Annotated in this window: 56 protein-coding genes and 1 tRNA gene (1 of these 57 cut by a window edge); 6 read left to right on the top strand and 51 right to left on the bottom strand. The window is 28.8% G+C overall.

Features of this window, described 5'->3' with window-relative positions:
- Positions 1 to 445 precede the first annotated feature (445 nt).
- The 23 genes from clpX to E5347_RS07685 all read right to left on the bottom strand — a co-directional run bounded on the left by clpX (position 446) and on the right by E5347_RS07685 (position 23,539).
- Positions 446 to 1,744: an ATP-dependent Clp protease ATP-binding subunit ClpX gene (clpX, locus tag E5347_RS07795; RefSeq protein ID WP_136006140.1), complete on the bottom strand. Its 1,299-nt coding sequence runs from the start codon at positions 1,742 to 1,744 to the stop codon at positions 446 to 448.
- A gap of 32 nt (positions 1,745 to 1,776) precedes the next feature.
- Entirely contained in the window at positions 1,777 to 2,379 is a 603-nt protein-coding gene (clpP, locus tag E5347_RS07790) for an ATP-dependent Clp endopeptidase proteolytic subunit ClpP (RefSeq protein ID WP_136006138.1), read from the bottom strand.
- Between the two features lie 230 nt (positions 2,380 to 2,609).
- A complete protein-coding gene (tig, locus tag E5347_RS07785; protein ID WP_136006137.1) occupies positions 2,610 to 3,893 on the bottom strand; it encodes a trigger factor in 1,284 nt (427 codons plus the stop codon).
- Positions 3,894 to 4,000: 107 nt separating this feature from the next.
- Positions 4,001 to 4,795, bottom strand: a complete 795-nt coding sequence (locus tag E5347_RS07780) for a hypothetical protein (protein ID WP_136006135.1) — start codon at positions 4,793 to 4,795, stop codon at positions 4,001 to 4,003.
- 74 nt (positions 4,796 to 4,869) lie between these two features.
- Complete coding sequence (locus E5347_RS07775) at positions 4,870 to 5,049, bottom strand: hypothetical protein (protein WP_136006134.1); 180 nt, start codon at positions 5,047 to 5,049, stop codon at positions 4,870 to 4,872.
- Positions 5,050 to 5,694: 645 nt separating this feature from the next.
- Positions 5,695 to 6,927, bottom strand: coding sequence for a cation:proton antiporter (locus E5347_RS07770; RefSeq protein ID WP_425350440.1), 1,233 nt, complete (start codon positions 6,925 to 6,927; stop codon positions 5,695 to 5,697).
- 2 nt (positions 6,928 to 6,929) lie between these two features.
- Positions 6,930 to 7,538: a TetR/AcrR family transcriptional regulator gene (locus E5347_RS07765; protein WP_136006131.1), complete on the bottom strand. Its 609-nt coding sequence runs from the start codon at positions 7,536 to 7,538 to the stop codon at positions 6,930 to 6,932.
- Positions 7,539 to 8,019: 481 nt separating this feature from the next.
- Complete coding sequence (locus E5347_RS07760) at positions 8,020 to 9,219, bottom strand: acetate/propionate family kinase (protein WP_136006129.1); 1,200 nt, start codon at positions 9,217 to 9,219, stop codon at positions 8,020 to 8,022.
- 15 nt (positions 9,220 to 9,234) lie between these two features.
- A complete protein-coding gene (gene pta, locus E5347_RS07755) occupies positions 9,235 to 10,233 on the bottom strand; it encodes a phosphate acetyltransferase (protein WP_136006128.1) in 999 nt (332 codons plus the stop codon).
- 27 nt (positions 10,234 to 10,260) lie between these two features.
- Positions 10,261 to 10,677, bottom strand: coding sequence for a MaoC family dehydratase (locus E5347_RS07750; protein WP_136006126.1), 417 nt, complete (start codon positions 10,675 to 10,677; stop codon positions 10,261 to 10,263).
- 9 nt (positions 10,678 to 10,686) lie between these two features.
- On the bottom strand, positions 10,687 to 11,409 hold the full coding sequence (locus tag E5347_RS07745; RefSeq protein ID WP_136006124.1) for a beta-ketoacyl-ACP reductase: 723 nt from the start codon (positions 11,407 to 11,409) through the stop codon (positions 10,687 to 10,689).
- A 187-nt stretch (positions 11,410 to 11,596) separates the two neighbouring features.
- Positions 11,597 to 12,172 (bottom strand): TetR/AcrR family transcriptional regulator, encoded by a 576-nt coding sequence (locus tag E5347_RS07740; protein WP_168354928.1) that lies wholly within the window; start codon positions 12,170 to 12,172, stop codon positions 11,597 to 11,599.
- 64 nt (positions 12,173 to 12,236) lie between these two features.
- Positions 12,237 to 13,052: an alpha/beta fold hydrolase gene (locus tag E5347_RS07735; RefSeq protein WP_136006120.1), complete on the bottom strand. Its 816-nt coding sequence runs from the start codon at positions 13,050 to 13,052 to the stop codon at positions 12,237 to 12,239.
- Between the two features lie 16 nt (positions 13,053 to 13,068).
- Complete coding sequence (locus E5347_RS07730; RefSeq protein ID WP_207670461.1) at positions 13,069 to 14,403, bottom strand: acetyl-CoA hydrolase/transferase family protein; 1,335 nt, start codon at positions 14,401 to 14,403, stop codon at positions 13,069 to 13,071.
- Between the two features lie 80 nt (positions 14,404 to 14,483).
- Complete coding sequence (locus E5347_RS07725; protein WP_136006118.1) at positions 14,484 to 15,698, bottom strand: ABC transporter substrate-binding protein; 1,215 nt, start codon at positions 15,696 to 15,698, stop codon at positions 14,484 to 14,486.
- A gap of 57 nt (positions 15,699 to 15,755) precedes the next feature.
- Complete coding sequence (locus tag E5347_RS07720; protein WP_136006402.1) at positions 15,756 to 16,460, bottom strand: ABC transporter ATP-binding protein; 705 nt, start codon at positions 16,458 to 16,460, stop codon at positions 15,756 to 15,758.
- 13 nt (positions 16,461 to 16,473) lie between these two features.
- Positions 16,474 to 17,262, bottom strand: a complete 789-nt coding sequence (locus tag E5347_RS07715; RefSeq protein ID WP_136006116.1) for an ABC transporter ATP-binding protein — start codon at positions 17,260 to 17,262, stop codon at positions 16,474 to 16,476.
- Entirely contained in the window at positions 17,240 to 18,250 is a 1,011-nt protein-coding gene (locus tag E5347_RS07710) for a branched-chain amino acid ABC transporter permease (protein ID WP_136006114.1), read from the bottom strand. The genes E5347_RS07715 and E5347_RS07710 overlap by 23 nt, the downstream gene beginning before the upstream one ends.
- An 11-nt stretch (positions 18,251 to 18,261) precedes the next feature.
- Complete coding sequence (locus E5347_RS07705; RefSeq protein WP_136006112.1) at positions 18,262 to 19,137, bottom strand: branched-chain amino acid ABC transporter permease; 876 nt, start codon at positions 19,135 to 19,137, stop codon at positions 18,262 to 18,264.
- Between the two features lie 3 nt (positions 19,138 to 19,140).
- Positions 19,141 to 20,160: a 3-oxoacyl-ACP synthase gene (locus tag E5347_RS07700; RefSeq protein ID WP_136006110.1), complete on the bottom strand. Its 1,020-nt coding sequence runs from the start codon at positions 20,158 to 20,160 to the stop codon at positions 19,141 to 19,143.
- A gap of 426 nt (positions 20,161 to 20,586) precedes the next feature.
- The gene (locus tag E5347_RS07695) at positions 20,587 to 21,927 is read right to left on the bottom strand and encodes a murein hydrolase activator EnvC family protein (RefSeq protein ID WP_136006107.1); all 1,341 of its coding nucleotides are present in this window, start codon (positions 21,925 to 21,927) and stop codon (positions 20,587 to 20,589) included.
- 9 nt (positions 21,928 to 21,936) lie between these two features.
- Positions 21,937 to 23,184: a TcaA 3rd/4th domain-containing protein gene (locus tag E5347_RS07690; RefSeq protein WP_136006105.1), complete on the bottom strand. Its 1,248-nt coding sequence runs from the start codon at positions 23,182 to 23,184 to the stop codon at positions 21,937 to 21,939.
- 13 nt (positions 23,185 to 23,197) lie between these two features.
- Positions 23,198 to 23,539, bottom strand: coding sequence for a hypothetical protein (locus E5347_RS07685; RefSeq protein ID WP_136006103.1), 342 nt, complete (start codon positions 23,537 to 23,539; stop codon positions 23,198 to 23,200).
- A 135-nt stretch (positions 23,540 to 23,674) separates the two neighbouring features.
- On the opposite strand from E5347_RS07685, the gene E5347_RS07680 reads away from it, so the two are divergent.
- On the top strand, positions 23,675 to 24,442 hold the full coding sequence (locus E5347_RS07680; protein WP_136006101.1) for a histidinol phosphate phosphatase: 768 nt from the start codon (positions 23,675 to 23,677) through the stop codon (positions 24,440 to 24,442).
- Between the two features lie 216 nt (positions 24,443 to 24,658).
- On the opposite strand, the gene hisE is transcribed toward E5347_RS07680, so the two are convergent.
- The 18 genes from hisE to E5347_RS07590 form a co-directional block, all read right to left on the bottom strand.
- Entirely contained in the window at positions 24,659 to 24,985 is a 327-nt protein-coding gene (gene hisE / locus E5347_RS07675) for a phosphoribosyl-ATP diphosphatase (RefSeq protein ID WP_136006099.1), read from the bottom strand.
- Between the two features lie 245 nt (positions 24,986 to 25,230).
- Positions 25,231 to 25,593 carry a phosphoribosyl-AMP cyclohydrolase gene (gene hisI, locus E5347_RS07670; protein WP_136006098.1) on the bottom strand — a complete coding sequence of 121 codons (363 nt, stop codon included), beginning with the start codon at positions 25,591 to 25,593 and terminating at the stop codon, positions 25,231 to 25,233.
- A gap of 2 nt (positions 25,594 to 25,595) precedes the next feature.
- A complete protein-coding gene (hisF, locus tag E5347_RS07665; RefSeq protein ID WP_136006096.1) occupies positions 25,596 to 26,354 on the bottom strand; it encodes an imidazole glycerol phosphate synthase subunit HisF in 759 nt (252 codons plus the stop codon).
- 8 nt (positions 26,355 to 26,362) lie between these two features.
- Entirely contained in the window at positions 26,363 to 27,076 is a 714-nt protein-coding gene (gene hisA, locus E5347_RS07660; RefSeq protein WP_136006094.1) for a 1-(5-phosphoribosyl)-5-[(5-phosphoribosylamino)methylideneamino]imidazole-4-carboxamide isomerase, read from the bottom strand.
- Complete coding sequence (gene hisH, locus E5347_RS07655) at positions 27,073 to 27,687, bottom strand: imidazole glycerol phosphate synthase subunit HisH (RefSeq protein WP_136006092.1); 615 nt, start codon at positions 27,685 to 27,687, stop codon at positions 27,073 to 27,075. The genes hisA and hisH overlap by 4 nt, the downstream gene beginning before the upstream one ends.
- A gap of 16 nt (positions 27,688 to 27,703) precedes the next feature.
- A complete protein-coding gene (gene hisB / locus E5347_RS07650) occupies positions 27,704 to 28,297 on the bottom strand; it encodes an imidazoleglycerol-phosphate dehydratase HisB (RefSeq protein WP_136006090.1) in 594 nt (197 codons plus the stop codon).
- A gap of 109 nt (positions 28,298 to 28,406) precedes the next feature.
- Entirely contained in the window at positions 28,407 to 29,462 is a 1,056-nt protein-coding gene (hisC, locus tag E5347_RS07645) for a histidinol-phosphate transaminase (protein ID WP_136006088.1), read from the bottom strand.
- Positions 29,455 to 30,750 carry a histidinol dehydrogenase gene (hisD, locus tag E5347_RS07640; RefSeq protein WP_136006086.1) on the bottom strand — a complete coding sequence of 432 codons (1,296 nt, stop codon included), beginning with the start codon at positions 30,748 to 30,750 and terminating at the stop codon, positions 29,455 to 29,457. The genes hisC and hisD overlap by 8 nt, the downstream gene beginning before the upstream one ends.
- 23 nt (positions 30,751 to 30,773) lie before the next feature.
- Positions 30,774 to 31,406, bottom strand: coding sequence for an ATP phosphoribosyltransferase (hisG, locus tag E5347_RS07635; RefSeq protein ID WP_136006084.1), 633 nt, complete (start codon positions 31,404 to 31,406; stop codon positions 30,774 to 30,776).
- Positions 31,396 to 32,538 (bottom strand): ATP phosphoribosyltransferase regulatory subunit, encoded by a 1,143-nt coding sequence (gene hisZ / locus E5347_RS07630; protein ID WP_136006082.1) that lies wholly within the window; start codon positions 32,536 to 32,538, stop codon positions 31,396 to 31,398. Before hisZ ends, hisG begins: the two co-directional genes overlap by 11 nt.
- Before the next feature lie 409 nt (positions 32,539 to 32,947).
- Positions 32,948 to 33,451 (bottom strand): GNAT family N-acetyltransferase, encoded by a 504-nt coding sequence (locus tag E5347_RS07625; protein ID WP_207670460.1) that lies wholly within the window; start codon positions 33,449 to 33,451, stop codon positions 32,948 to 32,950.
- Positions 33,452 to 33,489: 38 nt separating this feature from the next.
- A complete protein-coding gene (locus E5347_RS07620) occupies positions 33,490 to 33,954 on the bottom strand; it encodes a GNAT family N-acetyltransferase (protein ID WP_136006078.1) in 465 nt (154 codons plus the stop codon).
- A 301-nt stretch (positions 33,955 to 34,255) separates the two neighbouring features.
- Positions 34,256 to 35,056, bottom strand: a complete 801-nt coding sequence (locus tag E5347_RS07615) for a YhfC family intramembrane metalloprotease (RefSeq protein WP_136006076.1) — start codon at positions 35,054 to 35,056, stop codon at positions 34,256 to 34,258.
- A 291-nt stretch (positions 35,057 to 35,347) separates the two neighbouring features.
- Positions 35,348 to 36,409: a DUF5808 domain-containing protein gene (locus E5347_RS07610; protein WP_136006074.1), complete on the bottom strand. Its 1,062-nt coding sequence runs from the start codon at positions 36,407 to 36,409 to the stop codon at positions 35,348 to 35,350.
- 16 nt (positions 36,410 to 36,425) lie between these two features.
- Entirely contained in the window at positions 36,426 to 37,568 is a 1,143-nt protein-coding gene (locus tag E5347_RS07605) for a DUF1648 domain-containing protein (protein WP_243109755.1), read from the bottom strand.
- Positions 37,569 to 37,570: 2 nt separating this feature from the next.
- The gene (locus E5347_RS07600) at positions 37,571 to 37,960 is read right to left on the bottom strand and encodes a GntR family transcriptional regulator (RefSeq protein WP_136006071.1); all 390 of its coding nucleotides are present in this window, start codon (positions 37,958 to 37,960) and stop codon (positions 37,571 to 37,573) included.
- A 345-nt stretch (positions 37,961 to 38,305) separates the two neighbouring features.
- Positions 38,306 to 39,907, bottom strand: coding sequence for an ABC transporter permease (locus tag E5347_RS07595; RefSeq protein WP_136006069.1), 1,602 nt, complete (start codon positions 39,905 to 39,907; stop codon positions 38,306 to 38,308).
- Positions 39,900 to 40,613, bottom strand: coding sequence for an ABC transporter ATP-binding protein (locus E5347_RS07590; protein WP_136006067.1), 714 nt, complete (start codon positions 40,611 to 40,613; stop codon positions 39,900 to 39,902). The genes E5347_RS07595 and E5347_RS07590 overlap by 8 nt, the downstream gene beginning before the upstream one ends.
- Positions 40,614 to 40,814: 201 nt before the next feature.
- Between E5347_RS07590 and E5347_RS07585 the strand changes: the two genes are divergently transcribed.
- Together E5347_RS07585 and E5347_RS07580 are read left to right on the top strand one after the other, a co-directional pair.
- Positions 40,815 to 41,441, top strand: a complete 627-nt coding sequence (locus tag E5347_RS07585; protein ID WP_136006065.1) for an ECF transporter S component — start codon at positions 40,815 to 40,817, stop codon at positions 41,439 to 41,441.
- 222 nt (positions 41,442 to 41,663) lie between these two features.
- Complete coding sequence (locus E5347_RS07580; RefSeq protein WP_136006063.1) at positions 41,664 to 41,852, top strand: alpha/beta-type small acid-soluble spore protein; 189 nt, start codon at positions 41,664 to 41,666, stop codon at positions 41,850 to 41,852.
- Positions 41,853 to 41,940: 88 nt separating this feature from the next.
- Here E5347_RS07580 and E5347_RS07575 read toward each other — a convergent pair whose 3' ends face one another.
- The 3 genes from E5347_RS07575 to clpB all read right to left on the bottom strand — a co-directional run bounded on the left by E5347_RS07575 (position 41,941) and on the right by clpB (position 45,395).
- Entirely contained in the window at positions 41,941 to 42,288 is a 348-nt protein-coding gene (locus tag E5347_RS07575; RefSeq protein ID WP_136006062.1) for a class Ib ribonucleoside-diphosphate reductase assembly flavoprotein NrdI, read from the bottom strand.
- Between the two features lie 192 nt (positions 42,289 to 42,480).
- Positions 42,481 to 42,555: transfer RNA gene (locus tag E5347_RS07570), tRNA-Gly, on the bottom strand.
- A gap of 245 nt (positions 42,556 to 42,800) precedes the next feature.
- Positions 42,801 to 45,395: an ATP-dependent chaperone ClpB gene (gene clpB, locus E5347_RS07565; RefSeq protein WP_136006061.1), complete on the bottom strand. Its 2,595-nt coding sequence runs from the start codon at positions 45,393 to 45,395 to the stop codon at positions 42,801 to 42,803.
- Between the two features lie 176 nt (positions 45,396 to 45,571).
- Here clpB and E5347_RS07560 point away from each other — a divergent pair, with 176 nt between their 5' ends.
- Positions 45,572 to 47,638 (top strand): helix-turn-helix domain-containing protein, encoded by a 2,067-nt coding sequence (locus E5347_RS07560; protein WP_136006398.1) that lies wholly within the window; start codon positions 45,572 to 45,574, stop codon positions 47,636 to 47,638.
- Positions 47,639 to 48,150: 512 nt separating this feature from the next.
- Here E5347_RS07560 and E5347_RS07555 read toward each other — a convergent pair.
- The 3 genes from E5347_RS07555 to E5347_RS07545 form a co-directional block, all read right to left on the bottom strand.
- Positions 48,151 to 49,410, bottom strand: a complete 1,260-nt coding sequence (locus tag E5347_RS07555) for a helix-turn-helix domain-containing protein (RefSeq protein ID WP_136006059.1) — start codon at positions 49,408 to 49,410, stop codon at positions 48,151 to 48,153.
- Positions 49,411 to 49,427: 17 nt separating this feature from the next.
- Positions 49,428 to 50,729, bottom strand: a complete 1,302-nt coding sequence (locus E5347_RS07550; protein WP_136006058.1) for a helix-turn-helix domain-containing protein — start codon at positions 50,727 to 50,729, stop codon at positions 49,428 to 49,430.
- A 318-nt stretch (positions 50,730 to 51,047) separates the two neighbouring features.
- Positions 51,048 to 51,221: a YtxH domain-containing protein gene (locus E5347_RS07545; protein WP_136006056.1), complete on the bottom strand. Its 174-nt coding sequence runs from the start codon at positions 51,219 to 51,221 to the stop codon at positions 51,048 to 51,050.
- 627 nt (positions 51,222 to 51,848) lie between these two features.
- Between E5347_RS07545 and E5347_RS07540 the strand changes: the two genes are divergently transcribed.
- Entirely contained in the window at positions 51,849 to 52,310 is a 462-nt protein-coding gene (locus E5347_RS07540) for a GyrI-like domain-containing protein (protein WP_243109754.1), read from the top strand.
- Between the two features lie 147 nt (positions 52,311 to 52,457).
- Here the strand turns inward: E5347_RS07540 and E5347_RS07535 are convergent, their stop codons facing one another.
- The 3 genes from E5347_RS07535 to E5347_RS07525 are packed head-to-tail and all read right to left on the bottom strand — an operon-like array spanning position 52,458 to position 54,859.
- On the bottom strand, positions 52,458 to 53,432 hold the full coding sequence (locus tag E5347_RS07535; protein WP_136006055.1) for a viroplasmin family protein: 975 nt from the start codon (positions 53,430 to 53,432) through the stop codon (positions 52,458 to 52,460).
- Between the two features lie 21 nt (positions 53,433 to 53,453).
- Entirely contained in the window at positions 53,454 to 54,413 is a 960-nt protein-coding gene (locus tag E5347_RS07530) for a YkvA family protein (protein WP_136006053.1), read from the bottom strand.
- Positions 54,414 to 54,436: 23 nt separating this feature from the next.
- Entirely contained in the window at positions 54,437 to 54,859 is a 423-nt protein-coding gene (locus tag E5347_RS07525; protein ID WP_136006051.1) for a hypothetical protein, read from the bottom strand.
- A 314-nt stretch (positions 54,860 to 55,173) separates the two neighbouring features.
- Here E5347_RS07525 and E5347_RS07520 point away from each other — a divergent pair, with 314 nt between their 5' ends.
- Complete coding sequence (locus E5347_RS07520) at positions 55,174 to 56,907, top strand: ATP-dependent metallopeptidase FtsH/Yme1/Tma family protein (protein WP_136006049.1); 1,734 nt, start codon at positions 55,174 to 55,176, stop codon at positions 56,905 to 56,907.
- A 393-nt stretch (positions 56,908 to 57,300) separates the two neighbouring features.
- Here the strand turns inward: E5347_RS07520 and E5347_RS07515 are convergent, their stop codons facing one another.
- On the bottom strand, positions 57,301 to 57,671 hold the 3' portion of the coding sequence (locus E5347_RS07515; protein WP_136006047.1) for an HsmA family protein. The gene runs 7 nt beyond the window's last position; the window shows 371 of its 378 coding nt (coding positions 8-378); its start codon lies off the right edge, out of view; the stop codon is at positions 57,301 to 57,303.

Here is a 57,671-nt window from a genome sequence, read left to right as displayed (position 1 = left end):
TTGTTTTTCATTCAGAGACAGGTCCAACCTCCCTTCCTTCTAGTCATATAAATATTATTAACTTAATACTTAGTTTATATTCTATAAAAAAAGGATTCTTTACCATGATTTTTCTTAATAATATTATTATAGTAAAATTGATTTTTCATTATCTATTAATTGTTACTTTAACAAAATATCTTCTACTCTTTTTCTTATAAAGTAATTTTTAGCTTTAGGTGGAGTTCTCTTAAAAAGTATCGAAGTAAAATCTTTCATTTTTTATGAATCACTTTCCAAGAGTACAAGAACCCCCTACTTCATCTTAAGTTTAGGAGAACTAATCCAAGGGAGTAGAGGTGCTTAGATCCTACTTTAAGAAGATGGTTGTGTTAGAAATGGTAGTGATGGGATAAAATAAAAATGTTATTACTAAATGAAGAACATTTAGTAATAACATTTTATATTAAGCAGTTTCCATGCCTTTTCTCTTTTTAACTTTTTTTGCAGCTTTTAATTGAGGTCTAACCTCACCTTCAGCCACTCTTATAACTTCTGGAGATTTTTTATCATTTATACATTCATCATTGATAACAACTTTAGATATACTTTCATCAGAAGGAATATCAAACATTATTTCAGTCATTATTTCTTCTACTATTGATCTTAAGCCTCTTGCTCCAGTTTTTCTCTTAATAGCTTCATCAGCAATTGCTTTTAATGATTCATCAGTAAAGCTTAACTCAACGTTATCTATTTCAAATAACTTCTTATATTGCTTTACTAAAGCATTTCTTGGTTCAGTTAAGATATTAACTAAAGCAGCATTATCTAATGATTCTAACGTAACTACTACTGGTAATCTTCCAACAAACTCAGGTATAAGACCAAATCTTAATAAGTCTCCTGGCATTATATCTTGAAGAAGCTTACCTACATCTTTAGTATGCTTAGATGTTATATTTGCTCCAAAACCTATTGAACTTTTTTCAGTTCTTTTTTCTATTATTCTATCAATTCCATCAAATGCACCACCACATATAAATAATATATTAGATGTATTTATTTGTAGGAATTCTTGATGTGGATGTTTTCTTCCACCTTGTGGAGGAACTGAAGCTGTTGTACCTTCAAGAATTTTTAATAATGCTTGTTGTACTCCTTCTCCAGATACATCTCTTGTTATAGATGGATTTTCTGATTTTCTTGCAATCTTATCTATTTCATCTATATAAATAATACCTTTTTCTGCTCTTTCTATATCATAATCTGCATTTTGAATTAATTTTAAAAGTATGTTTTCTACATCTTCACCAACATATCCTGCTTCAGTTAAAGTTGTAGCATCTGCTATAGCAAATGGAACATTTAAAAACTTAGCTAGAGTTTGAGCTAAAAGAGTTTTACCTGAACCTGTAGGTCCTAATAACAGTATGTTACTCTTTTGAAGTTCAACTTCATCATCTACTAAATTTGAATTAATTCTCTTATAATGATTATATACAGCAACAGATAATGACTTTTTAGCCTTTTCTTGACCAATTACATATTGATCTAAATATCCTTTTATTTCATTAGGCTTAGGTACACTAGTTGTATCTAATTCAATGTTTTCTTCGAACTCATCAGATATTATTTCTGAACAAAGGTCTATACACTCATCACAAATATATACACCAGGTCCAGCTATTAATCTTTTAACTTGCTCTTGGTTTTTACCACAAAAAGAGCATTTTAATTGTTTTTTCTCATCGTATTTAGCCATAAATTCACCTCACTTAGGTCTAGATAGAACTATTATTTATTCTCGCTACCTATTTCCTTATTAGTAATCACTTTATCTACTAACCCATAATTCATAGCTTCATCTGATGTCATAAAGTAATCTCTTTCAACATCTGCCTTTATCTTTTCTATAGGTTGATTAGTATTTTCACTTAATATTTTATTTAATGATTCTTTAATTTTTAATATTCTCTTTGCATGGATGTCAAAATCAGTTGCTTGACCTTGGAATCCACCTAAAGGTTGATGAATCATAATTTCACTATTAGGTAATGCAAATCTCTTTCCTTTTGCTCCTGATGAAAGCAAGAAAGAACCCATAGATGCGGCCATACCAATACATATTGTTGATACATCTGATTTTATATATTGCATAGTATCATAAATAGCCATTCCAGCAGTTATTGACCCTCCTGGACTATTTATATAAAGATGAATATCCTTATCTGGATCTTCACTTTCTAAAAACAGCAATTGAGCTACTACTAAGTTAGATATTGTGTCATTTATTTCTCCACTTAACATTATTATTCTATCTTTTAATAATCTTGAAAAAATATCGTAAGATCTTTCTCCCCTACTTGTTTGTTCTACTACCATAGGAACTAAACTCATTTCATTCCCTCCTTCTCTTAAATTACCTTCTTTTATTATATCCATATTAATAAAAAACTAATTATATAAATTGAAATTTTATTACGCTATAATCCTTAAGTCTATTAATTAAAAGCATATATATTAAATTATATAAAATTTTATTTAATTTGTTAATGGATATTAGAAAGAATTGCCAGAAATAAATTTCTGACAATTACTTTAATCTTCTATTTACTATTTTCTAAAAACTATTTATTGTTTTCTAATAAGAAATTAACAGTTTTTTGAACTTTAACGTCTGAAGCTAAAGCTGCTCTTTGACCGTTTATTAATAATTCAATCATTTTTTCGTCTTCACCAGCTGAATACATCTTTGCAACTTCTACAGCTTTTTCTTTTATTTCCTCTTCAGTTGCTTCTATATTTTCAGCCTTTTCTATAGCTTCTAATACTAAGTCAGTCTTAACCTTAACTTCTGCATTTTCCTTCATGTAGTCTCTCATCTTAGCAGCATCTGTTCCAGTTAATTCAAAGTATTGATCTAAAGTTAAACCTTGGTATTGAAGTCTTTGTTCTAAGTTTTTAACCATAGAATCTATTTCTTTTTCTACCATAACAGCAGGTATTTCAATTTTAGCATTTTCAGTTACAGCCTTAAGTACTGCTTCTTCAAATTCTCTATCAGCTCTTTCAGCATTCGCTGCTTCTAACTTCTTAGTTATATCAGCTTTTAAATCAGCTAATGTTTCGAATTCTGAAGTTTCTGTAGCAAATTCATCATCTATTTCTGGTAATTCTTTTACCTTTATTTCTTTTACTAAAACTTCAAACTTAGCTTTTTTATTATTTAACTCTTCTTTGCCGTAGTTTTCAGGGAAAGTAACATTTACTTCAATCTTATCTCCAGCTTTTGCTCCAACTAATTGATCTTCAAAATTATCTATGAAAGTACCTGATCCTATTTCAAGTGAATAGTCTTTACCTTCACCGCCTTCGAAAGCTACATCATCAATAAATCCTTTGAAATCTATTACTGCTGTATCTCCAGTAGCTACTTCTCCATCTTCTTTAGTTTCAATTCTAGCATTCTTTTCTTGCATTTCTTTTAACTTTAAGTTTACTTCTTCTTCTGTTACTTCATAAGATGGCTTTTCAACTTTTAGTCCTTTATATTCTCCTAATTCAACTTCTGGATAAACTGTAACTTCTGCAGTATAAACAAAGTCTTTACCTTCTTCAGCAGTTACTATATCTATATTTGGATAATCAACAGGAGTTATGTTATTTTCTTCAAGCACCTTTGAGTATGATCCTTCAATAGCAAAGTTTACTGCATCTTCCATTAATACTCCTACTCCATAGTATTTTTTTACTATAGCCATAGGCACTTTACCTTTTCTGAATCCAGGTACATTAAAAGTTTTAACATTCTTATTATAAGCTCTCTTTATAGCATCTTGAAACTTATTAGCCTCAACTGTTATTTCGAACTTAACAATATTTTTCTCTATTTTTTCCATTTTAGCTTCCATCGTATTCTTTCCTCCTAAAATAGTAAGATACTATCATATTTGATATAACTACGTTATTATAACATATAACATTAATTATTTTCAAATATTTGTTTATATAAGTTTTCTTAATTTATCAAATCACCATTAGAGTTAACATATTTAATATTTCCATCTATTGTTGCTTCTAATCCTTTTTCTTTAATTTCACCAAATTTAATATCTTTTCCCTTTGAGTTCCATAGAGTTTTATGACTATTATCATTTAAGTCAACAACCCATATATATTTATTTAAATCAGTTCCAAAGTAAGGAAGATTAGTTATATACGCAACTTTTGTATCAGAAATAAATTTAGCTTCTACATTCCATAGATATCCAGTATATGTTTGAATAGTAGTTTCTTTATTAAATATCTCTCCATTTGGAGCAACATACTTATCCTTAGTTATACTTGCTTCTTTACCTTCAACATTGAAGACTTTCATTTCTTGAATTTCATCTATAGTTAAAATTAGATTTTTATTTGGATTAATTGAGTAATAAATATTGGAAGGTATATCTTTTATCCCCTTAAACTTAATCTTACCTTCAACTTCTTCATACTCAGCCTTTAAGGTAACCCCTTCTTTTAATTTAAGATCAATAGTTTTAGCTTCAGGTTCCTTAGGTGCTTCTTCAACAACATCATTTTGAGTATCTTCATTTAATTCTTCATTATTATCATTGTCAGTATATTCATCTTCATCAATCCAATTTTGCACTTTTGATTTTAAAGACTCCATATTTATGTTATTCATAGCAAACTTCATAAATAATATCCCAACAACAAATAAACCTAGTATTGACAAAGCAATAATATTTCTTCTTCTTTTTCTCATTTTCTTCTCATAATCCCTGCTAAATATGCTAGGTTTCCTCACACCTAATCCCTCCTACGCTATGTTTAAATTTAAAAAGTATTTACTTTTTATATCTTAAATAAAAGTCTAATAAATTATTTCCTTTTGCTTCCGCAGCCACATGTTGATTTTCCACCCTTAGTGCTGCAACAACCCCCACATTTTAATAGACCATAATCTCTTAATTCGGCAACTGTTAGCTTAGCTTCATTTTCGCTGTAAGCTTCATATTCTGGCGTAGACTTTAAAATATCTTCTGCCCTAAAATTTGTCATTATAATCACCTCAACTTATATTATATACTTTAAACTATTTAAATCTCCATATATTTTCTGTAAAATTAATATTTTTTTAAGTAATAAAACGATAAATTTATATTTTTTAATACTTAATTCGATTTTTTTCTAAAAACTATTTGATTTTTTAACCAAATATTATATAATTAGTATATAAAATTTACATTTATTAAATGATTTACATAATATTAAAAGCCCATACTACTGTTAATATTTTTATTAGCAGTTTTAATAAAACCCCACATATGTTCATTTATTCCCTTTCTTAAATGAACATAAACCCTTTAACCTGTGCAAGTACTTGTACAGGTTCTTTATTTTTAATTTATAATTAAAAATACAATTTAAGATACAATTAACAGTTAACAATTAATAATCAACAATTTCGTAAGTAATTTGTTCCAAATTACAAAATAAAAAATTTAAACTGGTGCTGTCTCATAATTAATGTTGAAAATTTAATAAAAAAACTCCCTAAGGAGTTTTGAAAAGAAATTAATTTTAGTAATTCTGTAAGAATTATATCAATATTTCTTCATTTTTAATCTTTAATTCTTAATTTGGGCTGTTTATTCCACAGCCCAATTTTATATTAGTTATTTTATATTAGTTAAGTATTGCTTACTAGGAATTTATCTTCATATCCTTCTTTCCAAACTCTCCTGCCCATTCAAATCCCTTCTTTGCAACTATAACAGCAATCACCTCATTTACAACTGCTGCAGCTGCAATAGTTCCTTGAATAATTTCTGCAGATTTAGGATCTGGACCTGCCAAAACAGATACTGCAATCCCTGTAAATACAAGGGATACTCCGGAGTGTGGAAGTAATGTTAATCCTAAATAATTTCTAACACTCTTAGGAGACTTTGTAATGCTTGCACCAAAGAATGCACCAAAGTATTTACCCAAAGCCCTAGAAACAATATATATGAAAGTAAATACTCCTGCACCTAGAATCAAATGATAATCTAGTGGTGCCCCAAGATTTAAAATAACTATTATCATTGAAATACCTAGAATTGGATTGAAGTCCCTCATTATTTGTTCAAGTCTATCTTCTGTTATCATATTAGAAAAGGTAGCTGAAAAAGCCATGCCTATTAGCATAAAGTTTAATATTGGCTTAGTCATAATATAATTATTAAAGAAAAATCCTATAAATGAAGTAATTAAAATCATCACTATAAGAATAGATATTGTTTCGAATGATCTACGTTCTTTTATCAAGAAAATACCTGCAAAAATCCCAGTGAACACTCCAATACCTAATGGAAGTAAAATAAACAAAGCAATCATGTATGCTGGCAGTCTTTGTTCTGAAACTTTTCCAGCAATAATAGCAATTGTTGTGAAGAACACAACTACACCAACCATGTCATCTAGTGCTGCCATAGGAATTAATGTTTTAGTAACAGGTCCATCTGTTTTAAATTCTCTAACAACAGATAAGGCTGGTGCTGGTGCTGTAGCTAATGCAATTCCTCCAAAGATGAAAGCAAGATACGTAGGAATATTAACAAAATAAAATACAATACCGAAGACAGCTGTTACCAAAGCGAAAGTTCCTAGAGATTGTGTTAAAGTTGTAACTATAATTGACTTACCTGACTTTTTGATTTTTTTCCAAATAAGCTCTGTTCCAATCATAAGCCCTACAACACATTCCAAAATACGTACAATATTTTCATACCATCCTGCTTCTAATATTGAATTATCTAGTAGTGAAAGAGCGTGGGGGCCTAATATCATACCTGCAATTAACCATCCTAATATAGACGGTAATTTTACCTTTGATATTAATTTTCCTATTAAAAAAGCAATAATTATAGCAATAATCCATCTAATAAAAATCATATTTATTCTTCCTCCTTTGCTATTCCATAAAGCATAAAGTTTAATATTTTTCTAAGCTTTTCTTCATGGTCAGATATAAGAATTGTAAAGTCTGAATTAGAATATGCTGAACTACTAAAATATCCATTAAACATTTCTTGCATTATCTCATAATACTCCAAAGCATCTTTCTCTGTAACATCATTACGTAAAGTCAGATTCTGCAAAGCTGATCTATAGATGCTTTTATTTAATTCATCAAAATCACTCTTTATTTCTTTTATTTCATTTATAAGTTTTGATGGTGTTTGTAAAATTGCTTCAAAGAAGATACGGGCGTAAAGTGGATATTTTGAAAAAAACTTTAATCTTAATTCCATATACCTATGTAAATCACTCCCTATATTTTGAGCCTTTAAGTATTCAGTAACTTCTAAAAAACATCTCCTAACACATACTAGATAAAGATCATCTTTATTCTTAAAATTATGATAAATTAATCCTTTCGAGATTTTAAAATTATTGCAAATATTATTAAGAGAAGAATTAATATATCCTTTTGTTCCAAACTCTTCTATAGCTGCTACAATAATCTTTTCTTTTGTAATTTCTGTTTTCTTTTCTTTCTTCATATATTCCCCCCCTACAAATTATAGACCATCTGGTCTATAATTATTATAGCAATTATTGACCAGATAGTAAATAATTAAATTACAACCTCAGCATAGTCATTCTTATACTATAAAAAATTATATATCCTCCACTTTAATCTTATATTGATAGTTAAATCTCTATAATAAAACTCAGCTGCTTAATAAACCCTAAATTAGCAATCCCCTACTATATTATCTTCTCCTACTTTTCTTTTGGAATTAATACTATATTTTACTTAACAAAAACTTAGAAGATGTGACAGTTAGCAATTAATAATTAACAATTACAGAAGTAATTTATCCCAAATTACAATAATAAAAAAAGAAACTCAGCTAGCTGAGTTTCATCCTTTAGTATCTAGCCAATCTTAAGTTATTTGACATTAGAGTTGTTACTATTTTCTGCGTAACGTCGACTTGGAGATTGTTACGGAGACTTAGTAGAACATAGTAACAAGTCTTAGGCTAAAATAACTTCCAGTGTTTCCTTTGCAATCATTAGTTCTTCGTTAGTTGGAATAACAAATACCTTAACCTTTGAAGCTTCAGCACTTATTTCACCTATCTCTCCTCTTACATTATTACGATTATTATCAATATCTATTCCTAGAAAATTCATTCCTTCTAAACAAGCTTTTCTTGTTATGCTTGAATTTTCACCAATACCAGCTGTAAAAATAATAGCATCTACTACTCCACCCATATGTGCAGCATAAGCAGCTATTTGTCCCCTTATTCTATAATAAAATATATCTAATGCTAGTTTAGCTCTTTTATTTCCTTCTAAGGCAGCCTTCTCTATATCTCTAAAATCAGAGCTAACACCAGATATTCCGAGTACTCCTGACTTTTTATTAAGAGTTTCATTTGCTTCTTCAGCTGTATATCCACATTCTTCAATTAAGAAAGTAGAAATTGATGGATCAATATTACCTGATCTAGTTCCCATAGCTATTCCAGCAAGAGGGGTAAATCCCATAGATGTATCTATAGATACTCCCCCTTTTATTGCACAAATGCTTGCTCCATTGCCTAAATGGCAGCTTATTATTTTCATTTCTTTAATATCTCTATTTAATACTTCACCTAGCTTTTGTGTCACATATTTATGTGAAGTACCATGAAATCCATATTTTCTTATTCCATAGTTCTCATATAAACTGTATTCAATAGGATAAATGTATGCTACCTCTGGGATAGTTTGATGAAATGCAGTATCAAACACTGCTATCATAGGAATATTGGGCATTAATTCACTACAAACTCGTATTCCTATTATGTTTGGAGGATTATGAATTGGTGCAAGCTTAACACATTCCTCTAAATAACTTAAAACTTCTTCATCTATAAGTACTGATTTTGAGTACTTTTCTCCTCCATGAACTACTCTATGCCCTACTGCATAAATTTCATTTATATCATTAACTACACCATACTTTTTATCTGATAATGTTTCTAAAACTAAGTTAATAGCATCTTTATGATTTGAAAAATTCCCCTTTACTACATACTTTCCTTTAAGCGAATTCTTATGAGTTAATACAGAGTCCTCTAGTCCAATTCTTTCAAATATGCCTTGGCACATAACTTCATAAGTATTCATATTTATTACTTGATACTTTAATGAGGAGCTTCCACAATTTATTACAAGTACCTTCATCTATGAATCCCCTTTTTAATTATTCTGTGCTTGTACTGCTGTTACTGCTACTACATTAATTATATCTTCTACAGAACATCCTCTAGAAAGATCATTAATAGGCTTATCAAAACCTTGACATATAGGTCCTACAGCTTCAGCATTGGCAAACCTTTGTACAAGCTTATATCCTATATTCCCTGATTGTAAATCCGGAAATATTAATATATTTGCTTTTCCCGCAATATTACTATTAGGAGCCTTTTGCTTAGCAACACTCTCTACTATTGCAGCATCTAATTGCATTTCTCCATCTATCAGTAAATCTGGTCTTAACTTCTTAGCTAATTCTGTAGCCATTCTCACTTTTTCTACTGTATCATGATCTGCTGAACCCATAGTAGAAAAGCTAAGCATAGCGACTCTAGGCTCTATTTTACATACTTTTTTAGCTGTATCAGCAGTAGTGATTGCTATTTCTGCTAACTGCTCATAACTTGGATTAGGATTTACAGCGCAATCTGCAAATAGAAGCATTCCCTCTTCTCCATAATTTGAAGTTGGAACTCCCATTATAAAAAAGCTTGATACTACAGACGCTCCTTTTGCTGCCTTAACTACTTGAAGACCAGGTCTCAATAAATCTCCTGTAGTATGAACTGCCCCTGATACAAGCCCATCTGCATCATTACACTTTAGCATTACAGTTGCAAAATACATTGGATCTTTAACTATTTGTTTAGCTTTCTCTATAGTTACACCCTTATTTTTTCTTAATTCATAAAACTTATCTACATACTTATCTATATTCCTCGAAGTATTTGAATCAATTATCTCAATATCCTCAAATTCTAAATTCAAACTTTTAATCTCATGTATAATTTTTTCCTTATTTCCTATTAATATAGGATGAGCTAATCCTAAATCTTTTATTTTTCTAGCTGCTTCTATAGTTCTTCTTTCTTCTCCCTCTGGAAGTACTATTCTTTTTATGTCTTTTTTAGCTAAATCCCAAATACTATTTAATAGCTCCATTTATATTTCCCCTTTGCTTTTCAAATCTTATCTTGGAGGCATCACTACCGCTTTACCTTTAACTACAACTTCCCCTCTTTGATTTATACAAATTGTTTCAAGGGTTATTCTATTTTTCTCTTCTATTCTTTCTATAACCTCAGCTGTAGCCGTTATAGTATCACCAAATTTTACAGGAGCTGTGAATTTTAATTCTTGTGAAAGATATATTGTTCCTGGACCTGGAAGCTGCATTCCAAGAACAGTTGAAATATAACTTGCAGATAACATTCCATGAGCTATTCTTCCCTTAAACATAGTTTCCTTTGAATACTCCTCATTAAAATGTGCTGGATTTAAGTCTCCACTTACCCCTCCAAATAAAACTACGTCAGCCTCTGATACAGTTCTACTATAACTTGATTTATCCCCTAAATTTATTTCCTTTATTGTTCTCCCTCTCATAATATCCTCCTATAATCTCATTCCACCATTAACAGATAAATTATGGCCAGTTATATATGATGATTCATCACTGGCTAAGAATAAAACTGCATTTGCAATTTCTTCTGGTTCTCCAAGTCTTCCAATCATAGTTTTAGCTCTCATATTCTCTAATACTTTTTCTGGTACAGTTTTCATCATTTCTGTATTTATATATCCTGGTGCTACTGAATTAACTCTGACTTTAGCACCCTTTCTTGCAAATTCTTTTGCCCAAGTTTTTGTCATACCTATTACCCCTGCCTTTGTTGCAGCATAGTTAGTTTGTCCTACATTTCCAAATTCTCCAACTACAGAGGCAATATTTATTATTGAACCTTCTCCATTTTCCATCATCTGAGGCCCAACTAATTGGGCTATATTAAACAACCCCTTTAAGTTAACATTTATTACTAAGTCCCACATTTCTTCAGTCATCTTTTGAATTAATGCATCTCTAGTTATTCCTGCATTATTTACTAAAATGTCTACTTTCCCAAACTTTTCAATTATACTTTCGAAAAACACCTTTATACCCACTCTATCGGTAACGTTTACCTCATATCCATATATATTACTATTTTCATAAGGTAATTTATTCATATCAACTGCTACTACCTTAGCCCCTTCTCTCGCAAAGGTTTCTGCAATACATCTTCCGATTCCTTGAGATGCTCCTGTAACTATGGCAACTTTATTTTTCAATCTTAACATTATTCTTCTCCTTTCAATTGTAAGTACTTACTTTCATATTTGTTAAAAAAATTAATCTTTTTCATTTTCTTAATGAAATAAGATTAATTAGTTCCTATTCTTTAATTTTTGTATAAGTTGTTAAAATACCTTCATACCTTATATATTTTAAATGCGAAATACAACTTAATAAAATATCTAATCTTTTTTATAACTTATATATCGATACAAATTGTCTTGTATGCTCTTTTACTATATCTTCCCACTTTAAATCACTTACTGTATTATCTCCTAATATTTCTACAGTAAATGCACCTAAAAGGCTGTTTACCAAAGTTACAGCCATTATTTCTGGCTCACCCTCTATTACTTTTCTTTCTTTAAGCTCATTAAAATATTCTATTAAGATGCTAATTATTTTTCTTGATAATTTAAGTTTCACAAAGCCTTGCTCATTATCAGATAATTTCATTTGAACCTTATAAAGCTTTGTATTTTGAATAAATAGCTTATATATTCTATTTGCTATTAATAACATTCCTTCTTCAAAACTTAAATCTTCTATATCATTTAATATATAATCTACTCTAGAATCAATTACATAATGCTCTGTAGTTACCTGGAATAAATTACTCTTAGATCCAAAATGTCTAAATATAGTTAATTCATTAACTCCAGCTTCTTCTGCAATTTGTTTTGTTGTTGTTGGATAGTATCCCTGCTCAGAAAATAACTTTAAGGATACCTTCATTATTTTTTCACTTGTTTCATTATTATACTTCATACCATTGTCTCCTTTATTTTGCATTTTATAAGCAAGTAACTCCTTACATTTTCCAATTGTTATTTTATACTATTTTCATGTAATTCTCAATGGATAAATACCCTTTTAATATAGTTAGAAATTCTATTGGTCTTTCATACATAGATGCATGTCCAGAATCCTTAATCAATATATAAGTAGAGTTTTCTATCTTTTCTTTAATATACTCTTGTTCATTTACTGGTGTAACAAAATCATATTCACTACTTACTATCAAAGTGTTTACCTTTATATTATGAATATCATTTCTCACATCATATCCTTCTGCACTCCCTATTAATCTTATCATAGCAGTTAAAAATTCCTCATTAAATACCTTGTATAATAAATCTTTTCTTCTATTCATCCAATCTATATTCTTAGTATAAAACCCTGGCGAATAAATAATAGGTATTGTTACATTATAAAAGGCTTCTTTATTCCTATCTTCTGCTGCATTAATCCATCCTCTGCCTATATCTTGTAACCATGGATTTGTGCAACTTGTAGTATTAAATAAAATAAGCTTGTTAAGATAGCTTTCATATTTTAAAGCAAATTGTAATGCAACTTCTCCACCATATGAAATTCCAAAAAGGTTTATTTTATCTAGTTTTAATTCATCTATAACTGCCTTTAGTACTTCAACTTGAATATCTTGCTTATAGCTTTCTTCCATCTTATCGGACTTTCCTTGATCTAAGAAATCTAAAAGAATTACTTTGTTTTCCTTACAAAGCTCAGGTAGAAACACTTGCCAACTGCCGTGAGACATCATTATCCCATTTAAAATTACCAGTGGAGTTCCTTCTCCATGAACCTCATAATATATATTCTTATTGTTATATTTTAAAAACGCCATATTTGCACCTCTACTTTCAATAAATTAAACCTAGCTCCTTAGCCTTAATAAATAGTTCTTCTTTAAACTTCGGATGTGCTATATCAATTAATTTATAAACCCTTTCACTAACTGTAGTACCTCTAAGCTCCGCAACCCCATATTCTGTTACCACCATATCTACATCATTTCTTGATAAACTTACAGCAGCGCCTGGCTTTAAGAAAGGAACTATTTTAGAAATTTCTTCTCTCACTCCAGTTTCCTTATTTTTTACCATTGCTGTAGAATATAAAGCAATAAATGATCGACCATTTTTAGACATTTGAGCTCCAATTGCAGTATCTGCTTGTCCTCCAGTTCCGCTAAATTGTACTGCTCCTATTGATTCTGATGCACATTGCCCTGTTAGATCTATTTCTATTGTAGTATTAATAGATACTTGATTATCATTTTTTCCTATAACATATGGGTCATTAGTCCAATATCCATCCATCATCATTATAGAAGGATTATCATCTAAGAAATCATATAATTCCTTTGTTCCAAGGGCAAAGGCTGCAATATGTTTTCCCTTATAGAAATTCTTTTTCTTTCCAGTCACTACTCCAGATTTAATTAATTTCACCATTCCAGTAGTAAACATTTCTGTATGAATTCCTAAATCTTTTTTATCACCTAATGATGCTGCCACCGCATTAGGTATACCCCCTATGCCAAGTTGAATGCAATCTCCATCATTAATCCTTTCTGCTATAAACCTTCCTATCATTAAATCTTTCTCGTTAGGTTCTACATCTGGAAGTTCTGGAACCTCATAATCTGTCTCAACTACGTAATCTATATCACTTATATGGACTTCAACATCTCCTAAGGTTCTTGGATAATTCTTATTTATCTCCAATATTACTAAATCTGCTTTTTCCATCATTCTTTTTTCATATACATTACTTAAAGATAATGATAAATATCCATGTTTATCAGGAATAGTTGCTGTACCCATATATATATTAGTTTTTTTATGGTCCATTCTCTTTGTAGCTGCTAAATGAAGATGATTAGGTATAAAGGATATATTCCCATTTTTCTGCCCTTTTCTCATAGCTGCTGTATAAAACCAACCATCCATTCTAAATGAATCCTTATATTTTGCATTAGTAAAATATTCAGCCATTTCCATCGGTAGACAAGTAGTTACAGTTACATCATTAACTCTATCTGATATCTTATGAAGATTTTTTAAGATTTCTTTTGGTTCGGCAGAGCCTAATCCTGAAACTATTACATCGCCACTCTTAATTAAGTTTAAAGCCTTGTCCACAGTTATATATTTCTCATTAATTAATTCTTTTGATTTAATTGTTTCTAACATATTGAACCTCCTATTAATTTTTAAGGGCTGTCGCAAATATCTCAAATCTTAACTTATGCGACAGCACCTTAAAATTCTTATTAATTTCCTAATATAGCATCTATATTCTTAAATCCAATATAAGGGCTCCATCCTGTTGGGCTTGATAAATCCATTTTTGCTAATGACATCTCTTGAGTTCCAAGTCTCTTTCCACCAGAGAAATCTATATTTCCTCCAAATGGATTCTCAATTGGTTCTTTTTCCATAGCAGCTATATAATTTTCCCAAGTCAATTCTCCATCAACATTTTTTACTCCTGTAACAAAGAAGTCTGCCGCTATCCATCCAGTCATAGCATAGGCATTTCCAGAGAAATCTTCAGTTGAAACTTCCTTAACCCATTTTTGGAAATCAGCCATTGCTGGTTTAGTTACATCTACCCAAGCATTACCATATATTTCGTACTTATCTGCAACATCACTCTTAATTGCTTCCACCATAGTTTTATCTACATTTACATATGTTGTGATAGCAGGTTTAGTATTTCCTTGCTTAGCCAATTCCTTAGCTATTTGTGGGAAAGTTCCTTGAATACCTGCAATTATAACAACATCTACATCTTCATTCTTAATCTTTGTTACTGCTGATGAAACATCTTCTGCTCCTGGAGCTACTTGTTCACTTATTACTTCAACATCTCCAATATTCTTTGCCTCTGTTTCTATTCCTTTAATTAAATCCTTACCAGCATCATCATTAGTGTAGATAACACCTATCTTATTTGCTTTAAATTCTCCTTTCGCCCATGCTGTCATAATACGTCCTTCCATAGGATATACAGGTTGAACTGGGAAGATATTATCCCCTTCGCCCTTTGCTGCATTTTCGTTATATAATATTCCTGTACCTGTTGCAAAATAAACTGATGGTATTCCTATTTCCTTAAGATCATCTAATGTTGCTCCTACTACTGGAGTTCCAAAGTGTCCAACTATAGCAAATACTTTATCATCATTTACTAACTTGTCTAGTACAGCCTTACCCTTCTCAGGGTTAAATTCATCATCTTGGTGAATATATTCAATTGTTCTTCCGTTTACCCCACCTGATTCATTTATCATTTTAAAATATGCTTCTATACCAGCTTTAAATGGTACTCCTACTGGAGCAAAAGCTCCTGATGTTGAAACACTGTTACCAACCTTTATAGTAGTTTCAGTAACACCTTGTGCTGCTTCTTCTGTTTTTCCGCATCCTGCAAAGGCCATAGTTAGAGTAAGTGAAGCTAAAAGTAACGCGATTTTCTTTCTCATAAATTTCCCTCCAAATTTTATTTTTTTATAAATACTAATTTTACTATTGGAAACATTTTAACCACCAAGATAAGCTTCTAATAATCTCTTATCTTGAATTAACTCACTAGCTTTGCCCTCCATACTAACTTCTCCAACTTCAAGTACATATCCATAATCAGCAATCTTTAAAGTTTGAAGAGCATTTTGTTCTATAATTAAAACTGTAGTTCCCTCTGAATTAATTTCTTTTACTATTTCAAATATAGCTTTAACTATAAGTGGAGCTAACCCTAATGATGGTTCATCTAAAAGAAGTACCTTAGGACTTACCATTAAAGCTCTTGCAATTGCTAACATCTGCTGTTCTCCACCGCTCAAGGTTCCTGCTAATTGCTTTTTTCTTTCTAATAGAATAGGAAAGTACTTATACACTCTTTCAAAGTTTTTAGCAATTTGTTTTCTACTTTTTATTGTAAAGGCACCAATTCTTAAGTTTTCTTCTACTGTTATATCAGGAAATATTTGTCTACCTTCTGGTGATTGAACTATTCCTAAAGAAGTTATTTTTTCTGGTGCTAAATTAGCAATATCTTTTCCAAAGAAATCTATACTACCTTTTTCTATTGGTACAATTCCTGAAAGTGATTTTAAAGTTGTTGTTTTACCGGCACCATTGGCCCCTAATAGAGCAACTATTTCACCTTCTCTAACTTGTATATTTATCCCCTTTAAAGCCTTTATACTGCCATAAGAAACAGTAAGATTATCTAATTTTAAAATTGTATTACTCATCTTACTCCTCCTTTCCTAAATAAGCCTCTTGAACATCTTTGTTAGACTGAATTTCTTTTGGCGTACCTTCTGCTAGTTTCCTACCAAAAGATATTGCACATATTCTATCGCAGATATCCATAACTAGTCTCATATCATGCTCAACTAATAAAATATTACATTTATACTCATCTCTTATACCTTTAATAAGTTTAGATAATTCAAGCGTCTCAGTATCATTTAATCCTGCTGCAGGCTCATCTAAAATAATTAGTTTTGGATTACTCATAAGTGTTCTACCAAGCTCAATTTTTTTCAGAACTCCATATGGTTGTCCACCTGCAAGTTCATGCTTTTTATTTTCTATTCCTAAAAACCTTAATATTCCTTCAGCCTTGCCTATATTTTCTTCTTCCTCTCTTCTTGCTTTTCTTGTCCTAAAAGCATTAGCAAAAAGTCCACTCTTATATGAAATATGAGCCCCTATAAGTAAATTTTCAACTAAGGTTAGATCTTTAATTAATTCAACATTTTGAAAGGTTCTTACTAATCCTAACTTTATAATATTATGAGTTTCTTTTTCTACTAAATTAACTTCTTCATTATTAATAGTTTTAAATATAACTTTTCCTTTATCAGGTTTATAGAATTGAGTAATACAATTAAATACTGTTGTTTTACCAGCTCCATTTGGCCCAATTAATCCATATATTTCGCCTTCATTAATATGAAAGCTTAAATTATCAACAGCCTTTAAGCCTCCAAAAGCTATAGATAGATCTTCTATCTTAAGTGTTTGTATTAAGCTCATTTACTTTCACCTTCTTTTTCTTAAAATACTTCTTTATGTCGTGACCTATATAAATTAACCCATTTGGATAGAATAGAATTACAAGTATTATTAATATTCCTGTAAATATATATGCTAGGCCATCTATTGCGCCTATTACTGGTAATTGCTTTAATATAATATCTGGAACACCAAATACTATTATTGATCCTATAATTGGACCTGATATAGTTCTAACTCCTCCAATAACTATTACTGCTAATATTTGTAGTGATAGAAGTAAATTCCAAGTAGCTGGATAAGAAAATCTTATAAAGTGTACATATAAAACTCCACCTAAAGCTGCATAACTTGTTGCAAGTGCAAAGGCTGTAAGCTTATATTTTAGTAAGTTGATTCCCATAGCTTGTGCTGCTGCTTCACTTACTCTCATAGTTAATAATGCTCTTCCTGTTGAGGAATTAATAAAATTATCTGTAAGTATCATTACAATTACTAATAGAATTACTATGAATATAAAGGTTGTATCTCTTCCTAGCTCAAGTCCAAAGAAGGATGGATATCCTCCCCTCTTCCCTGAGAATCCACCTGTAATTGCATCAAATTCAACAAATATCTTTTTCAAAATTTCAGCTACTGCTAAGGTTGCAATAGCTAGATACATTCCTGATATCCTTAAGGAAACTAATCCAACAAGCACTCCAATTATAAGCGGTACTGCTATAGATATAACTAGAGATACTATAAATGGTACTCCTAAATCTTCAGTTAAATAAGCTGATATATATGCTCCAAGCCCCATAAATCCTGCTGTCCCTAAGGATATTAGGCCAGAATACCCTAATAATACATTTAACCCAATTGCAACTATTGCGTAAAACAATATAGTTCCAAAGGTTGTTATTGTTGAACTTTTTATAACACCTACTTGTTGAAGCAGAGGAAATAAAGATAGTACTATTCCAAGCAAAATATATTTACTATATCTTTGTTCCATAATCTTTTTCATCTATATTCCTCCTATACCTTCTTAATTATTTTCTTTCCTATTATTCCGTTTGGTCTTAATACTATAAATAATAAGATTAATGTAAATAGTAAGGGCTCTCCCCATGTAGATGAAACATAGTATATTAATACATTTCTTCCCAGTCCAATTATATAAGCTCCTATAACTGGTCCATAGAATGTTTGGAATCCACCTAGAACACAAGCTATTAAAGCATTTGTTTGAACATTGTCCATCATAGATACATTTACAGTAATGGCAGGTGCCAACATCAGTGCTGATAATGTTCCAAGAGCTGCTGCAATTGCCCAGGCTCCCATTGTTACAAGAGATGTTGGAACACCCATAAGTCTTGCAGTTTCTTCATTAGAAGATGTAACTCTAACTGCTAAACCCCATTTTGTATTTTGTAAAAAATAAAATAATATTCCCATTATAATTAACCCAACTGTTATATTTAATAAAGCATTATAAGAAATTGATGCTCCAAATATATCAATTGCTCCAGTCTCTATAAACTTAGGGAAATTTAAAGGAGTTGATCCAAATATCATTGGTGCTACTCCTAGAAAAAGCATTATTACTCCAAATGTTATAATTTGCTTTGCTACTGGAGATGATTTCTTTGCTTTTCTAATTATCACTAAATCTACTAATACTCCTGATAGAAAGGCTGCTACCATTCCTACTAATGCAGCTCCCCAAGCAGGAAGCCCTAACTTAATTAATCCAAAAGTGGCAACAAAGGCATTAAACATTCCTATTGAACCTTGAGCAAAGTTAGTTGTTCTAGAGGTTCTAAAAATTATTATTATTCCAAGGGCTGCTAGTGCATATACGCTTCCTGTTTCTAAACTACTAAATAATATTTGAAAAAATGTATCCATAGGTTAACACTCTCCCCATTTCACAACATTAGCAGACCATACATATCCTATTCCAGCTGCTATCATTAGAACTACGGAACCATCCTTTACCTTTCCTGCTTCTAATGCAAGCTTTAATGAAAGTATTTGATCTACTTGTCCCATATGCCCATAATCTGATAAGTAAATTGCTTGATCTTCATTTAGCCCTAATTCTTTCAACATATAATCATGCATAGACTTTTTGAAATGTAATACAGCTAAATAGTCTATATCTTCTCTTTTTAACCCTGATTTTTCTAATGATTTATCAATACATTCAAACCAATTAGGCATTGAAATGGCATTAAGTCCATCTTTCATATGTTTTGCATTCATAAGCCTTAAAGATTTATATCCCTCTTCAACATTATCTTTATTGAAAGGATTTATAATCCCCCCTATTTCAACTCCTGCATCTCTAGAAAAATCTCCATTTGCTTTTATATGAGAACCTAAAACAAGATTTTTATTTGCATTCTTCTTTAAAATTATGGCTCCACCTCCAGCCGATAGGTTGAACATCATAGACATGTTATGATCCTTATAATCTACGAAATCTCCATTTCTATAACCACCAACTACCATAATTGTATTTATATCTTCATCTGCAACTATCATATCCTTAGCCATTTTTATAGCTGAAACTGTAGTGCAGCATCTATTTTGTACATCTATTCCCCATGCATTTATAGCTCCGATTTTCCCCTGAATATACAAAGCTGATGTAGTTAGTGGATACTCCTTCCACTCCTCACCCATACATATAATTACATCCAATTCTTCTGGTTTCATATTAGCATCCTTTAATGCTTCTAAGGCTGCTCTAACCCCCATTTCTTGAGTGCCATCATCATCTCCAGGTATAGTCTTTTCTACTATTCCTAATTTATTTATTATTGCATCCTCACTCCAAATTCCATTAGTTGCTTCTGAAATTTCTTTTGCTGTCATTTTATTCTCTGGCACATACAATCCTAACCCCACTACTCCAACATTAACCATATTGACCTACCTCCCATATTTTTTAGTATGTAAGTGTTTACTTTCATCTTAATTGTAAACATTTTCCAGATTGGCTGTCAATATAATTATTTTATTTATTTAAATATTCTGAAAACAATACTTTTTGCTTATATTTATTAATACAAAGCTATTTTCACTAATAAAAATTTCATAAATCTTCATTTTTTATACCAAAGCCATGACAATTAACATTTAACAATTATCAATTAACAATTTCCGAAGTAATTTGTCCCAAATTACAATAAAAAAAGAAACTCAGCTCGCTGAGTTTCCTCCTTTAGTGTCCAGGAATCTAATAATCATATTTATTCACTAGACTTGTTACTATATTCTGCGTAACGTCGACTTGGAGCGCATGCGACGGAGACTAAGCATAATATAGTAACAAGTCTTAGATAAATATAACTACACGTACGGCATTGGGCTTGTGTGTTGTCCGTTTATTCTTATCTCCCAATGTATATGAGGGCCTGTACTCATTCCTGTAGATCCAACATGAGCTATAGTTTCTCCTCTTGCTACAGTTTGTCCAACAGATACTAATAATGCACTATTATGTGCATATAAAGTTTGTACTCCACCGCCATGGTCTATTATTACTGTTTGACCATAATCAGAAAACCATCCTGAGTAAACAACTACCCCACTTTTAGCCGCTGCTACCGGTGATCCATAAGAATCACCTAAATCAACTCCTGTATGGAATCCAGCTGCTCCTGTAACAGGATTTGTTCTAGGTCCGTAAGGGTCTGTAACTATTCCATATCCTGGTCTTAAAAATGTTTCAGTACTTGGATCTCCTGGAATACCACTTCCTCCACTAGAACCTCCATCTCCTTCCGATGATCCTCCTGATGAGCCACCAGAAGAACCACCTGATGAGTTACCATTATTTATATCTGCCAATATATTTTCTAGTTCTTGTTGTAACGCCTGATTATAGACAGTTAACTCTCCTATTTCATGAGCAAGCTCTTTTTCTTTATCACTTAATGATGCTAATACATTGGTCTTATCATTTTCTAGTGCTTGAAGCTCATTCATTTTACTTTGATGGTATTCTTGTTTTGCTATGTATTCCTTTTGAGCATCTTTTAATTCATCTTGTTTAGCTACAATTTCATTTTTACTTTCTTCGATAATTTTTAATTCTTCAGCAATTTTATTTTTTTCTTCTTCCATTTCTTTTTGAATATTAGTAGCTCTATTAATTAACTCTCTATCGTAATTGATCATTCTAAAAACATTTTGTAGATTATTAAACAATTCAAATATATTTCCGCTCTTTAGAATTAAATATAAATATGTAGTGGCAATATCTATTTTATAGTAACTTCTAAGTCTAGTTCCTATATTAGCTTGTATTTGTTCTTCTTCTTGTTTCTTTTCTTCAATTATTGCTTCCTTATCTTGAATAGCATTTTGAGAACTAACTATCTCACTGTTAAGAGAATCTATTTTCCCTTGGAAATCATCTATTTTTCTTTGATAACTATCTACATCAGCTTTAGCCGCATCTAAATCCTTACTTTTTTCATTTATTTGATTCATAATACCTTCAAGAGCTGAGTTTTGTTCATCTATTTCGCCGTTTATCTTATCTTTTTCATTTTCAAGATCTTCAATCTGATTATTATTATTTTCAATCTTATCTTGAATTGATGAGCTACTTTCAGCCATTACTACCATGTTAAAAGAAAAAATCATTGCAATTGTTAAACTTAATGTCCTAACTCTTTTACTCATAATTGCCTCCTACTCTAAATTAAACTTTTGCACATCTATAACTTCCCAGCTTCCGTCATTGTATTCCATGCTAGTTAAAAACATCTCTTCAACATTTTTATCTATAAAAGGTATAAGTTTTTTGCTTATATGATAATTTAAATTAACCACTATATTTCCTTTATAAACTCCATTCTCATAAAAGAACTCACTACTCTTAATCTCAGTTTTCAGTTCATTTAGTTCATAATTATTTTTTAAGAATAAACTCTCCCTTTTTATGCTATCGTATATCTTACCTTTAGCATCTTCTTTAGAGTTTTCTATTAATTTGAAATCCCCATTATTTAAAGCATTAAATGTACTACTATAAAAATTATTTATTGTAGCTTCAATATCTTCAATTAGCTTATCATTAGCCATATTAATATTTATGTTAATATTAGGAACATCACCTACTTTAACCTTATCACTTAGTACTGTCCCCCAAGGAAAATCTCTTTTTAATTGAATTTCTATATCTTGACCTAAAGGAATTGGGCCATAATTTTTAAGCTCTTCAACCTTCTTATTTATTTCTTTATCATTAATAATTACATCTGCATCATTAAAATTTGACGTAATGCTTATATTTATAGCCTGCATATCTAAATCAATTTCTTTATTTTCCATGATAAATACTTCTTTTTCTTCACTAACTAAACCATATTTAGTTTCTAGTTGTCCTTTAATACTGTATTTCCCTGGAATTAAACCTCTTTTTATATTTGTAGATGCAATTTCATTATTATTTATATATACTTTTGTATTTTCAAAGTTTGTATTTACCTTAACTGCAATAGGTTCTATCTCTATGGTGTAATTATCACTAAATAATATTTCTTTATTTACTAATTTAAAAAATCCACTATTATCCTTAGTTTTTAAGTCCTTTGCTATATTAATAGCCTGATTTTTATTTTCAGAATAATACTCTGTTAAAGGTTTTAAATCTTCTTTCTTAATTTTTTTACCATCCACTCTAATTTTTTTATAAATTTTCCCTGGCTTATCTTCCTTTAAAGCTATCTGTAGGTTCTTGAGAACTATATTTTTAGAAGATTTGTAACTTCCAAAGCTAAATCCTATTAATATAAATATTAATAAAACTAAAATTAGAAAAAGTCTTCTTTTATATATGAAGTCTTTTAACTCATTAAAGGATAAGCTCCTTATTTCGTTGTATAACTCTTTAAAATACTCCTTTATTTTAAGTAAAATCTCATTAAAAGCTCCCAATATTCCTCACCCTTTATTCCAAAATATCTATTATCCACTTCCTACATTCTAAACACATATAAATTCTTATAACAAATAAATCTAATAATCCTAATTCACCATTCTTACTTAGCTCTTCAGCTTCTTTTTTTGTTATAAAAGAATCTTCCTCATCTATGAATCCTTGGATTTCTACTATGTAATTTTTATTAGTTTTTTCACAGCATTCATTATTTCCCACTACTTCAATTTCTTCATAGGAAAGTTCATTACTTAACTCTTTTATTATATCTATGATATCATTAAATTCGTCAATATTATCTAAAAAATCCTCTTTATAAAAACTTAAATCTCCAATTTCAAACAATTTGTTCATTTGTTTCCCACCTTTTTCTCTTTGTAATTCAATTTTATATTCTATAATATTATTTATCAAGTTTATTTTGTTATAGGCATAATTTAACAAAGCTATGTTATAATTTAGAAAATATAAATTTTAAGGAGGCAAAATATGATTTTCGATAGCCATATGCATACAAAATTCTCAACAGATAGTGATATGAATATATTCGATGCAATTGAGGTTTCAAAGAATAAGAATATTGGAATAATAATAACTGATCATATGGATCTAGATTATCCAATTAAAGATGACTTTAAATTTGATGTTCCAAGTTACTTTAAGGAGTATGAACAATATAGAAATAATACTCTAAAGCTAGGCATAGAACTAGGCTTAACTAGGAATGTAGTAGAAGAAAGTGAAAAATTAATTACTTCCTACGATTTTGATTTTGTACTTGGGTCTATTCATGCTGTTAGAAATCTAGATATATATGCAGAATATATACATCAAGGCTATAGCAAAAAAGACTTTTTCACTTATTATTTAGAAGATATGCTAGCTTGTGTGAATCTATATAATAACTTTGATTCATTAGCCCATATAGATTACCCCTGCAGATATGCTAAATTCGATAATAATGAAATTTTAGTATCAGAATATAAGGACATCCTAGCTGAAATATTTAAAACCTTAATAAACAAAGGAAAAGTTCTAGAAGTTAATACTTCAAGACTTCACATACCTGAAGCTAAGGTTGCTTTAAAAGATATTTACAATTTATATAAAGATCTAGGTGGAAAATATGTTACCTTAGGATCTGATGCCCATGCTTATACAAATATTCATAGAAATTTTGATATATCACTAGACTTTATAGAGGATGTTAATTTAAAAGGAATCTACTTTAACAAAAGAAAACCAGAATTCTTTTAATATAAAGAAAAGTATCTACTCTAATCCACTACTTTCTAATATAAATAAATTTAAAGGAACTCAGTTTTAGCTGAGTTCCTTCCTTATAATATCAAAACGCTGGTTACCTAATTTTGAAATTAGTCTGTGCTAATATATTATACGTATGTCGCCTTGGAGCTTGCGAGGTCGACAAAAGATAATATATTAGCACAGGCATAGACAAAATTACTAATTCTATATTTCATCTATGGGCTTTCTCTCTGCCTTTAAATTTCCTATCTTACTTCTTCTAATTTTTAATTCCTTTTCAATATCTTCAACTGAAATTCCTAGCTCTACCATAGTAACTAAAAAGTGATATATTAAATCTCCCATTTCTAAAATTTGCTCTTCTTTAGAATTATTTTTTGCGCTAATAATAACTTCTGTGCATTCTTCCCCAAGCTTTTTTAATATCTTATCTACGCCCTTATTAAATAAGTAGCTCGTATAAGATTTCTCATCCCTATTTTCTTTTCTATCTTCAATAACAGCATATAACTCTTTAATTATATTATCCATAAAACACCCCATCTTCCAGTTAACAATTATTGATGTAATTTGTTCCAAATTACTTTAAATAGATTTTATTTTTAAGAACTTCTTCAGAGTTTAAGAATCTATTTTAATTTCTACATTATTAATTCTAAATTTAAAATGCTCAATATGATCTTAATTATTTAATTATGCGCCAGAACCTTAATTATTTCATTATGCGCCAGCCTCTTAATTATTTCATTTTTTCATTCCTTCATTTTTTCACTCTTTCATTGTGCGCTAGCACCTTCATTCTTAATTATTTCTGTTTCTATTTTTGTGAAAAAACAGCTTCTTTCTCCCATGTGGCAAGCTACTCCAACTTGTTCAACTAGAATTAATATAGTGTCTAAATCACAATCAATATACATCTCTTTTACATATTGTAGATTTCCTGAAGTTCCACCTTTGTTCCAAAGTTCATTTCTACTTCTGCTATAAAACCAAGTTTTCTTTTCCAATATAGTTTTCTCTAGGCTTTCTTTAGACATATAAGCAAGCATAAGTACTTCTTTATTTCTAAAATCTTGTACTATTACTGGAATTAAACCTCCACTTTTGTTAAAATCCACCTTATCCATATCAAATTCCATAGTTATATCCTTACCTCTATATTATTTTTTCTCAAATACTCCTTTACCTCTGACACCTTTAAATTACCATAATGAAATAATGAAGCCGCTAGAGCAGCATCTGCTTCTCCATTTACAAATACTTCTTTAAAGTCTTCTATGGACCCACAGCCTCCAGAGGCTATTACTGGTATATCTACTAAGTTGCTTACCCTCTTAGTAAGTTCTATATCAAAACCAGCCTTAGTTCCATCTGCATCCATAGATGTAAGTAAGATTTCACCTGCACCAAGGTTATATGCCTCTTCTATCCATTTGAAAAGATCTATTCCTGTATCTATTCTTCCACCATTTATATAAACATTCCAGTTATCCTTATCACGTCTTTTAGCATCTACAGCTAGTACAATACATTGATTCCCAAAGTAATAAGCTCCTTCTTTAATTAAAGCCTTATTCCTAATAGCAGCTGAATTTAAGCTTACCTTATCTGCTCCAGCTCTTAAAACCTTTCTAATTCCATCTACTGTACTTATTCCTCCCCCTACAGTAAAAGGAATAAATATCTTTTCTGCTACCTTTTCAACTACTTCTACCATAGTTTTTCTACCTTCATGAGTAGCTGTAATATCTAAAAATACTATTTCATCAGCACCTTGTTTATAATACTCTTCTGCTAATTCTACTGGATTGCCAACTTCTTTTAAGCCCACAAAGTTAATTCCTTTAACAACCTTTCCATCCTTAACATCTAGACAAGGGATTATTCTCTTAGTATGCATCTCTCCACCTACTTACATAAATTAATAGCTTCCTCTAAATTTACATCCTTAGAGTAAATTGCCTTACCTACTATTGCCCCATAGATATTAAGTTCTTTAAGGTCTTTAATATTATCTATGTTCTTAACTCCACCTGAAGCAGTAATATCAATATTTGAAATTGACTTAACTTCCTTCATAATATTAATGTTAGGGCCTTCTAATGTTCCATCCTTACTTATATCTGTTATTATTATGTTCTTAACTCCAATGGCTTCCATATCATTAATTAAATCTATATAATGTACATCACTTTTACTTATCCATCCTCTTGTATGAATATATCCATCTTTAAAATCTACAGCTACAGCTATTTTATCCTTATAGGTATCAACAGCTTGTCTTAGTAACTCTTTATCTTCTATTGCAGCCGTTCCTAATATAACCCTAGATACTCCCCCATCTATTAATGACTTTATATCCTTAAAACTTCTTATTCCCCCACCAACTTCAACATCTACTTCTAATTCTTTTACTACTCTTAATATTAATTCTAAATTAACTAACTCACCTTTTTTTGCCCCATCTAAATCTACTAAGTGAATAAGTTTAGCTCCTGCTTCCTTAAAGCTTTTAGCTACCTTTAAAACATCTTCGCCCATTAAATCTTTTTTATTATAATCACCCTGATACAACCTAACAGCCATACCATCTATTATATCTATAGCTGGAATTACTATCACTTTACCATCTCCCCAAATTCTTTTAGTAAGTTAAGTCCTGCTTCACCACTTTTTTCTGGATGAAATTGCATTCCTATAATATTATCTTTTCTAACTATACCTGGTATCTTTAATCCTCCATAATTAGAGTAAGCAACTAAATCCTTATCCTCATAATCTGTTGCCATAAAGCTATGAACATAATATACAAATTTATCTAAAGATAAACTAGAAAAATTTTCTTCTTCATTATTAGCAATTAACTTATTCCATCCCATATGAGGTATCTTTACTCTTTCTTTAGGATGAAGCTTCTTTATATCTCCTTTTAATAATCCTAGCCCCTCTTCTTCTTCACCTTCAAAACCTTTTTCAAATAGCAACTGCATACCTAAGCATATTCCTAGAATAAGTTTTTCTTCTTTGGCCACTTCTTTAATTAAAGTATCTAAACTTTTTTCTTTTAGATTGTCCATAGCTTGTTTAAATGCCCCGACTCCTGGAAGGATAATAGCTTTAGCTTTCCTTATTACCTCTTTGTCACTAGTACTAACTGATTCTATATTTAATAGCTTTAAAGCATTTTTTATACTTTTTAAATTACCCATTCCATAATCTATAATTGCTATCATAATTTATCCACCCTTATTAAATACTTAAAGTTCCTTTAGTTGATAAAACCTTATTTGCATCATTACCTATAGTAACTGCTTCTTTTAATGCCCTACCAAAAGCCTTAAATATTCCTTCAATTTTATGATGATCATTTACTCCATACAATACCCTAATATGCACTGTTCCATTAAAATTCATAGCTACAGCCCTAAAAAATTCTACTACCATTTCAGTTGAAAAATTCCCTATTTGCTCCCTTTTAAACTCTCCATCAAAATGTAAGAAGCCTCTCCCACTTAAATCTAGTACTACTTGGCATAAGGCTTCATCCATAGGAACAAATGCAGTACCATATCTATTAATACCTGCCTTATTACCTAAAGCTTCATTTAATGCCTTCCCTAAAGATATTCCTATATCTTCTACTATATGGTGGTCACAAACCTCTATATCTCCACTTGCTTCTAAATTAATATCTATCCCACTATGAAAAGCAAATAAAGTAAGCATATGATTTAAAAATCCAACTGGTGTATTTATACTGTTATTTCCTTTTCCATCTACATCTATTGATAACTTAATTTTTGTTTCCTTTGTTTCTCTATTTATCTTAGAAACTCTACTCATAAAACCTCCCTGTTCCAATTAACATTTAACATTTAACATTTAACAATTAACAATTAATGATGTTTTGCTCCGCAAAACTTATTTTTTTATTCTTTTATTCTTTCATTATTTAATTCTTTTGCTTAGCAAAATACTTCATTATTTCTATAACCTTATTATTTTCTTCTGTAAGTCCAACAGTAATTCTAAAGCTATTATCTTCGAAGCTTCTTATAGTAACTTTTTCTTCTCTAAAGGCGTTAATAAGTTCTTCCTTATTTTCTGCTCTTCCAAAAATAAAGTTAGCCTTTGATTTATAAAACTTAATAAATTCCTTATTAGACTTAGCTGATTCTTCAATCTTTTTTAATTCAGTGTAAAGTCTTTCTCTTTCATTTATTATTAGCTTTAAATTTTCATTAAGAGAATCTACTTCTTCCTTTAGGTATATACTTGCTATTTCTTGAGAAATAGTATTTACATTGTAAGGAGTTTTATATTTTGATAATTCACTTATATTATCCTTATTAGAAATTAAAAATCCTACTCTTAAGGCCGCTAATCCCCATGCCTTAGATAAAGTTCTAGTTACTATTAAATTGGGATATTCATCTATTAATGAAACTACAGATTCTCCATTAAACTCATAATAAGCTTCATCAACTAGCACTATCTTATCTTTAAAAGCTTCTAAAATCTTAATAATATTTTCCTTGCTGTATGCAAAACCAGTTGGATTATTAGGATTAGAGAACATAACAATCTTTACATTCCCCCTTTTTCCTAATCCTATAAATTCTTCCAAATTAAAATAGTTATCCACATCAAGGTTATACTTAGTCACATTTCCTTCATTTAAAGCTGTGTAAAAGTCATACATAACAAAGTCTGGTGTTACAGTTAAAAGCTTGTCTCCTTTTTGAATATTCTTGCTTATAACTAAGTTAATTACTTCATCTGATCCATTGCCAATGATAATATTATCTAAGCTTACTCCTGCATAAGAGCTATAAGCTTCTCTTAATTTATCTCCATCTGTATCTGGATATCTGTTTAAATCTACTTTCTTAAGCTTTTCTAATATCTTAAAATACTTATCTTTATTAATATTTTTAGGGCTTTCATTACCATTAAGTAATAAGTTATCCTTATTGTTATTTGAGTAGATTCCTACATCCTTAATCATTACAAAACCTCACCTTCACAGAATTCCCATGAGCAGTTAATCCTTCTTTACTAGCTAAAAGCATTATATCTTCTGCAGCTTTAATTAACTCCCCCTTGGAATAATAAAGATAAGAACTTTTCTTTATAAAACTATCAACTGATAAAGGAGATGAAAATCTAGCTGTACCATTAGTGGGAAGAACATGGTTTGGTCCTGCATAATAGTCTCCTAAAGGTTCTGGAGTATAGTATCCTAAGAAAATAGAACCTGCATTTTTTACTTCACCCAAGTATTCCATTGAATTTTCCACCATTAACTCAAGGTGCTCAGGAGCTATAATATTAGATATTCTTATACACTCTTTTATATCTTTGCATATTAAAGCCATTCCATAATTACTAAAGGATTCCTTAATAATATCTTTTCTTTCCATTTCTTCTATTTGAACTTCTAATTCCTTTATAATTTCATTGTATTTTTCTTCAGATGTTGTTAGTAAAATTGAAGCTGCAAGCTTATCATGCTCAGCTTGAGACATTAAATCTGCTGCTACAAACTTACTATTTGCATTTTCATCAGCCACTATTAATATTTCACTTGGTCCAGCAACCATATCTATATCTACAGTCCCAAAAACTAATTTCTTAGCCATTGCTACATAAATATTCCCTGGTCCAACTATCTTATCTACTCTCTTTATACTTTCAGTTCCATAAGCTAAAGCTCCTATAGCTTGAGCTCCTCCAACCTTATAAATTTCTGAAACTCCAGCTAAGGATGCTGCAACTGCAATATATGGGTTAATTCCTCCATTTGCACTTGGCGGTGTTACCATCACTATTTCTTTAACTCCAGCTACCTTTGCAGGTATAACATTCATTACTACTGATGATGGATAAGAAGCTGTTCCCCCTGGAACATAAACTCCAATTCTTTCTAGTGGAAGTACTAATTGCCCCATAAATACTTCACCTTCTTTAACTATTGAATATCCATTTCTCACTTGTTTACTGTGATAGAACTCTATATTTTTAATAGCTGATTTAATTGCTTTAATAAAACTTTCTTCAACTATATTAAAGGCTTCTTCTATTTCTTCCTTTGAAACCTTAATAGAGTTTGAATTTAATAATACTTTATCAAAATCTTTAGTGTACTTAACTAATGCTTTGTCCCCATCTTTTCTTATGTCTTTTAATATATTTAAAACATTACTTATTACTTCTGGATTTTCTTCTTCTCTATTTTTTATTATTTTTAAAATATCTTCTTCTTTATCCTTAGATAAATTAAATAATCTTAGCATAGCCCTTCCCCTTTATTTATTGCTTATTTATCACTTATTGCTTCTCTTATCTTTTCTAAAATCAAGCTTATTTCCTTTTGCTTAAGTTTGAAGCTTGCCTTATTTACTATTAATCTAGCACTAATATCTTGAATTTCTTTTAATACTACTAGCCCATTTTCTTTAAGAGTAGTTCCTGTTTCCATAATATCTACTATTCCATCACATAGTCCGAGTATTGGTGCAAGCTCAACAGATCCATCTATTTTAATTACTTCAACATCTATATTATTTTCTTTAAAAAATTCCTTAGCTACTTTAGGATACTTTGTCCCAATCTTTATATGCCCCTTAATATTAAATAAATCTTTACCTGGCAGAGATGCTACTATAAACTTACATTTACCAAAGCCTAAATCCATTAATTCATAACAATTATGACCTTTTTCTACTAAAGTATCTAATCCAACTACTCCAATATCAGCAACTCCATGTTCAACATAAGTTATGCTATCATTAGCTTTGACTAAAAAATAATTAACATCATACTTAGTATCTTTAAATACAAGTTTCCTTCCCGTATCCTTTAGCTCATCTGTTCCAAATCCTGCTTTATCTAATATCTTAACTACTTCTATTTCTAGCCTGCCTTTTGTTAAGGCAACACTAACCCCCATAATAATCCTCCTTTTTAAGATTTATCCCTTCTAATTCTTCTGAAGGAATAACTTCCACTACATAACCTTCTTTTCTAAGTTCCATACTCTTTTTTAATGCTTCTATTTCATTTTCTTTACTAAAAGTAATTATATATTTTCCTTCTTTAGGTAATTCTAAATCTAAAATGCTACTTAATTCATCTACATTAATAGAGAAACCTATTGCCTTAAAGCCCTTCTTAACTGAATCAATTAAATCATCATACCTTCCCCCACTTAAAACAATACCTCCTGATCCTTCAATATATCCTCTAAATATTATTCCAGTATAGAAATTAAGCCTTGGAGTAATAGATAAGTCAAAAGTAATATATTCTTCATACCCTAAAGCTTCTAGCCTCTTATAAATATTTTCTAAATAATTTATACAGTTAATCATTTTAGTATTAAAAGCTAATTCTTTATATTTCTCTAATATTTCTACGCCTTCTCCAAATAAAAGAGGTAATTTATAAAAAGTTTTTTTTATATTATCTTCTACATCTAATCTTTTTAAGAATTTCTTTAATTCTTCTATTTTTTTCTTTTCTATTAATATTGATAAGGATAACTTGTCCTTTTCCGCAATATCTAGTGCTTCAATAGCAGCTTTAAAGAAGTTTACTTCCCCAATTTCTATCTTGAAGTTTTTAGCACCAGTAGCTTTCAAAGCTTCTATTGCAATTATTAATGCCTCTAAATCAGCAAATTCATTTTCTTTATTTATAAGCTCTATTCCACAATCAGTGTATTCATTTCTTCTTCCACTAAACTCTTCAAAAACTCTATATATAGTGGCTTCATACCTTATCTTTATAGTTTCTTCGACATCTTTAAATCTAGTTGATACAAGTCTTACTATAGGTATAGTCATATCAGGCCTTAAAGCTAGTATTCTTCCTTTAGAATCAAAAAATTTATATACACTCTCTTCTTTTAACCCAGAATACTCATATCTAAAACCTTCATAAAATTCTATGCTTGGTGTAATTGCTTCCTTATATCCCCAAGAATTAAATACATTATTTATTGACTTAATTGCCCTGGCTTTTTTTAAACATTCCTCATTAGTTAAATCTCTTGTTCCCTCTGGAATGATATTCTTATTCATATTCCCTCCTTTTTCACTTTACCACTTTAAATCATTATCATAATAATATATTAATATTAATTTAGTGTCAATAAGTTGACAGAAAATTAAATAAATTTAACGCACCCTGAATTTTATTTTATAAGTATGCTATTATCTATAAAATAAGAACTCCTACTTAATTGAGTTTTAAATCTATTGAAAACCTTTTAAAACATACTTTTCTACCAAATAATTAAGCTAGCTACCTAATAAAAATCCATTTGCTAAACTATAAATTTTACTACTCTTAAAAAGGTACCCATATATTTGAATTTATTGTTATTTACAAAAACAAAAAAACTCAGCCGAAGCTGAGTTTTCCACTAAATTGTTAATTATTAAAGATGCTAAAAGGTAGCTTTTCTTATTTAATTAATGCTAAATCTTTTTAATTATTAATTGCTAACTGTTCTATTTTATCTTCAGTTAGTCTATATACAGTCCATTCATCCATAGGAATTGCTCCTAATGATTTATAGAATTTAATAGATGGTTCATTCCAATCTAAACAAGCCCATTCCATTCTCTTGCAGCCTTGTTCTAAGGCTCTTTTAGCTAAGAATTTAAATACTTCTCTTCCTATTCCTCTACCCCTATATTCTTTTCTTATAAATAAATCTTCTAAGTATAATCCAGATCTACCTATGAATGTTGAAAAATTATAAAAGTATAAAGCAAATCCTATAGGTTTTTCATCTAATTCAATTATTACTGCTTCTGCTCTATTATTATTAAATACAGATTCCCTAATAGTTTCTTCTGTAGCAATAACGTCATTAGTCATTTTTTCATACTCAGCTAATTCCTTAATAAAGGAAAAAATTAAAGCAGCATCCTCTTCCTTAGTTTCTCGTAATTTTACATTTTCAATATTAGTATCATAATATCTCATAATACGCCATCCCCTCTTGATACTTTTTTTGTTTATTATTAAGCAATGTATTTTTGCATTGCTATATCACATCTATCACAAACTTCATCCTGAAAATCTTCAAAACCATATTTTTTATAAAGTTTAAGTGCCTTATATAGTACTGAATTAGTTTGTAAAGTAATCTTTTTATAATGTAACCTCTTAGCAATTCTAAAAGAATTTTCAATCATTATGTTGCCTAGTCCCATTCCTTGAAAATCCTTATGTAGATACATCTTTCTAAGCTCACATGTTTCCTCATCAATTTTGTAAATGCCATAGCTACCAATAATTCTTCTTTTAAATTCTAATACCTCAAATGCCCCATTATTTTTAGTATAAAATTTAGCTATATTAGTAATGTCTAAGTCTTCACCTTTAGGATTTAGTTTTAATCCATAGGGACTTAAAACCTCCTCTACTAGCTTTAGAATCTGTGGTTCATCTCCAGCTCTAGCTCTTCTAATCTTAATATCCTTCATTAAAATTACCCCCTTTTAATACCTAAGATGTGCTGTCGCACAATTAAAAATGAAGAATGAAAAATTAATGAAAAAACTCCTAGTGGAGTTTCAATAATCGATTAATTTTTGTAATTCTGTAAGAATTACATCAATAATTTTTAATTTTAAATTCTTAATTTTAACTATTTATGTGACAGCCCCTTTTTAATAATTAAATAAATAATTATTCATTTTTAATTTTAAATAGGGCTATTTTCGCAAACAGCCCTATTATTTATTAAGCTGTATTTTACCATCTTAATAATATTATATATGTTTTTTAAATTATTTCATTATAATCTCGAGATTTTGTTAAAAAATTTCTAAAAACAAATACAACAAGTACAATTGCCATAACTAAAATCCCTAGTTCAACTAAATAAATATTCTTTAATACTCCTACTTGATATAAAGCTGCTGGGAAATCTATAATAGCATGGCTTATTATGGCTATTATATAGTAAATATATCTTTTTTCTCTAATTGCATATAGTACTAAAACTGAAAGAGAAATTTGAACTGTAATAGCAATTAATCTTTCCACTCCAGTTATAAGCCATAATACTGAGGCTGAATCTACAAATTGATTGTAAGTTGCGTTTATAACCTCTTTAGAAACTGAAGCACCTTCCATTATTGATTGGAAGCCTCCTTTATTTATCAATATAGCATATACTATTGAATTTAAGCTACCAAGTGCTCCTATTAATATGGCTTCTATACCACCATGTCCAATTCCATAAGTTAAGGCAGTAGTAGTATCTCTTCCTTTTATAAAAAACTTGAAAGATATAAGTCTTGCTGTTTCTTCCATAATCCCAGCCATAAATCCACCATATAGCATATATGCAACTGGATTATTTAATAAAAAACTTGCTGTACTTTTATTATAATTTAAGAAATATGTGTGAAGTGGACTTTCTATTATATTAACAGCTATAAAGAATGCAAGAGCTCCAATAAAAAACACTTTAAGACTTGCATTATATTTTTTCTTTAAGTATATCATTCCTACTATAGGTACAAATAGACTAATAGTAAGGCTTATTCCCATAAATGTAATTGATAAATTACTGACCATATTAACCTCCTTATTTTATCCCATCGCTACCATTGCTAACACTCACCCATTCTATAAGTGCGAGCTAAACACTGCTACGCGTCTGGATTGGTTCTTCTAATCTTCCGATGGAGTAGGCATCTTGCACTCTGTGAAAGTGATTCACACAAGATGCAAGATTTTGGATCTCTACTTTTTAATAAAACTCCACCTTAAGCTAAGAATCACTTTATATAGTTTCAATATTACTCTTATACTTAAATAATATTTTCATCACTTAAGAAAAATTTAAATAAGTATCAAAATCTATAATTATATTTTCGATATAAAACTAACAAATAAAATTAAAATAATAAAAAATATTAGTGCCTTTGGATTTCCAAAATTCACAGTATATCCAATTCCTGCTCTCTTTTCAATCATAAAGGATGGATCATTTCTATTATAATAAAACATTCCTAAAACCCAGTATTTATCGTCATTATTATATACTTCTTCTTCAGTATTCTCTTTATCTATAGACCTTCTACCCTTGCTTCCCATTAATATAATTACAATTAGAAATCCTATCATAATAATTGCAATCAATATATTAAGAATAGATTCTACTCTACTAGTATCAAAAGTATAAATTAATCCTAGCTGTGTAATTGAGTTTAAAATTATAAGTCCTACTTCTGTTACTAAAAAGATAATAGAAAACAACATTTTTAATATCTTCTTTTTATAAATAGTACTCTTTAAATTAGTACTATTTATATCTATCCTAGAGCTTAAACTTACTCTTGCCATAATATAAATGACTATTACTATAGCAATCATATTTATTGGTAACCTATATAATTCATGTAAGCTTAAAGAACTTAAGTTATCCTGTCTTAGGAAAGTTAAGATTACTATTATTAGAGGAATAAATATAGGTACTATAAATATCCAATTAGGTAACGGCTTATACTTATCATCTTTCTTAGGTTTTCTTAAAGATGTATCTACAGCTACTGTATTATTTTTATAGTTCCAATTATTCTTCTCTTTTAGATTTCTGATTTTCTTATTATATATTGCAAAAATTCCACTATTAATTAATATAGAACCTACCATAAAAATAGATAGTAACTGTGCAACTACTTCTTTATTTTTAATAAAACTAAATGACAGTATATTAAATAATATACTTATTGATAAATACAATATAATTACTGTCTTTTTATATCTTCTTTCAAGGTCTACTATTTCATCATATTCTATAAATTTCTTAGGTATTCTTATTCCAAAGAAAAGGCCACTATTAGAGAAACTATTTAAATAATATGATATAATTCCTAAAACTATTAAGGTTATATTTCCTACTAAAATCTCTTCTAAATTATTCAAAACATTCCTCCTATAATTAAATCCCTTGTATAAGAAAATATATTATCAATATTGCTATTAATACAAATGGAAGTATCATTATTGTAGCGCCTATTGGATTACCTAAGTTAACATCCCAGCCTATTCCAACTCTTTTTTCTACAAATATGCTAGGATCATTTTTATTACAATAAAAATTCCCAAATAACCAATACTTATCATCATCTCTATAAATTTCTTTTTCATTACTATTATATTTTATATTTTTTCCACCTTGTCCAATTTTATAAGTAATAACAGAAAAAATTATTATAGTTAATAGTATTACTGGAAGGAATACATAATTTATAACTTGAACATTAAAACCAAATAAAGTACAAAATTGAATTATAGAAAACATAATTAATATTTCAATAGCTATAATAAATAAAAGTATAGAATTTATTCTCTTAAATACTTTTCTTTGCTTTTTTATTTCCTCTAGGGTTCCACTATTTATTTCCGTTTTCCCGTTAACTGCAAACTTATTAGTAAGAGTTAATAAAACTATCATCCCAGTTTGAATTAATATAGGAAATAAAACTAAGTGGAAGAACCCCTTAAATCCATCCTTAGCTACAAATCCATCTGCGACTCCTGCAGCATTATAATGAATTGGAAATGGATTAGGCACATTTTTATAGGCAATAAGAGTTACTATAGTAGTTATTAAAGGTATTATTAATAATGCTAAAAAAGTTCTTGTTTTTATTATTACATTATCTTCTCTTACTTTAGGCTTTCTTATAGATGTATCTACAACTACTACATTCTCTCCAAGGCTTCTAAATCCTTTTTCTTCCTTAAGCTTTATAGTTTTTTTCCAATATATAATTAAAGGAATATTAGATACTATGATTAATACAAATAAGGTTATTAAATAAATCGATATTTTAGTGTTAAAAATCATTAATATATTTATTATTATTAAAAATGGTAAAATAAATAACGTAAATTTTTTCTTATATTCTTTCTCTAATTTTATTAAATCCTCATCTTTTTCATATTCCTTTGGAATCCTAACCCCAAAGAAAATACCATTGTTTGAAAATTTATTAACTAGTAATCCAGAAATAAATAATATTACACTTACAAAAATAATAGTTCCTAATAATATTATTTTCTCCATTATTCCTTCCATTCTTATTCACCTTCTTCATTCTTAAAATCAAGGAAAACCTTATCTATATATGACTTAATATCTTCTTTCTCAATTCCTCTATTAAAACATTGAGCCATATAATAGTATAGATTGGTATTAACTTCTTCCTTAAAACTCTCCATAGACTGGCTCAAATTAAGATCAACAATTGCACCTTTTCTTCTATCTATTTTTATATATCCTTCATCTTTTAAAATAGAATAAGCTTTATTAACAGTATGCATATTAACGCCTATATCCTCTGCTAAAGACCTAACTGAAGGTAATTCTTCATTTTTATCAATTTCACCTTTTGCTATACCTTCTATAACTTGATTTTTAATTTGTATATATATAGGTATTTCAGAATCAAAATTAATTCTTAAAATCACCTTATCACCTCTTTCTAAGACTATTAATTTCTTAAAACTTTATTCACAATAGATTCAATAAAATTTCCACATTAACTACATTATATAATAGAAATGTTAAGTATAAAATAATACTTTTCTCCTTTTCACTAGGACTTATATTTTTATAGAATCTTCACTTATAATGCTAATAAATACAAATTAATATAAAAACAAATTTATTTATCCTAATAGAAATGGGGCTGTCTAAGAAACAGCCCAATTAAAAACCTAAAGATAATTGTTTATAAAACTCAAATAAAAGTTTTTATTAATTTTTCATTTAAATCATCATTATTCACTTTATATTGTGCAATAGAATCTATTTTAGTTTAGCTTTTCAAATTGCTTAACTGATACCTTTGAAAGAATCAAAGTAATTATAGCTAATATTATTATTTCAAATATTAAAGCTGAAGCTAATAATAAATTATTATTAGAAATTATATTAAAATACTTTACAAGTATAGGAATAGCTACTATTCCTACTGATATTAGCATTTGTATCATAACACTTGCACTTTGCTTTACAACTGCTGTTTCAGATATCCAATGCATATTAGGGAAAAATAAATTAACTACAATTCCTAATATAGCTACAATTATTGCAAATAGTATAGAAATTACAAATAACCATAAAGCTTGTATAAAACTAAAGTTTAATGAAAAGAAAAATATTATATTACTAATTATTAAAGCTGGAACAACTAATATTAAGTTTAATAATATCTTAGCTTTAAATATTTCTAATGGATTAAGTGGACTACTTTTTAATATCCATAAGTTTTTACCTTCCATAGAAATAGATGAATTAGTAGTACAAGAAAGTGATAAAATACCACAAGTAACAGCTATAATCATTAATGGCATTAATTCTCCTACTGACTTAATCTCGAAAAGCATATATATTATATCTTCTCCCATAAACAAAGTTGCCACGGCCATAATTAGTAATAGTACTGGTCCTATTATAGTGTTTAATACATAAATAGGAGATGCAAAATATCTCTTTGCTTCTTTTATTAATAATGCTTTAGTTATACTTGATGACTTCATAGAAGTAATTTTATAATCATTTTTCTTATAACTTTCTTGAAGTTTTGAGCTTATTATCTTATATGCCTTATTAAATACAATTATAAATAAGCTAAAGAATCCTATAGAAATTATAAGAAAAATACCTAAGTCTATAATGCTTCCCTCTGCTAATGCTCTTGTTAACATCACTGCTGGAGGGTAAATTTTAAATATAGCATCACTTATTGATGAACTATTTATCAATATTTTTTGTAAAAACTCCCCACTGCTATAAGAACCTACAACTATTAATAATACTATTAGCAAAGTACCAATTGTAATAACTAAGTTTTTATATTTAAATTTATTTGAAATATAACTAATTCCAAAAGAAATAATTGATGATATTAGTAAAGGTATTAGAGGTAAAGTTAAAAATATCAATATTAAATATACAAAAAATAATATTGATGGCCTTGCATAAACAAAATATACTGTAGCTGGTATAACAAAAGTAAATATACTAACTAAGTAATTTATTAATACAAGCTGAAATACTTTAACTATTAAGATATAGCTTCTTTTTATAGGTAAACTCATTAATAAGTCATAATCTTTAAAAGAAAATAATACACCTTGAGCTTTATAAATAGATGTAAAAAATATCGTTACTGTAGTTAATATAATGCTTAATGTTAGTAACATATCTAAAAGTCCCATAGTTTTTAACCCATCAGCTAAAAACTTTGAATAAATCACTGATGTAGAAACTATCATAACAGCAGCAAATGTCAGCATTAAAGCTAAAAATATAGATTTATTTCTTTCTTTTTTAGATTTAGAGCTTGTTATTTTATTTATTCCCATACTGTTAATTAATGATATTTTTGTAAGGCTCCATAAATTATTCATTATCTATCAACTCCATAAATATATCTTCTAAGGAACTATTTCCTTTAACCTCTTCCATAGTACCCTTTGAAACTATTTTTCCATCCTTAATAATAGCAACCTTATCACATAACTTTTCAGCAACTTCTAAAACGTGAGTTGAGAAAAATATAGCTGCTCCTTCATTACATATATTTTTCATTTCTTGCTTTAATAAATGAGAAGCTTTAGGATCTAATCCAACAAAAGGCTCATCTAATATTAGTAACTTTGGTTTATGAAGCAAAGCTGAAATAATAGCTAATTTTTGTTTCATACCATGAGAATAAGATGAAATTAAATCTCCTAGTGCACTTGTTATTTCAAAGATTTCAGCATACTTTTTTATTTCTCTTTCCCTATCTTCTTTAGAAACCTTATAAATATCTGCAATAAAATTTAAATATTGAATACCTTTTAAAGATTCATATATATCTGGATTATCAGGAATATAGGCAATTTTTTCTTTGCAAGCCATAGGATTTTCCTTTATAGATATTCCATCTATTAAAATATCCCCTTCAGTAAAATCTAAAATACCAACTATAGCTTTTATAGTAGTTGTCTTACCTGCACCATTATGGCCAATGAAAGCAAATATTTCTCCAGGATTAACCTCTAAAGATACATTGTCCACTGCCTTTTTTCCATTTTTATATGCCTTAGAATAATTTATTATATTTAACATCTTGTTACCCCCTCTATTCTATCTGTTATATATATTGTATAACAGATAGAATAAGAATGCAATAATTTTTAGAATTTTCTCTTTACAGCTTATTCATATATGATAAAATTAAATAAGTCGGTATTCTTTGAAACCGAACTTTGCAAAAATTATTTTTTTGCCGAATTATATCCTGTAAGGAATAAGAACGGAGGAGTCAAAATGTTAAACACTCGAGGGGTGGGAAAATCCCATGAAAATGTTAGAAAGATGGTAGTTACAGCTATGCTATCAGGAATTTGTTTATTCCTAGGCTTAACTGGACTTGGTTTTGTACCTTTACCACTTTTCAAACTAACAATCTTACATTTACCAGTTATAATTGGAGCTATAGTTGAAGGTCCTATTGTAGGGGCATCTATTGGATTTATCTTTGGATTATTTTCAATATATCAAAACATCACAACTCCAACACCAATGTCACCATTCTTTTATAATCCATTAGTATCTATATTACCTAGAGTACTAATTGGAGTAATTGCTTATTATATTTATAAGCTAATAAAATCAAAAATAAAGAATGCAAAAGTATCTATAAGCATTGCAGCAATATGTGGATCTCTAGTTAATACTATTGGAGTCCTTGGAACTATTTACTTAGTTTACTTTAAAGACTATGCAACAATACTTATGGACAAAGGTACTATAGCTAATAATTCTTTAAGTGCAGTTACTACCGCCTTACTTACAGTAATAGGTACAAATGGTGTTGCTGAGGCAATATTATCTGCTGTAATTGTTACACCTATAGTAATTGCAATATTTAAAATGCAAAAGAAAAGAATTTAGACATAAAACATAAACTTAAATTAAAATTAATTTACAAGCTCTATGTGGAAAACTTGTTCTATACAAGCTATCTACATAGAGCTTTTATAATAAAGATAGACAACTACTCCAACAATCCCCTTATTTGCATTAAATTTAATAGTTTATAAAGACATTTATTACATAACATAATAGCACAAAGTTAAATAAAACTTTGTAACACAAATTAAGGAGGCGCTTATTATGGCAAGCAGCACAAAATTAGTCCCAGAAGCAAAGAAAGGGTTAGCTAAGTTCAAAAATGAAGTAGCTGGTGAAATGGGAGTACCTTTCTCAGATTATAATGGTGACCTTTCTTCAAAGCAATGCGGTAGCGTTGGTGGCGAAATGGTTAAGAGAATGGTAGAACAATACGAATCAAAAATAAAATAAATTAATACTATCTAATAATAAAAAAAGCTATGTATAGGTTATACCTATACATAGCTTTTCCGTTTAAAGTAATAAAGTAATTCTAATCTTACAGATTTTCTATAGCAGCTTTTACTGCTTCTATATCTTCATCTGTTCCTTGTCCATTAATTTTACGAAGACAAGTTAGTCCATATTCTTTTTCAATTTTATCAGCTGCAAAACAATATGATTCCGCATGTCTTTCCATACTACCATTAACAACAAAACCACGAACTAGATCTTTGTGTTCATCTAAAAATGCCCTTGTAATTTGGGTAATTTGACCAAACCCTTCATTACGTGTAATAAGAACACATTCTTCATTTAATGGCTCACTAACGCTTTGTGATGGTCTTCCTAATTTTTCAGCAAATGCTTTTCCAGCGCCAAATCTACTATCATATACTACTAACATATTTTTCTCTCCTCTTTATGTGTTAATTAATTTAATTTATTATACCATATAAAAAGCAAAATGTAAGTATTTTTTAATAAAAATTATTAACAAATAATATTTATTAATAAGATTGTTAATAATATAAAATTATATAATAAAAAATCCGTACAAAAAGATACTAATCTGTATCTATCTTGTACGGATAATATTTGGAGCGAAAGACGGGACTCGAACCCGCAACATTCACCTTGGCAAGGTGACGCTCTACCATTGAGCCACTTCCGCATAAATTACATATATATAATATAATAAGATTAAAAAATCGTCAAGAACCTTTTTTCTAAAAAACCTTGCTTCTACCTCATTATCATCTTAAATATTTAGTAGTAGTTTTTAATCTTATAGATGTAAGTCTACTATAAAAATTGTTGATTTAATTCTTATAGGATTAATAAAATTAATGAAAAAACTCTTAAGGGAGTTTTTTCATTAATTTTTATTTTGGGATAACTCCCTTAGTTTTTATGAAATTAATTTATTGTTAGTTGATCTTCATTTCCATCTACTACTACATTTGATCCATAGCCGATATCACCTTTTATAATCTTTCTAGCTAAGGTGTTTTCTATAGCATTTTGTATATATCTCTTTAAAGGTCTTGCTCCATAAACTGGATCATATCCTTCTCTAGCCATAATAACCTTTGCTGCCTCAGTTACTTCAAGGCTTATATTCTTATCTTTTAATCTTACTGAAACTTCCTTTAAGAATATATCTATAATCTTCTTAATACCATTTTCAGATAGAGGTTTAAACATAATTATATCATCTACTCTATTTAAGAATTCAGGCTTAAATCTAAGTTTCATTTCATTCATAACTTGGCTTCTAATACTTTCTTCCACAGTATCCTCACTATTATTTTCTAGAAGATAGCTACTTCCAATATTGGATGTCATAATTATAATAGTATTTTTAAAGTCTACAGTCTTACCCTTATTATCAGTTAATCTACCATCATCTAAGATTTGTAGGAATATATTAAATACATCTTCATGAGCCTTTTCTATTTCATCAAATAGTATTACACTATATGGATTTCTTCTTACTGCTTCAGTAAGTTGACCACCTTCATCATATCCAACATATCCTGGAGGGGCTCCAACTAGTCTAGATACTGAATGCTTCTCCATATATTCAGACATATCTATTCTTATAATATTTTCTTCAGAATCAAATAGATTTCTAGCTAAAGTTTTAGCAAGTTCTGTTTTACCAACACCAGTTGGTCCTAAGAATATAAAGGAACCTATTGGCTTATTTGCATCTTTAAGTCCAGCTCTTGCTCTTAAAATAGCATTTGAAACTGCAGTTATTGCTTCTTCTTGACCAATAACTCTCTTTTCCATTTCATCTTCTAATCTTAAAAGTTTTTCTCTTTCTCCTTCAAGAAGATTAGTTACAGGAATTCCTGTCCATTTAGAAAGAATCTTTGATACTTCCTCTTCTGTTACCTCTTCTTTTAAAAGGGCTCCTTCATAATTTTCTTTAACTATAATTTCTTTTTCTTTAATTTCTTCTTCTAAAGCTGGAATTACACTATATTGAATTTCTGCTGCCTTATTATAGTCATAATTTCTTTGGGCAGCTTCTAAGTCTCCTCTTACATCATCAAGTTTAGATTTTAAATCTCTTAAGTTAACTATAGCATCTTTTTCTTTTTCAAACTTTGCTGTCATTTCATCATTTTTAGCCTTTAGTTCAGCAATATCTTTTTCTAATGCCACTAGTTTCTTCTTAGATCCTTCATCCTTTTCCTTTGTTAAAGCTTCCTTCTCAATTTCTAATTGGAAAAGTCTTCTTCTGATATTATCAAGCTCTGTTGGAAGAGAATCTATTTCTGTTCTTATCATTGCACCAGCTTCATCAATTAAATCTATTGCCTTATCTGGTAAGAATCTATCTTGAATATATCTATGAGATAACTTTGCAGCAGCTATTAAAGCTGAATCATGTATTCTTACCCCATGATGGATTTCAAATCTTTCTTTTAATCCTCTAAGAATTGATATAGCATCCTCCACTGTTGGCTCTTCAACTATAACAGGTTGGAATCTTCTTTCTAGAGCCTTATCCTTTTCTATATATTGTCTATATTCATCAAAAGTTGTAGCTCCAATACAATGTAATTCACCTCTTGCAAGTAATGGCTTAATTAAGTTACCTGCATCCATAGCGCCATCAGTTTTACCAGCCCCAACTATAGTGTGAATTTCATCTATAAATAAGATAATTCTACCTTCACTACTTTGAACTTCTTTTAAAACTGCCTTTAATCTTTCTTCGAATTCACCTCTATATTTAGCTCCGGCAATTAATGCACCCATATCTAATGAGAATATTACCTTATTCTTTAAACCTTCAGGCACATCACCTCTAATAATTCTTTCTGCTAAACCTTCAACTATTGCAGTCTTACCTACTCCAGGCTCACCAATTAATACTGGATTATTCTTAGTTCTTCTAGATAAAATTCTTATAGTTCTTCTAATTTCATCATCCCTACCAATTACAGGGTCTAATTTATGTTTTTTAGCAAGGTCAGTTAAGTTAGTACCATATTTACCTAAAGCATCATAAGTTCCTTCAGGATCTTGAGTTTCTACTCTTTGATTACCTCTTACTTCCTTTAATACTTCCATAAATGTTTTTTTATTAATATTGTATTTATTTAATATTTTTTTAACTTCACCATTTTTATCTACATCAATTATCGCAAGCATAAGATGTTCTACACTAATATAAGAATCTTCAAATTTCTTAGCTATATCTTCTGCCTTTACTAAAACTTCTTCTATTTGTCTAGTAGCATAAACTCCTGATGAGTTTGCACCTTCTCCTAGAACCTTTGGCATATTTCCTAAAATTCTATTTAAGTCATCATTTATCCCTTTAACGCTAACACCCATTTTAGTAAATATATTTGGTATTAGTCCATCTTCTTGCTCTACTAATGCTGTAAATAAATGTATTAACTCAACTTGCTGGTGGTTAAACTTCACAGCAATTAAACTAGCATTATTCAATGCTTCTTGAACTCTTAAAGTCATTTTATCAATATTCATATGAGTCACTCCTTTACAACTTATATTATAGATTTATTATTATCTTTGTTTTAATAATAATACATAAGTCAAAGAAAGTCAAAGTATATTTTCTAATTTTTTATTAAACTTTTTCTATTTTTTAATAAATAAGCTATAATAACTATATAAGATTCTATAGGAAAGAGGTGATTACAATAAGACGCCAATACGTAAGTTTTCCAGCTGACTCTCCAATAAAGATTAGTTATGCCAATATAAAAGAGTATCCAATACATTGGCACAATGCTATAGAGATACTTTATGTGCTTAAAGGTAGTATACACGTAAATATAGATACAGATTCCTTTGAGGTTCTTGAAAGAGAAATGGAAATCATAAATATGGATGAAGCCCATAGAATTTATAGTGATGAAGATAATAGAGTTCTTATCTTTAATATAGATCCCTACTTTTTCGAAAAATATTATAAAGATATAAATAATATTTTCTTCTATACAAATTCAACTGATGATGGTGCTCAAGAAGGAGAAGAATACGATCTTTTAAGAAACTTTTTAGCTAAGCTTCTATGTGAAAATGTTCAAAAGCTTGATGATTATGATAAAGAAGTAGAAGATATTTTAATAGATCTTTTATACCATCTTATAAATAATTTTCATTACCTTACATACGAAAAGGAAGAACTTAAAGAAAAAACTGAACAGCTAGCTAGGTATCATAGAATTTCAAAATATATCTTTAATAACTATGATAGTAATATCACTTTACAAGAAATAGCTAAGAAAGAATTCTTAAGTCCTCATTATTTATCTCATGAGATTAAATATGCTACTGGCTATAGCTTTACTGATTTAGTAAATTTAACTAGAGTTGAAGAATCAGTTAAACTTCTATTAGATAGCGATTTAAGTATTTCTGAAATTTCTGATGAAGTAGGTTTTTCCCATGTTAGGTATTTAAATAAAAACTTTAAAATCTATTATGGCTGCACCCCACTTCAATATAGAAAGAAAAATAAGCTTACTGAAAAAGAGTTTGAAGCAAGTAAGAAAATAGAAATTTTAAATTTAGAAGATGCATTAGAATATCTATCTTCAGAGTTAGATGATTACGAAAGATTTAATTATGAAAATAAGCTATGGAAGATTCATATAGATATGGATGAAAACCTTGGTGAATTTGATAAGGCTTATAATGAAATAATTAATTTAGATGATGCCTTTGACTTATTACTTGAAGATAATAAGGATATCTTAGAAGAAATTCAAGAAGAGCTTCATTTTAAATATGCAAGACTAGAAAATATGTTTAGTAGTGATATGGGGGTATTCCCTAAAGCTGACTTTTATAACTGGAATAAAGCAAAAAGTGTTATTGAATTTTTAGATTATATTTCTTTAAAACCATTAATCCTTATTGATAATCCAAGCTTTACACTAGAAAAATATAAGCATATATTAAATAGCTTCTTTGAATATTTTTCAGAAATAGATTATATTGATGTAACAGAATTTAAATTTCAATTTACACCTGTCATATCAAAGACTATAAGGGAAGAACTATCTATATTTATAAAAGAAATATATTCAATAGATGTATTAGAAGAAGACTTTTGTTGTGAAAAGGACTTAAATAAGATTTATGATACAGCCTTTATGCTTCCTTATATAATTCATAATACCTTATTTAATAACAATTCTCTTAACTTTTTAAGAGCCTTCGATGTATTAGAAAAGGTTATTAGCTTAACTAACGAGGTATTTATAGGTGCACCTGGACTTGTAAATGATATGGGAATCAAAAAGCCTTCATATTATGCCTATTATTTACTTAATAAGTTAGGTGATGAGATAGTGGCTATGGAAAATGGATATATAGTTACTAAAAAAGACGATGAATATTGTATTTTATTATACTCATATACTGATGAACTTTCTGATATGGAAAGTCTCCAAGATATTATTAATAAAAAAGGCAAAAGAAAGCTTTATAAAAGAAAGTTTTCTTTAAATATAGAAAACATAAAGAAATCATCAAGGATTACAACTTATGAAATAAGTGAAGGAGTCGGTTCTTCTTATAATTATTGGTTATCTATGGGTTCTCCTGATAGGTTAAATAAAGAGGAAAAAGAAATATTATATAGGGCTTCCTTCCCTAAAATAGAATTTAAGTATTCTAAGAAAAATACAATCTTAAATATAATTACAGAGCTTAAAGGCTATTCTGCCAAGCTAATATTGATAAAAAACATTAAATAAAAGTACAGAGAAACCACTTATTAGGGTTTCTTTGTACTTTTTTACTTTTATATTAATTAAAGTAATAACTTAAATGTACATAAAATTACACATTTAAGTCAATGCAATAAAAAAATAATTACAGTATACTTTAAATATAATAAACGTTGTAATTTACAGAAAGGATTGATTTTAATGAGAGGCTTATTTTTCGTACCAAGCGTATTTTCTAAATATTCATTAGCAAATATAATAGCATCAATTTTACACCCAATTAAACATTATATTAACTTATAATTTAATTTTAAAATAAACTATTTATATAAATATTTAATATCTGAAACTTATATATTAATTGTTGTTATAACCTTTATATATTAATCAGAATATTTAATAAGGTTTAAGTAACAATTAATACTTCAAATCTTGTAATTTTCAAATACAATTACAATTAAATAATCCCATAATTACAGAAGGTGTATAATTAATTTTCCTTAGTAGGAAAACTAATTATACACCTTCTACTATACTCTTCAATCTTTTTCTAACTTCATTGCTAATGTAAAGTATTTTAAAGAATCTTTTACTTCACCAAGCCTATAATACATTTCGGCCATATCTAAATATCTTTCATATCTCTTTTCCTTATTAGCAAATTTAAATAAAGAATCTAAAGATAAGTTCATATACATTTCAGCTTCTACATATAAACCCTTCTTTTGTAGTATCATTCCCTTTAAGTAATAAGCTTGTTCTATTAATAGTATGTCATCTGTATCAATTGCTGAATTTAAAGCCTTATCTGTGATATCATAGGCTATATCATATTCTTCATTTTCATACAGGGTATTTATACTCTTATTTAAAAATCTAACATATTTCTTCTTATCATCTATTGGAAATAACTCTATTCCTTCTAATATTTCCTTTATAGCTTTTTCTCTTTCATTAACATAGAAGTAACTTTCACCATTTTTCCCTTTAGAAATAGCTAAAATCATAGGATTATCTTTTTTATATTTATAAGAAAGCTCCATATACTTTTCTATATCATTTTTCTTAAGTTTAATACATGCATTTGCAAAACTATGGTATATATCACCTTTATCTAGTTCATCATTTATAAAGTCAATAAATAACATTGCCTCTTCTAAAACTTTATAGGAATCTTCAATATTCCCTAGCTTTTCATAACATTTACCTTCTCTATAGCATGTATATGCATACTTAACTTTGTCAAAATCTCCATCATCTTTAATAAGCTCTCTTGCCCTACTATAATAATTAATAGCTTCATTATATTCTTTTATTCTATAAAAGAAGGTAGCCATATCAAAATAGTAAGTTATAGTATTTTCCTTAGTATTATTCTTTTGATACAAATCATAATACTGTGATACTATTAGTTGAATATTTTCAACTTTATTTTCTTTTACATAGTAGTTAAAAAGCAAATGTATTAATTCGAAAGCCAACCCATTATACGAATATTCTAAAGCATAATTTAAATTATGCTCAATAACATCAGATATATCACTTTCAGAAACATTATTTCTTCTTATTAGCTCAAGATTAGCATTTATTTGCTCTTCCACATCTTTAACTAAATAGCTATAATCAAGTGAAAGTTTATCAGCAATATACTCTAAAATCTCCTTGTCTGCTTTAATCTTTCCATTTTCTATACAGCTCATCTTTGATATAGAGACCTTATTCCCACATAATTCTTTTAAAGTTATCCCCTGATATACCCTTGCTCTTTTAATTTTTTCTCCAGTTGATAAAATCTCCATTTGAAACCCCCAATTGATTAATTTTTAAGTATTCCTATTTTCCTAAAAATATTAACCCCTTCATCAAGATACTTAGCTGCTTCTGCATCATTTTTTCTATCAATATAAAACTTACCTAACATAACTGAAAGCTGTGCTGCTTGCTTAAATAAGTCATTTTTCTTAGCTAAGTTATACGTATCCATTAAGATATATTCAGCTTCTCTAGATAATTCTTTCAATGTATATACTCTATACCAAATTAAGTTAACATCTATAATAACTTCAATTTCGTTCTCATCCATATATAAATTGATTTCTTCCAACACTTCTTCACATTTTGAAATATTCTTTAGTTTTATATAATTTTCACATATGTTCATTAAGGTTTCTATAACTCTCTTATCTTTTCTTCTAATTCTTATATCCTTAGATATTTCATAATGTTTAAAGGATTCTTCTATATTTTCAAATTCATAGAATAACTTTCCAAGGTTATTTTCTATTTCAGAAATATTGCTTAATTCATCTAATTCTCTATAAACTTCTAAAGTCTTTTGTGAGTATTTTATAGCATTAGTTAAATCACCTTTTTTATTATACTCTTCTGATATTAATAAAAGAGTTTTTGCATACTCCTCTTTATTATGGACTTGTTCAAACTTACTTTTTGCTAAGAAAGAATAATCTATAGCTTTTCCAATGTTTTCAGTTTTAAAATAAGCTTTTGCCATATAGTAATAGATTTCTCCAAGTAAGGGATCATTCCCAATATTATTATCTAAATACACCTTTTCAGCTTGTCTTAAATAACTACTTGAAGAATGGTAAGCCTTTAGTTTTAGAGTGATTTGACCTAAATTTAAAAAGGTTTTTACAATTTCCTCATAATTATTATTCTTTATAAAAATTACATTTGAAGATAAGAAAAACTGCTGAGCTAATGTAAGTTCCTCTTTAGCCATATATATTTTTGCTCTTAAATATAAGATTTTAGCCTTTCTATATTCAAGGTTATATTTTTCTACATAATATAAAGCATTTTCTATGTATTTTTCTCCTGTTATATAATCTCCAGATAATACATATGATTCAGCAATTTGCTCATAATATATACTTATCTTTTCAGCTTGAGTTTCTTCTGATTCCATTAAATATTCAACTGAAGTTTGTAATGTAGCTGCTAAATATTCTAATAGATCCATAGAAGGATTAGATCTTCCTGACTCAACTAAACTAATTTGTCCAGGAGTAATTCTATCCCCTGCTAAATCTTTAAGAGTCATATCTAATTCTTTTCTTCTTCTTTTTATTTTTTCCCCTAATGCAAGAATCTCCATAACACTCTTCCTTTACTAAATACTATATAAATATTTCTATTATCTAAATTTTAAAAGTAAGATAATCTATTTTAACAAATCTTATATTTAGATTTTTTTCGTCAAATTCAAGTGAGAAACATCAAAATAATAATATTTTTCGCCTTTTTATTATTATATCATTAAACACTTGTAAAGCACTATATAATTTGGAAAATTTATTATTATTTTTTGTTAAAATTTAGGTATTTATTTAAGTTATTTTATCAAATTGCTAAAATTACTAGACATATTTATATAATTTATTATTAATAAAAAAGAGAGTAATTTCTACTCTCTTTAAGACATATAGTCAGTAACCATACAACAAGCGTCTTCTGCCATATTTAATACTCTTTTACTAACTCTTTTTAAGTTTCTTTGAGTTTTCTTATCTAATTGCGGTAAAATCATAGCTGTAACTGCCATACCTACTATAGCACCTGTTACCATACCTCTAAAAACCTTCATCATAATATCACCTCATAATTTTATTTATATTTAGTATTTGTAATTTCTATACTAATATTCACAAATCTATAAAGGGATATCTGACAATTAACAGTTAACGATTAACAATTAATGAAAAAACTCCTATTGGAGTTTTGAAAAGAAGTTAATTTTAGGCTCTATGACAAATGAAATTCAAGATGAAATAAAAGAAAATAGGTTTTCTTCAGGTATAGTATGCCAATCTCACAGTTCTTATTCCAAAACTAAAATAAAAGATTTTAAAGGGAGAAAAGCAATTTATATTTAATTGGTAAATAATGTTTCATATTTACCATTATTTGTGTATTATTAAGATGAGAAGATAATACGCAATTGTATTTAAGTTCGAACTGAGGCAAATATATATAATCTTCGGAATTAACTTTTAAATACTACAACCTACAAATTCTTACAAATATTATGGGGTATTAGTAAAAAAACTATATTATAAATCTTGCTTTGAAGTATGGTTATAATTCACCTGACTCGTTTTCTCGTGCATTTATAGCAATGCATGAAGTTACACCCTCAAAAGCAAGAGAAAAAGGCATATCGCTAAAAGCGTATCTTCGTGTAACGTTCTCATTATCAATAAAAGGAGTGGTTGAGATGAACTACAGAATTGAGCAAAAAAATTCATTTACCGTTGTAGGTGTAAAACAGAGGTTTTCACATATTGATGGTTTGGGTGAAAATGTTGGAAAAATGTGGACCAATACCCCACAAGAAACTATTTCACAAATTGCTGGACTTGGAAACGGGTTAGTAGGCGTATACAGTGGAATGTATGAAGATAATACAACTGATTACTATATTGCCGCGATAACTGAAAAAGATTTCCCAAAAACTTTGTGCAAGCTTGAAATACCATCTCTTACATGGGCAATATTTGAGATAATCGGCCCTATGCCTACTGCAATGGCAGAAATATGGTGGCGAATTTTTTCCGAATGGTTTCCTACATCTGGTTATGAGCATGCAGAAGCGCCAGAAGTAGAATGGTATTCAAATGGTAATTTGAGTTCGCCTGATTACAAAAGCGAAATATGGATACCAGTTAATAAAAAGTAATGTTCTGTGCCTAATAAGAATTAAGCGAAGTAATTGTGTGATAAGCAATATTAAATTATTACAAACTAAAAGGGCCAAAATATTTTGGTCCTTTTTAAATATATTATTTTTCAACATCATTATTAAATATAGAGTAGTATTTAAATTTTACTTATTTAATTTTCTTTCCTTATTATATAAATATTCTGCATAGTTAAGTACATCTTTTTGCTTTTCTAATGGCAATTTTCTTAAATAAAATGCTAAATCTTTATATAAAACATCTTCGTATTCGTTAGTAGCAATTACTTTATTTATATCTTCTTTAATAGTGTTATTATCAATAACTTCACTATTTAAAGATTCTTTTTCCTGAACTAAACTTCCATCTAAGGTAATAATATTTTCTATTCTATCCTTAGCTAGGGTTTTAAGTTTACTTTTTACTTCAGCGTTAACTACTGTTATTGTATTCTCTCTTAAATATGAATAAAATATATTTTCAGATGCTATAGATAGCTCTTCCTTACATTTTTCATCTGCTACTTCATTAAATAAATCACCAGTATGACTATCTACCTTAACAAATATAACTTCAGTTCCTTTATTCATTAAACTATTCATCTTATTATGATATTTTACAGATGACTCTTCATTTCTATTCCAAAATCCAGTAGCATGATGAGCAATACCTTCATAGTCATGGAAGATTACTACTCTCTCTTCCCTTTTCTCTATAGCATACTCAAGTCCTCTAACTGCAGCTTCTAACTCACCAGCTATTTGCCTAATATTTCTATCACTATTACTTTGTGATGATCCACTTTCTACATATTCAAGTATATTGTTTTTAACTGCAACTAAAGCATAAGAATACTTTTCAGTACTAATATTATAGCTACCATCAACATATATATGTAGACAATCCATTGGATAATTGTCCACACCTTTTTTAAGCATTCCACTTCCTTCAAATAAAAAGCTTTTTGCTTCAGTTTCGCTAGTAAAGCTCTTATACTTAGCTCCCTTTACTCCCTTAATATACTTTTGGCATTCTGCCCATGTATTTACTATTTTATTTTCCACCTTCTTATTAAGTGAAAAATCATATCCTTCTTTAATTGCGTAATATTTACTTGCCATACTTTTCTCCTAATTTTAAGATTATAATGCCATTACTTCTTCTATAAAGTTATATACTTTTTCTACATTTTTCGCTCCAGTAAAGTTAATAACATACTCAATAATATTGCTAATAACAAATACTATGTTATTCTTACCTTCCCAGTTTTCTAATATAATTCTAGTAGGAACATCAGCAATAATTCTTTCTAAAGCAAAGAAAGCAACAGCTATCTCATCTACCTTCCCAATGAAGGGAATGCTATCTGGTATTATATCCGTTGGGAATCCTATATATGCAATAGCCGCAGAAATAATAATTTTAGTCTTCATAGGAACTCTTTTATCTTTTAACAATCTAAATAAAAGAGCTGCCATATCTGGAATTATAAATACATAATCACTAAAAGTTTTAACTTTCTGTGGTAATTTTTCTTCTAAATAATCTCTCCCTACACTATAGTAGTCTCTTACTTTTTCAATATCAGAAAAATCCTCTTCTGTATCTTCTTCCTCTTCAGCTTCTTCTGCAGGCTGTTCTTTTATTAAAGTACCTAAAAGAGAGATATTAATATCTGATACTTCTATATTTAAAAGCTCTTGTCTAGTATATATATCTGAAATATTTAAATCTACATATGGAACATCCTTTAGTAAAACTTTTAAATTAATAACTACCTTACCAGAATCATAGCTTATTCCCATATCAGATAATTCTTTTAAAGCAAACTTTAAAGCAGCCTTTCTCATTAATGAGAATATCTTAATTTTAGCTATTTTAAATGATGAAACTTCACCATGTATAATTCCATTTTCAATTCTTGCAAGCCTTACACCTGCTACAAAATCTAAAGTTATTCCTTTACTAAAGCTACCATAAAACTTTATTTCTTCATCTACATCTACCTTAGTTAAAGTAAGACCTTCTACCTTTACAAATTCATTAAAAATGCTTAGCAAATCTTCTCCTGTTAAAGAAACCTTTACGCTTGAAATATTCATATTTACCTCCCTTATTTTGTTAATTATGCATCTAAATACATATCTAAATTTGTACCAATTATATAAAGAAGCTTGTCCTTAATATATACGTCTTTTATTTCTCCATCATATTTATCTAATTTAATTATAATATTATTTCCACTAATATTTATATAGTCTTCTCCTAGAAATTTTAAAATAGATTTTAATAGAATTACACTAGCTCCCTTTAGCTTTCCTAACTTAGATATATTTAAATTCTTCGTCTCCAGTATAATTTGGTTATTATAAACCTCTTTTATATAAACAAATCCACTAAAATTACTATTTATTTTACTAAATAGCCTACCTGAAAAAATTATCCCATTATCAATTTCTATATGGGTTACCTCTATTCCTTTTTCTCTACCCTTTAGATTAATTATTTCAGTAATATCCTTAGATGATAGTATAGTTGAGTTATACAATTATATTACATCTCCTTATATTATTACTAATAAACTATATGCTTCAATAAATAATCTACATCTATAGTCCTATAAAGTTATAGATTAAAAATACTTATTAAGTAAATTATCTATATTGAAATCATATTTATTGGTCTAAGTAGTCAGCTATTTAAATTAAAGTATACTCTATTTGCATAAATATTGAAAGATATCTTTTAATATTGTAAGCTCTACCAACACTTACATTGGTAAATACTATGAAGTTAAATGGACTTTAAATTTTAAAATGTTAAAATACTTATGATAAATCATCTTCTATTTAGGAGGTAATAATGAACAAACTAAAGAAAAATATTATTTTTATTCCAATAATAACTGCTATTATTTCAATATTAGCTTTAGGATACTTAAGTTTTGGTTCAAAGGCTAACTACAATAAACAATATTCATACTTTCTGCAAGATATAACTGATAATTCTGTATCTAAGGTAATATTTGATAATAATAGCTTGACTATATTCTTAAAGGACGGAAGTAAGTATTCAACTACTAATCCAAATAGTCCTACTTTAAAAGAGGAGTTGTTAAAACATAATATAGAAGTTTTAGATGAAAATATAGCTAGTCCATCTAAAACTATAATTTCACTAATTCTATTATCTTCTATAATCTCTATTGTTTTTATACAACTTAGTAAAAAAAGCTTAGGTACTTCTAAAATCACTAATTTAGATGTTAAAGATTTTTCTGAAGATAAAAATGCATTAAACTTTAATTCAGTTGCAGGTAATGAAGAAGCAAAAGAAAGTCTTATGGATATAGTAGATTTTCTAAAAAAACCTGAAAAATATAAAGAGTACGGTGCTAGGATGCCAAAGGGAGTTATTCTTTATGGATCTCCAGGTACAGGTAAAACACTTCTTGCAAAAGCTGTTGCTGGTGAAGCTAAGGTACCTTTTTATGCATTAAGTGGATCAGATTTTGTACAAGTGTATGTAGGGGTTGGAGCTGCAAGGATAAGGAACTTATTTAAAAAAGCAAAGTCTCATGGAAAAGCTGTTATTTTCATAGATGAAATAGATGCTATTGGTAAGAAAAGAGGTGGCTCTGGCGCTGCTACTTCTAATGATGAAAGAGATCAAACCTTAAATGCACTTTTAACTGAAATGTCAGGCTTTGGTGAAAAAGAAGGCATAGTAGTAATTGCTGCAACTAATAGATTAGATACTCTTGATCCAGCATTATTAAGACCTGGTAGATTCGATAGACATATAGAGGTATCTTTACCTGACCTTTGTGCCAGAGAAAAAATAATTTCTTTACATTTAAATAATAAGCCTCATAACAATATAAACATCAATGATGTTGCTAAAAAAACTGCTTATTTCTCAGGAGCCAAGCTTGAAAACTTAATAAATGAAGCTGCTATTATAGCTGCTAAAGAAAATTCATCATATTTAATTCAAGAACATATTGATAAAGCTTTTTCAATAGTTCTTGCAGGATATGAAAAAAAAGAAAGAGGTCATTACTTAGAAGAGGATAGACTATTAACATCATACCACGAAGCTGGACATGCTGTTATTTCATTAATTAAAACACCTGAAGATAAGGTTTCAAAAATCACAATTATTCCAACTACTAAAGGAGCTGGAGGCTATACATTAACTATACCTAAAGATAGTTCATACCAAAGATTAGATTATCTTAAAAATAGAATTATGGTATTGCTAGGTGGAAGAGCTGCTGAGGAATTAATCTTCGGAAAAGATAAGATTTCAACTGGAGCCGAAGGTGACTTAAAGCAAACAACAGAAATAGCAATGGCTATAATATCAGAATATGGTATGGGAAATACCCTTGGCCTATTAAAACTATCAGGTTTAGGACAACTTTCAAATAGTTATGGAAACCCTGTAGTGGAAGAATGTAGGGAGTTAGTTAATTCCCTTTATGAAGAAACATTAAATACTTTAAAAGATAGTAAAGACTTATTAGATAAAATGGCTATGGAACTTATGGACAAAGAAACACTAACTGAAGAAGACATCAGAGAATTATCATAAGATATTAGGCATTTTATTAATGGAAGAATGAAAAAATTAAAAAATGAAAGAATGCATATAAAAATCTGTAAAGATTTTTTAATGTCATCTTTAAAACAAAGGAGGTTTTGCATAGCAAAACCTCTTCCTTCATTTTTTCATTTATTAATTTTAATTATCGAATTACTAGCAATGATAAATATAATATGTAAAATAAGCATATGGCGAAAATCTAGAAGTTCTTGGTGAAGTAGAAGCTGCTAGGCCTTAGAGTTGTTGGTTTGTCTGAGCGTATGCGAGTTCTACCAAAACTCTTGGTCTAGCAGTTTTTACGAGCCTAGAACTTCTTTTTGCAGTCATTCGTCTTATGGAGCATATTCTATTTATCTTTGCAGTTATATTCGCATTTTAAAACTATTGTGACATTCCTATTATCATTCCTAATATATATGGAACTAGCCATACTAACCATACTACAATGCTAAATTTATGGAAGCTCTCTAGCTTCTCTTTATCTTTTCTAATAAATACTATAGTTGCCCATACTGCATGGAATAACATTAATATAATTGCTAATGCTCCTGTAATTCCATGAAGACTAAATAAGCTTCCCCCATTAGATATTATTGACATTATTGTAGTTCCAGTTGTATCAAATAATAATCCAATCCAAAAAATTATTACATGAAACTTTTTTAATGTACCACTCTTACGTTCTGAAAACACCCCTATAGTATAAAAAATAAGAGCTAGTGTTATTGTTATAATAGCCATAATTAATTTAA

Origin of the sequence: Clostridium sartagoforme, assembly GCF_004794105.1 — a bacterium.
Lineage (GTDB): Bacteria > Bacillota > Clostridia > Clostridiales > Clostridiaceae > Clostridium > Clostridium sartagoforme_B.
The sequence above is the reverse complement of the archived record's forward strand: the minus strand, read 5'-3'. Positions and strand labels throughout refer to the sequence as shown.

Coding starts and splice junctions, on each gene's coding strand:
- E5347_RS07545 (WP_136006056.1), bottom strand. CDS start 51,221: ATGATGAAGGTTTTTAGAGGTATGGTAACAGGTGCTATAGTAGGTATG.
- E5347_RS07680 (WP_136006101.1), top strand. CDS start 23,675: ATGATTTTCGATAGCCATATGCATACAAAATTCTCAACAGATAGTGAT.
- E5347_RS07625 (WP_207670460.1), bottom strand. CDS start 33,451: ATGAGATATTATGATACTAATATTGAAAATGTAAAATTACGAGAAACT.
- clpP (WP_136006138.1), bottom strand. CDS start 2,379: ATGAGTTTAGTTCCTATGGTAGTAGAACAAACAAGTAGGGGAGAAAGA.
- hisB (WP_136006090.1), bottom strand. CDS start 28,297: ATGAGTAGAGTTTCTAAGATAAATAGAGAAACAAAGGAAACAAAAATT.
- E5347_RS07710 (WP_136006114.1), bottom strand. CDS start 18,250: ATGAAAAAGATTATGGAACAAAGATATAGTAAATATATTTTGCTTGGA.
- clpB (WP_136006061.1), bottom strand. CDS start 45,395: ATGAATATTGATAAAATGACTTTAAGAGTTCAAGAAGCATTGAATAAT.
- E5347_RS07760 (WP_136006129.1), bottom strand. CDS start 9,219: ATGAAGGTACTTGTAATAAATTGTGGAAGCTCCTCATTAAAGTATCAA.
- clpX (WP_136006140.1), bottom strand. CDS start 1,744: ATGGCTAAATACGATGAGAAAAAACAATTAAAATGCTCTTTTTGTGGT.
- E5347_RS07550 (WP_136006058.1), bottom strand. CDS start 50,729: ATGGAGATTCTTGCATTAGGGGAAAAAATAAAAAGAAGAAGAAAAGAA.
- E5347_RS07745 (WP_136006124.1), bottom strand. CDS start 11,409: ATGTTAAGATTGAAAAATAAAGTTGCCATAGTTACAGGAGCATCTCAA.
- hisI (WP_136006098.1), bottom strand. CDS start 25,593: ATGGAATTTGATATGGATAAGGTGGATTTTAACAAAAGTGGAGGTTTA.
- E5347_RS07730 (WP_207670461.1), bottom strand. CDS start 14,403: ATGTTAGAAACAATTAAATCAAAAGAATTAATTAATGAGAAATATATA.
- E5347_RS07540 (WP_243109754.1), top strand. CDS start 51,849: ATGAACTACAGAATTGAGCAAAAAAATTCATTTACCGTTGTAGGTGTA.
- hisD (WP_136006086.1), bottom strand. CDS start 30,750: ATGCTAAGATTATTTAATTTATCTAAGGATAAAGAAGAAGATATTTTA.
- hisH (WP_136006092.1), bottom strand. CDS start 27,687: ATGATAGCAATTATAGATTATGGAATGGGTAATTTAAAAAGTATAAAA.
- E5347_RS07770 (WP_425350440.1), bottom strand. CDS start 6,927: ATGATTTTTATTAGATGGATTATTGCTATAATTATTGCTTTTTTAATA.
- E5347_RS07615 (WP_136006076.1), bottom strand. CDS start 35,056: ATGGTCAGTAATTTATCAATTACATTTATGGGAATAAGCCTTACTATT.
- hisE (WP_136006099.1), bottom strand. CDS start 24,985: ATGGATAATATAATTAAAGAGTTATATGCTGTTATTGAAGATAGAAAA.
- hisZ (WP_136006082.1), bottom strand. CDS start 32,538: ATGAATAAGAATATCATTCCAGAGGGAACAAGAGATTTAACTAATGAG.
- E5347_RS07765 (WP_136006131.1), bottom strand. CDS start 7,538: ATGAAGAAAGAAAAGAAAACAGAAATTACAAAAGAAAAGATTATTGTA.
- tig (WP_136006137.1), bottom strand. CDS start 3,893: ATGGAAGCTAAAATGGAAAAAATAGAGAAAAATATTGTTAAGTTCGAA.
- E5347_RS07580 (WP_136006063.1), top strand. CDS start 41,664: ATGGCAAGCAGCACAAAATTAGTCCCAGAAGCAAAGAAAGGGTTAGCT.
- E5347_RS07775 (WP_136006134.1), bottom strand. CDS start 5,049: ATGACAAATTTTAGGGCAGAAGATATTTTAAAGTCTACGCCAGAATAT.
- E5347_RS07735 (WP_136006120.1), bottom strand. CDS start 13,052: ATGGCGTTTTTAAAATATAACAATAAGAATATATATTATGAGGTTCAT.
- hisG (WP_136006084.1), bottom strand. CDS start 31,406: ATGGGGGTTAGTGTTGCCTTAACAAAAGGCAGGCTAGAAATAGAAGTA.
- E5347_RS07585 (WP_136006065.1), top strand. CDS start 40,815: ATGTTAAACACTCGAGGGGTGGGAAAATCCCATGAAAATGTTAGAAAG.
- E5347_RS07535 (WP_136006055.1), bottom strand. CDS start 53,432: ATGGCAAGTAAATATTACGCAATTAAAGAAGGATATGATTTTTCACTT.
- E5347_RS07695 (WP_136006107.1), bottom strand. CDS start 21,927: ATGAGTAAAAGAGTTAGGACATTAAGTTTAACAATTGCAATGATTTTT.
- E5347_RS07750 (WP_136006126.1), bottom strand. CDS start 10,677: ATGAGAGGGAGAACAATAAAGGAAATAAATTTAGGGGATAAATCAAGT.
- hisC (WP_136006088.1), bottom strand. CDS start 29,462: ATGATTAAGGATGTAGGAATCTACTCAAATAACAATAAGGATAACTTA.
- hisF (WP_136006096.1), bottom strand. CDS start 26,354: ATGCATACTAAGAGAATAATCCCTTGTCTAGATGTTAAGGATGGAAAG.
- E5347_RS07575 (WP_136006062.1), bottom strand. CDS start 42,288: ATGTTAGTAGTATATGATAGTAGATTTGGCGCTGGAAAAGCATTTGCT.
- E5347_RS07590 (WP_136006067.1), bottom strand. CDS start 40,613: ATGTTAAATATAATAAATTATTCTAAGGCATATAAAAATGGAAAAAAG.
- E5347_RS07705 (WP_136006112.1), bottom strand. CDS start 19,137: ATGGATACATTTTTTCAAATATTATTTAGTAGTTTAGAAACAGGAAGC.
- E5347_RS07620 (WP_136006078.1), bottom strand. CDS start 33,954: ATGAAGGATATTAAGATTAGAAGAGCTAGAGCTGGAGATGAACCACAG.
- E5347_RS07700 (WP_136006110.1), bottom strand. CDS start 20,160: ATGGTTAATGTTGGAGTAGTGGGGTTAGGATTGTATGTGCCAGAGAAT.
- E5347_RS07555 (WP_136006059.1), bottom strand. CDS start 49,410: ATGGAGATTTTATCAACTGGAGAAAAAATTAAAAGAGCAAGGGTATAT.
- E5347_RS07715 (WP_136006116.1), bottom strand. CDS start 17,262: ATGAGCTTAATACAAACACTTAAGATAGAAGATCTATCTATAGCTTTT.
- E5347_RS07530 (WP_136006053.1), bottom strand. CDS start 54,413: ATGAATATTTCAAGCGTAAAGGTTTCTTTAACAGGAGAAGATTTGCTA.
- E5347_RS07605 (WP_243109755.1), bottom strand. CDS start 37,568: ATGGAAGGAATAATGGAGAAAATAATATTATTAGGAACTATTATTTTT.
- E5347_RS07685 (WP_136006103.1), bottom strand. CDS start 23,539: ATGAACAAATTGTTTGAAATTGGAGATTTAAGTTTTTATAAAGAGGAT.
- E5347_RS07595 (WP_136006069.1), bottom strand. CDS start 39,907: ATGAATAATTTATGGAGCCTTACAAAAATATCATTAATTAACAGTATG.
- E5347_RS07520 (WP_136006049.1), top strand. CDS start 55,174: ATGAACAAACTAAAGAAAAATATTATTTTTATTCCAATAATAACTGCT.
- pta (WP_136006128.1), bottom strand. CDS start 10,233: ATGGAGCTATTAAATAGTATTTGGGATTTAGCTAAAAAAGACATAAAA.
- E5347_RS07725 (WP_136006118.1), bottom strand. CDS start 15,698: ATGAGAAAGAAAATCGCGTTACTTTTAGCTTCACTTACTCTAACTATG.
- E5347_RS07740 (WP_168354928.1), bottom strand. CDS start 12,172: ATGAAGTATAATAATGAAACAAGTGAAAAAATAATGAAGGTATCCTTA.